Genomic DNA, 57,671 nt, shown 5'->3' with positions numbered 1-57,671 from the left:
TTGTTTGATTTGTTATTTTATGTTTTAACGTTTTAGATTTTATCGCGGACATCCAACAAATCCTCCTTCCTTTTCATATTTGAGCATGTTAAAATTTTAACCTATATTAATTTAGTTGTTGTTACAAAATATAGACATCCTTGTATCAATGAAAACATAAAAAATAGGCTCGAGGAAATTGCCCACAACCTATTTACAAAGTGGAATTGTACAATTATTGAAATGAACGGTGAAGAGGATCACATACATATCCTGTTTGATGCTCCGCCACAAATTCACTTGGCTAATGTTGTGAATAGTTTTAAAACAGTTACTTCCCGCTATATACGAAAAGAGTTCCCCGATGAATTGAAACCTTTTTACTGGAAACCGTATTTTTGGAGTAGAAGTTACATGTTACTCACAACGGGAGGCGCACCAATTGAAGTTTTACGTGCGTACATAGAGAATCAAGGAAAATAAATTACAGAAGGCTAACCTCCACTAAATCGAAGATTTTGAAGAGGAATGCGCCTTCTTATTTTTGGTTCAATTTCAAACGAGACATAAATAGGCTTCTTTGTCATGAATGGTCTGTATTGGGTAAGGGACGTGCTAGCTATTTCTTGACTATTCCATGCACAAAGTACAATCAATTCATCCGCGTGATATTTGCTCAATCGCTGGACAAAGTCTACTTGTTTGGCAATCTCTTGTAGTGCAGTTGGAGATACAAAGGTTTGTAGTTCTTGGGCGAAAAGATACAGTTCATCTGAAATAATAGACATAAAAAATGCCATCCTTTCTCGTAAACTTCTTACGATAAGCATAGCGTTTTTTCGTTTTAAGGGTATAATCTTAGCTTAGCTTGATAGCGATGTGGCGGTACCCCAATAAGATTATTCAATTATTTGGTGGTGCAATGATTGGTACGTTTGTAAAAGCCTTCTTCTTTTATTTACTAAATGCACAAAGTAATGCGAGTACCTCGTCTTTAGTGAGAACCGTTGGTTCTCAAAAAGATTTTATCAATCTTTTCATAAATACATATGCTGCTTGGGATGGGATTATAAGAGACTATTCAGTGTGAATTAAAAAAATTTATCTACCATTTTTATGTGTCGTTCTATTAAAAATTCCAAATTTGACCAATTTGATGCGATGAAATTTGGTCAAAGATAATGAAACTTTAAGAACAATAAGGTACACTAGTCAATGATTTTAGTTTAAAATAGATTGATATTGATATATGCGGAGGAAAGATGGATGGACAACAATACAATAAATGAATCAGTTGAAGAAGGTGATAAAAAACGAGTAAGATCAAGCAAACGTTTTACAAATTGGAAGCTTATCGCAGCGGGTGGCGGTATGATTGCACTTCTTATTGGGGGAATGAGTTATTATCAGGCAACCCACTTCAATTCAAATATTACGATTAACGACACAAAAGTCGGAGGTCTGAGCGCTGATCAGGCAATACAGAAATTAAAAACATCTGGACTAGAAAACAAAGTTTATGTCGGTCAACAAAAAATTTTAGATGAAGAAGATACGCAAATGGAACTTACGGAAAAAGATTTGCCTCAAGTTAAGAAACTATTAAAAAGCCAGTGGACATTTTTCCCTTCCTCAAAGGAAAAAAATTATTCACTGCTACCGGAAAAGGCGGATCAGTATCGTAGCGAAACGATGAAAAAAATTGTAGAAGAAAAGCTCGTCTCTATGAATAAAAAATTAAAAGCGCCTCAAGATGCGATGGCGAAGCTCGAACAAGGAAAAGTTATTATCCCGAAAAGCGTTGACGGAAAACAGTATGACGTTACTAGTCTACTGAAAGATTACGACAAGCAGAAGTATAAAAGCGAAATTCATCTGAAGCCTGCGTACATACAGCCTATTAAAGAAGACAATCCGATTGTCAAAAAAGAGGAGAAAGCACTACAGGATCTTCTTCAACAATCCGTTGATTATAAGGTACAGAATGAAGTTTATCCTTTAAAAGCGAAAGATTTAATTCAAAATGCCTCTATGTCAAAGGATATGAAAGTTACAATCGATGCGAGCGACATTAAGAAAAAGATTGCTGGAATTAATAATGCTAAATCAACATTAAATAAAGACTTTACATTTAAAACCCATTCCGGTTCGGTCATATCAGTAAAAGGACAAGGCTATGGTTGGGCACTAGATGTTGAAAAAGAAACAAAGCAAGTCCAACAAGCCTTTGAAAAAGGCGAAAAGTCGCTTACTGCTTCTAATATTCACGGAAATGGCTGGAGTAATGAAGGCATCGGTTATGAAACAACATCGAATAATGGCATCGGAGACACGTATGCGGAAGTCTCAATTGCAGAGCAACAAATTTGGATTTACAAAGATGGAAAATTAGCAGTCACAACAAATGTAGTAACTGGTAAACATAGCACGAGTGAAGATACATCACCAGGTGTGTGGTACGTCCTATATAAACGATCACCATACACACTCAAAGGCAGCGCAGTAGGTAAAGCTGATTATTCCGTTAAGGTAGATTACTGGGCTCCGTTCACAAATAGCGGCCAAGGATTCCACGATGCCGGCTGGCGAACAAACTGGGCAAATAATGCCTATTTAACTGGGGGATCAGGCGGATGTGTTAACCTTCCTCCTAGTATTGCAAAAACTGTGTATGATAATTTAAGCACTTATGAACCGGTTATCGTGTACTAGTAAATAGCAATCTCGCGTGCGGGGTGGAAAAACAGTTATATACGTTAATGTAAATACATAAAATCATAATCTCATGACTTGTAAAAAAAAGAGCATTACGTGGTGAGTTGTTAAAAAGAAAATAGCCTAATAGGGGTCACCATACATCGCTATCAAGCTAAGGTTTTGCACTATCCATAAAGCAAAAAAGACGTTATCCTTTCTGTAGAATTATAGGAAAGGATGGCGTTTTTTATGAATTTTTCGATTCTTGAAGAACTTCAACCGATTGCTGAAGAATTGCAACGATAAATGTCTCCTCATGTCCTAGAATACCTAGCTAAAGAAAAAGGATTCGTTCAGCAAAAGTGTAAATATCGAGCAAGGGAGTTAGTTGCTTTATGTGTATGGCTTAGCCAACAGGTTGCAAGTACATCACTCACACAATTATATAGCTATCTTGAAGTATCTACAGGTGTTCTTATCAGCCCTGAAGAACCACTTAGCTTCCGAAGGTGAGTAATTTTATACACAATTAAGTGAGCGTTTTTGTACATAGATTAGTTGACATTTATATAGGTTTCATCCATTTCCAAAGATAGTTGTGCTCTTTTGCTATTTTTTCTTCCAAATTTGATAGATAAGATTTCCATATTCACAATGTCAGTCCTTTATATGTTTGTAATAACGTATAAAAAAGTGTACTTTTTGACACACAGCATATAACTTTTTAATTAATTAAGCATATTCCCCTTTTTCGGGGGGATGGGCAAAAACACCTAATTTAAAAATTTTCACAATAGAACCAGATAACGTGATAAAGTGATAAAGTGTTAGTTACTGTGCGTGTAATTATAAAAAAGAGAGCCTTCCCAAATGATGTTTGTAATAGTTTAGCTTATATGATTTTAGGAAATTAATAGCATTTTATACCGCTATTATTTACCTAATTTCCAAGAAATAGAGGTGATTGTAGGTGACTAAACCTTTTAAAAAAAATAGTCGTTATATGGTTGGATTAGACAGTCTAAGGGGCCTAGCTATACTAGGTGTTATTTTGTATCATATTAATTTTAATTGGATGCCTGGAGGATTTTTAGGGGTTACTGTATTTTTTGTACTCTCAGGTTATTTAATTACAGATATTCTAGCGATGGAGTGGAAGAGAAATAAGAGAATTGATTTGAAGAAATTCTGGCTTAGTAGGGCAAGGAGATTGCTTCCAGCAATGTTTGTTATGCTCGTTATAACGTTGGCATGGATTACGATTTTTCATAGCTCTTTACTTGAAAAAATGCGTGGGGATTCATTAGCGGCGTTATTTTATGTTAGTAACTGGTGGTATATTTATCATAAATTATCTTATTTTGATAGCTTTGGTCAGCCTTCTCCGCTAAATCATTTTTGGTCGTTAGCTGTTGAGGAACAATTTTATGTGGTTTGGCCGTTCGTCATTAGTTTAGGATTTTATTACATAAAAAAACAATCACGCATGATCTTATTTATTTGTCTAGGAGCAATTGCATCTGCTTTAGCAATGGCAATTCTATATGAACCAGGCTCTGACCCAAGTAGAATTTATTACGGTACTGATACACGGGCTTTTTCTTTATTAATTGGAGCGGCACTTGCTTTAATTTGGCCAAGCAGTAGACTTGCGAATAAAATTATTCCGCAAGCACGTCTTATTCTTGATGTTATTGGGGGAGTTGCTCTTAGTATCATTCTCATTATGTTTTGGAAGACGAATCAATATGAGCCGTTTCTATACCGTGGGGGAATGGTCCTTTTATCAATTGCTACAGCCTTGTTAGTCGCTAACCTTGCGCATCCGGCTAGCAGAATCGCACTATTTTTGAGATTTAGACCACTGCGTTGGATGGGCGTGCGATCATATGGAATATATCTTTGGCATTATCCGATTATTACATTGACGACTCCGAAGGTAAATGCTGGAGAGTTTTCGATTACAAGAGCAATTCTTCAATTTCTTCTGATTATAATGATTGCGCAAATTTCATGGAAGTATATTGAAAAACCAATCCGACAAGGTGCGCTCCGAAATATTCAGTTTAAGAATTTAAGACTTCAAAATGTCGCTTTAGGTGTTAAGTTAGCTTTAATTTGTGCAGTATTCGTTTCGTCGATAGCCGTCTTTGGGTTATCAAAAGTTAGTAAGGCTAAGGAGAATCCTCAACTAGATAAGGTGGAAGCAGTACAAACACAACCGGCGAAACATCCAGTTGCAGTTTGGGAAAATCCAGCTCAAGAGACGCCTCAAACTCAAGAAGAATCAAAAGAAATAAATTCTGCGCAACCTAAAGATGCTCTCACCGTTACTGCAATAGGCGATTCCGTTATGATTGATATTGCTCCGTATTTAAAAAATACTTTTCCTGATATTAGGATTGATGCACAAATTGGTCGCCAGCTGTCAAAAGCGATTCCTGTAGTTGAACAGTTAAAGAATGAAGGGAATTTAGGAAACTATGTGATTATTGGATTAGGTACAAATGGAGCCTTTACTACTGAGCAACTTGTATCATTAATAAAATTAATTGGGAATGAACGTAAAATGATATTTATTAATACGAGGGTACCACGTCCGTGGGAATCAATCGTGAATGAGAGATTAAAAGTGACAACATCTGAATATCCGAATATAACTCTAGTCGATTGGTATGCAGCAAGTGCTGGAAAGAGAGACTACTTTGCACCTGATGGTGTGCATTTAACCAAAGTAGGTGCAGAAGCATACGCAGCACTTGTAGTCAAAGCGGTGAATCAATAATTAGATATGTTTTATTAACTTCTTTTGCAAAATTAACTGAAATGTAAAAGATATATGGTTGAGGAAAACAAAGTTTTTACAGTCATCAATAATTTCTGTAATTCATTATACATCGAAAAAGCGAAGTTTGGTTGAAGACTCTGTCTTTTTTATACAGGGCATGAATGGTTTCGATGCCTTTTACTATACGTGAGGCATGACGAATGTTTTGAAATCCTGCGGATTTGGAAAAGTGTCTGTCGCTTTACATGTCGATGGTCCTGTTCTGTGAGATTATTTATAGGAAGAAAGAATGTAACTTCCTAAATTTAAAAATAAGCCCAAAGAATTATTTAATTCTTTGGGCTTATTTTTGGTTCTGGTGCAAAAACTATAAGATTTATGTAAATAATCTCTGAAACTTGGACATACTAATACTAGTACTCTAAAAAAGGACGTGATCAGTATGGAAAAGCAAAACCTATTCAAGTGGAAACATTATCAGCCTGAACTAATCTTATTAACAGTAAGGTGGTACCTACGGTACAATTTGGGCTTCCGTAACCTGGTGGAAATGATGGAGGAAAGAGGATTATCAATTGCTCACACAACGATTATGCGCTGGGTTCATCAATATGGGCCTCAATTAGAAGAGAAAGTGCGATAATCAACAAATGACTCATGGAGAGTCGATGAAACCTATATTAAGGTAAAAGGACAATGGATGTATTTATATCGTGCCGTTGATTCAGAAGGTAATACCATTGATTTTTATCTAAGTAAATCAAGAGATAAACAAGCAGCCAAGCGCTTTTTCAAGAAAGCCTTGGCTTTTTCGTACATTTCTAAACCTCGTGTGATAACAGTAGATAAAAACCCTGCCTATCCTGTAGCGATTCAAGAGTTGAAAGAAGAGAAATATATGCCTGAAGGCATACAACTAAGGCAAGTTAGATATCTCAATAATATAGTGGAACAAGATCATCGTTTTATTAAGAAACGTGTGCACTCTATGTTAGGGTTCAAATCATTTAAAACTGGAATCTCTATATTGAGTGGTGTTGAAGCCATGCATATGATAATAAAGAGACAGATTGGTTTACAGAATCAGTCTGTTCAAAATCAAAAAGAGTTTATCCACCAAGTGTTTGGACTTATAGCATAAAATACGATTTCACTAGGAATCTACTATTATCCGCGTTCTTCTTCATATATTTGCACCAGAACCCAACGTAGAGTATATAGCCAACAGAAAGAGTTTGTAGAAGATCAATATGTAACGGAGAATCACGCTATAATGATGTACGAACCATTATTAGCTTGTAATTCAGAAAAATCCCAATCCAGGTTACTTTCAAGACGGAAGAATAAAGAAAGGTATGCAGTACATTCAGTTAGATATGGAGAAGTTGATGCATTCCATGCAGCCAGGACAAACCTATGATATAACAGATGCTTATGTAGGGATGAGTGACAAAGTACAGACTCATGTTATTGTTCATCGACTTACAGAAAAACAACAAAAAAACGTCTACAAGATCAAGCTGTTCGAGAGAAAAAGAAAGGAATGACGTATTCTCCTCGCTTTGTTTTGCAAAAGTTTAGCTTACTTTTAAAAACTTTGCAACAGAACCGAATTACTACTTACGCCAACATGATTTTATTGTTATATTTAAAATACGCGAATTTGTAAAATTATCAATAAGAACATTTATTAGTAATAGGAGGTTTTATTATCAAAGGAAAACATCGTAACATTACCCTCGCAATATTAGGACTATATTCCGTTCTTATTCTCTACTTTATGTTTCTTGGTTTCGATAGATTGGGATTAAAATATATTAACCATGAATATGAATTCCAGTTAATTCCGAGTAGTATTCCTTTGAGCTTGCCAAATATGGTAGATAGGGAAGATTTTAATCTATGGTTTTTTAATTTTGGAAATTTAACAGCATTCATACCTTTTGGGGTATTAATTCCTATGTTATATCGTTGTAGCTTTATTAGATTTATTACTTCATTCTGTATTTCTATTCTTATACTAGAAGTCCTACAAATGGTTACTTTTCTTGGTGGCTTTGACATTGATGATGTAATTGTTAATGCAATGGGTGCTACAATAGGATTTTGTGCATATAAAATAGGATTTCGCTCTAATAATACTTTGAAAAACTTTATTATTACAGGTGTAACAGCATTTATCTTGACATTAGGAGTACTTGTAGTTGTAGGCGAAATTAATAAATCATTAGAAAAAGAACAACAATCCCTAAAAAACGGAACCGATATAGCGCTAAATCAACTGACAGAAAGTACTGGATATGTACCGAAAGTTAACAATTCGACTAGCTTTGAAGTGGCTCATAAAAAAATTGAACCTAAATTAAATATGTATAGTAGTAAAGGGACAAATTCTCAGCAATTTAAATACTTGTTAAAAGGTAAGTATGCAAAACTTTCGGGATATCTCGGTATCCCTGATAGTGCTAGCAAACATTCCGGTAAGATAATTATTTCTATTGATGGAAAAGATGTACAAACCATTCGATTCTCTGAAGAAAGCAAATCTAAATCCACAAGTTCTTTTAAGATAGAGTTGGCTAAAGCAAATGAACTTAGTATTAAATTTATTGATACAGATGCATTGCTATGGGATGTCAAGCTTACAGAATGGGAAAAATAATGAATTGAATTCCACTAGTTTAGATACTAGCGGATTATTTTATATGTTCAAATATCTAATTGAACAATTCTTGCCCTGCCAAAAGTGTTTATGAAAGGATCTATGTTTAACATCTAACTCGGTTGAATCCTTTCTAGTTTTTTTATTTATCATTCTTTGAATGTATACTTTTATTGGTGGTTTTAGAGAGTATAGATAAAAATATTGACTATCGAAATATCCCCATCATTATCGTCATGACAAGTCTATGAGTACCAATTACAATTTTATGACCTTTAAAATTCGTTAAATAGTGTCTCAAAACTCATCTTTAAATCAAATTCTCTATTCAACTCGTGTTATGGAGTTTTGAGAATCCTTTAGCGTATAAAAACGTTAAAATGTGCGTCCTACCCCATGCCCATCAACCTAATATTTTGAAGTACCCCAAAACAAAAATTTTATCTCACCGCAATTATCTATAAGAATTCAGTTCATTTTTTTGTTTTAGGAAACAATCAATTTCCAATACATGTCTTAATGCGAAAATGTGATATTTCGTGACCTTACCCTCATATGCAATATTATATATAAAAATATGTTGATGTAAATGTAAACACTTATTATAATGAAAGCATAAATATTCAATACATCTTTATATAACAAAAAGGAGGAAATAATATGGAAATCGCAATGGCAGTTTTGAAATTTTTAGGTGGAGTAATTCCATTAGTTCAAGAATTTTTAAAAGCATTTATGTAAGTTTATTATTTAGCAATCATTTATAAATCATTATCATATCTTAATATAAAAAAGAATGGGATGATTTTTCTGAAAATTAAGAAAAATAACAAAGGAATAAAATTTCTAGCATGTTTATTAGTTAGTTTATGCACTATTAATTATTCATCTATTTCCTTCGCAGAAACAAAAACAGGTAATTCAGCTGATGCAACAAAAAATGCTAGTGGCATTGATACTGGTATAACAAATTTAAAGTATGATAGTAGAGATATTTTAGCAATAAATGGTGATAAAGTAGAGAGTTTTGTTCCGAAAGAAAGTATCAATTCAAATGGTAAATTTGTAGTAGTTGAACGTGAGAAAAAATCACTTACAACTTCACCGGTCGATATTTCGATTATTGATTCTGTGGCTAATCGTACTTATCCAGGGGCAGTACAACTTGCAAATAAAGCTTTTGCAGATAATCAACCTAGTTTATTAGTGGCTAAGAGAAAACCTTTGAATATTAGTATAGACTTACCTGGCATGAAAAAAGAAAATACAATAACTGTCCAAAATCCGACATATGGTAATGTGTCTGGAGCAGTAGACGATTTAGTATCTACTTGGAATGAAAAGTATGCAACAACACATACGTTACCTGCAAGGATGCAGTATACAGAATCTATGGTTTATAGTAAATCACAAATCGCAAGTGCTCTTAATGTTAACGCTAAATATCTTGATAACGGGCTAAACATTGACTTTAATGCGGTTGCAAATGGAGAGAAAAAAGTGATGATTGCGGCATATAAGCAGATATTTTATACCGTAAGCGCTGAACTACCTAACAATCCATCAGATCTTTTTGATAATAGTGTTACTTTTGATGAGTTAACTCGTAAAGGGGTAAGTAATACGGCTCCGCCTGTTATGGTGTCAAATGTAGCTTATGGCAGAACAATTTATGTGAAATTAGAAACAACATCTAAGAGCAAAGATGTACAAGCTGCCTTTAAAGCCTTACTTAAGAATAACAGCGTCGAAACGAGTGGACAGTACAAAGATATTTTTGAAGACAGTACCTTTACCGCTGTAGTATTAGGCGGAGATGCGAAAGAGCATAACAAGGTTGTTACAAAAGATTTTAATGAAATACGCAATATCATTAAAGATAATGCAGAATTAAGTCTTAAAAATCCAGCATACCCAATTTCATATACAAGCACTTTCTTAAAAGATAATGCAACTGCTGCTGTTCATAACAATACAGATTATATTGAGACTACAACTACAGAATATTCAAGTGCGAAAATGACGCTTGATCATTACGGTGCATATGTTGCTCAATTTGATGTATCTTGGGATGAATTCTCATATGATCAAAATGGGAAAGAAGTACTAACACATAAAACTTGGGAAGGAAGCGGCAGAGACAAAACTGCTCATTTCTCTACAGTCATACCACTTCCACCGAATTCAAAAAATGTAAAAGTCGTAGCGAGAGAATGTACAGGTCTTGCATGGGAATGGTGGAGAACAATCATTAATGAACAAAATGTTCCATTAACAAATGAAATAAAGGTTTCAATTGGAGGAACAACATTATACCCAACTGCTAATATTAGTCATTAGGTAGAAGTGAAGCGCCCTGTAAACAGGGCGCTTTTTCTAATATATCATACTCATCAAATTGGAGAGTCAATTTAAGTAGGGGGACCGTCACATAGCCATCTAGCTAAAATTTCATAGTACCAAAGAACAAAATTTTGTGCCAACTTATAACAAAAAGCTCATTTTTTCATTTTGGGGTAATTCTGAATTCTTAAGTTGATGGATATAGATTGTTAACTTAAAACATCATAATTTCAATTGTCTAAAGACAACGGTCTTTCATTAATATAATAAATGGAAGGTTGTTTGATTCCCTATATTTGGATATGTAAAATTGCATAAAAATATATGTTTAAATAAGACGCGCTTTTATATATAACTAGAGGTAGAGAAAGAAAATTATTGTTTAGGGTCTACTTAAAACTTTTAAGTTGATCGATGTGGCGGTATCCCTTTAAGAGAAAAATTAAGCAGTTAGCCTTTGCTAACCGCTCTTTTATTAGAGATATTTACCTGTTGATATTACGTTATTATGATGAATATTTGCATAAGAATCTTTATATTTAGAAAGGAATAAAAAAATGAAAAAATTCGCATCAACACTATGTATAGCTGGAGTGACTTTAACTATTTTAGGAGTATCTCCTCAAAGTAGCTATGCTCATCTCGATCAAATTGATTTAACTGAGAATGATCCTATTACTGCAGGATGGTCTGCAGAAGCTCCGTATCATTCTGATAAAAGTACACATTTATGGATTGCAAAACAGGCTATTGAAATTATGAAAACAGAATCTAATATTGAAGCAAATAAGCAGGCTGTGGACTTTTTAAATTATCCTCAATATAAAGATCTATTTTCTAAAGGATTATATGATGCAGATTATAATGCAGAGTTTAACGATGGTGGAACAGGAATAGGCGGCGTTTTTAAAGGCGGATGGAAATCTCATTTTTATGATCCTGATACTAAAGAAAATTATAGAGGAGAAACAAATCCAACGGCTCTTACACAAGGTAAGAAATACTTTTATGAATCTGGAGAACATTTACGAAATAAAGACTATGAAAAAGCTTTCTATTACTTAGGAGTAGCCACGCACTACTTTACAGATGCTACTCAACCTATGCATGCAGCAAATTTTACCGCAATTGATACGAGAGCTATAAAATATCATAGCTACTTTGAAAATTATGTTACAACCATTCAAAATCAATTTGCAGTCAATACTGGAGGGAATTATAACGATTCTCTATCCACACCTGAAGAATGGATTGATTATGCAGCCCGAGTAGCTAAACCTGAAATCCAAAATATTACTAATGATAATACATTTAAGTATTATAATAGTGGTAAGGCGCAATTGTGGCAAGAAATGGTTACCCCAGCTGTGCAGCGAAGCTTAGGAGAAGCTCAGCGCAATACAGCAGGTTTCTTAAATCTTTGGTTTAAAACTTTTACTGAAAATGTGAAAGCTCCAAGTATAGAGACTGCATTAATCTATGATATAGAAGGAAACGTCATAGAAGCAGGGAAAAACTATTATATCGTACCAAGTGAATCTCCTTATCAAGGTCTAACATTTGAATGGTATGTAGCAAACCGTTACGATTATGTCTCACTTGCAAATAAAGAAAACGATGCTTTATCTGGTACACCTATAGAATTTGAATTCTACAAAGAAAATGATGCAAAGCTACACCACGGGGAGAGTATATATCTTCGCATGAAGCACTCAAATTACGAACAATTTCAATATTTAAATTGGTCTAATTATTCTAGTTGGATTCACCTTGCTCAAAAATCTGATAGTTTAGCTGACTTTAAAATTAAAATTAACCTGAATAATCCTACAGAATATAATATTTTTACAGATGACTATCCATTAAATTATGAAAATATAAATGCAGAGAAAAATTGGATCGTACTAGGTGAAAAAAAACAAAAACCTAGCTCATGGAAGTTTATACCTGTTAGATAACCTAAAAAGAAAAACACTCGTCCTTAATCAGAACGAGTGTTTTTTATCCGTAAACGTCGAGTAACTCCACTTATTGGTAACAAACAAAAAAGCCCATCTCTTTTTTTATAAAAGATGAGCTTATTTATCTTTCTATTATTCTAAATAACCTGTTAAAAAGAATAAAATACAACCAAGTGTTAACCCCATGCCCATCAACTTAAGTGATTTTAATACAAAAAAACGTTATTCTTTCTAAACAGGCTAAAAAAAGTACTCCTAGATAAATCTAGGAGTACTTTTTTATGAAACATTCCTCTTTTTTTAATCAACAGTTGTATTTTAAAGCATCAATATTACTTCTCTACTAATACAATATCGTCAAAATAAGCATCACAGCTTTCACCGGAAGGAATATAAATGTAGACTTTTCCTGAAACCTGTGTATCTCCAGTAGTAAATTCAAAAGATTTTTGTTCATATTGTGAGGAAGTGAACTCCAGTGTTTTTCCACCTATTTCTGTCCCTACAATAACCTTTCGTCCCGAGGACACTATTTTTCCATTTGCTGATAATATATATGTAGTATTAGGCTTAAAAGTTGCATATCCTTCAAACCCACTATTTGATCCTGTTAAATGAATTCCTTTAGAATTATTTATGCCTACATGCTCTTCGATACTGGAATTTATATAACCCCATTGTTTAAGAGGATCTAAACTGGTATTTCGATCAAAATCAACGTTTAAAATATAAGATTTTTCCTTTAATTGTACATTATCAAACTTAGCTCTACCATCTCCTGTGAAAGCAAAATTCACTGCAAAGTTTGATACGCCTTCACTAGTTTCAAAATTAAATTCATGATGGGCTGGCTTGAAACCTGTATACTGATTTTTTATTAATGGAACTATTTTTTGATTTGAATCCAAATTGCCTACTGTTACTTCTGCTGGAGGTCCTATAATACCTGCTACATCAAATGATAATGTATATTTTGTGTTTGGCTTTATAGTAACAAGCTGATAAGCATTGTCTTCATGTATTAATTTCAAATAATGATTCCCCATTTCAGAAGTACCAATGTTCTCATTAGAAGAATTAGGATTAGACAACGCCCAATTATTTAGCCCATCTTCAAAATCTTCATTTGTAACTTGTTCAGATGCAGATAAACTATCCGCTGATACAATCCCTGAAAAACCTATACTAACACTTAATACGATTGCTGTAGAATATGCTCCTACGCTAAACTTTTTTATCATCTCCGTCATTCCCTTTTGGTACGTTTAAATTGTACTTGTTCATATTTCTATACAATGTTAGATAAACCTACCCAAAAATCCGCTTAAACATTATATAAATATTTAAGCGAAAATTCCGTCTAATCCTTTTGAAAAAATCTATAAATAGGTCTGTGATATAGGGATATCTGTAAAATTTTAAAATGGTACTTATGAAGGCGTATTTTTTTATAGCTATATGCTCATCTGTAAAAGTATTCCTTTGCAAACAAAATAGAACCCTTTGTTGAGTGACAATAAAATTGTTTAATTTTTCCTCTAAGGATACAATAACCACCTATCAAATTAACTGTTTACATATGCACCAATCAAATTATGCATATATTGGTTATATTATGTTAAAATGTTAATGAATATTTGAAAAATACTAATAGTTCAAACGACGGAAGGGACTTAAAGATGGGGAATAAAACAGCCAAATCAAAAAAACTAGTAGGATTTGTAGCAACAGCAACATTAGCTACATCTATGATTGCAGGGGCAAGTAACGCAAGTGCTCAAACGACAAGTACATTAAAAGCAAGTGAACCAGTACAGGAAAAAGCAAAAGACAAGAAAGAAGAACGTCCAGAAAGCTTATTTCCAAGCATAGATGTAAATTATGAAACCACAATATATGTAGGAGATCCATTTGATCCAATGGCGGAAGTGTCAGCTTATGATTCAAAAGATGGAGATATTACTGATAAAATAAACATAGCTGGTGAAGTAAATCCTTTTGAGCCAGGCACGTATAATTTAGATTACACGGTTGCTAATTCTAGAGGTTTTTCAGTAATTAAACAGGTATCTGTATTGGTTAAAAGGGGGGAGAAACCTACATTAAGATTGCCTTATAGAGTATCGATTAATGTAGGAGATAACTTTGACCCAATGGCAGGAGTATCGGCTATTGATGAAAAAGACGGTGACATTACTTCTAAAATAAAAGTTGATGGTAATGTAGATACTTCTAAACCTGGTACTTATGAGGTAACTTACACGGTTACTAATTCTAAGGGTCTTACAATAGTTAGGAAACAACCAGTTAAGGTTAAAGAGACGGAAGGAACAAAAAATGAAGCACCTGTATTAACTGTACCATTTACTACTACACTTCATGTTGGTGAAGAGTTTGATCCAATGGCCGGTGTGTCTGCAACTGATAAGGAAGATGGCAATTTAACTAATAAAGTTAAATATAAAGGTAATGTAGATACTTCTAAACCTGGTAAATACATTGTAGAATATTGGGTTGTTGATTCTAAAGGAGTTAATGCGACAGCTACACGATCCGTAATTGTGAAAGAAAATGAAGAAACTCCCGATATGGAACCGAAATTAACTGTACCTACTGGAGCAACGATTAATGTAGGAGATAACTTTGACCAAATGGCAGGAGTTAAAGCTATTGATAATGAAGATGGCGACATTACTTCTAAAGTAACAGTTGATGGTAACGTAGATACTTCTAAACCGGGTACTTATGAGTTAACTTACACAGTTTTAGACTCTAAAGGGCATAAAGTTACTGCTAAACAAACTGTAACTGTCAAACAAACAGTAGAGCCTAAAGATGAAGTCCCAGTTTTAACGGCACCTACTCAAGCCACTATCAATGTAGGGGATAAATTTAATCCGCTTTCTGGCGTTAAAGCTATTGATAAAGAAGATGGCGACATTACTGATAAAGTTATAGTTGATGGCAGCGTAGATGCTTCTAAACCTGGTACTTACGAGTTAACTTATACAGTTTCAGACTCTAAAGGGCATAAAGTTACTGCTAAACAAACTGTAACTGTCAAACAAACAGTAGAGCCTAAAGATGAAGTCCCAGTTTTAACGGCACCTACTCAAGCCACTATCAATGTAGGGGATAAATTTAATCCGCTTTCTGGCGTTAAAGCTATTGATAATGAAGACGGCGATATTACTGATAAAGTAATGGTTGATGGCAGCGTAGATGCTTCTAAACCTGGTACTTACGAGTTAACTTATAAAGTTACAGACTCCAAAGGACATACAGTTACTGCTAAACAAACTGTAACTGTGAAACAGAAAGTAGAAACAAAAAATGAAGCGCCTGTATTAACTGTGCCATTTACTACTACACTTCGTGTTGGTGAAGAGTTTGATCCAATGGCCGGTGTGTCTGCAACTGATAAGGAAGATGGCAACTTAACGAATAAAATTAAATACGAAGGTAATGTAGATATCTCTAAACCTGGTAAATATATTGTAGAATATTGGGTTGTCGATTCTAAAGGGGTTAATGCAACAGCTACACAAACCGTAATTGTAAAAGAAAATGAAGAAACTCCCGATATGGAACCAAAATTAACTGTACCTACTGGAGCAACGATTAATGTAGGAGATAAATTCAATCCACTTTCTGGCGTTAAAGCTATTGATAATGAAGACGGCGATATTACTAATAAAGTAATAGTTGATGGCAACGTAGATACTTCTAAACCTGGTACTTATGAATTAACTTATAAAGTTATAGATTCCAAAGGACATACAGTTACCGCTAAGCAAACTGTAACTGTTAAACAAACAGTAGAGCCTAAAGATGAAGTCCCAGTTTTAACGGTACCTACTGAAGTAACTATTAATGCGGGGGATAAATATAACCCACTTTCTGGCGTTAAAGCTATCGATAAGGAAGATGGCGATATTACTTCTAAAGTAATTCATATGGGCGAGGTTGATACATCTAAAGCGGGTAATTTCGAAGTGAAGTTTCTAGTTCGTGATTCAAGCGGAAATGAAGTAACGGCAACACAAAAAGTAATTGTGAAAGATATAGGCACAGAAAACGGTTCTGATAATAGTAATAACAACACTAATACTGGAAACGTCTCTGACAACAACAACAGCAACAATAACAATAACAATACTAATACTGGAAATGGTTCTGATATTAGCAATAACAACACTAGTAGTACTTTGGATAACAAAAAAGATACCATTAAAGAGCTTCCAAAAACAGGTGCAAGTTCAAATAACGGTACAGCAGTAGGCATATTAGCAATCCTTGCAGGTATGTTAATTACTTTTGGTCGCAAATTTAAAAGAGCACTAAAATAAAGATACTCAGTATAGCAAATAAAAGATGGTTTGAAATTCCAATTCACACCATCTTTTTAAATAACTATTTTATTTTTTAAAGGACTTTATTATTTTTTTAACAAATTTATTATTTGTATACACCCTTGTAAAAAGGATTCTTAAACAGAATACTATTTCTCACAAAATTCTTCGATTTGCTTCCAAATAACATTAATTTTTGTAGTTTCGAATCGTCTAAACAAAGTTGAAATACTAATTTGACTTTCCTCTTTTAATTCGTTGTAAGTTAATCTTCTATTGTATAGTCGAAATAGTTCCTCTTTACACATACTTAATTCAATAGGTTTCTTTCCACCTTTATAATCATGGCGAAATCCACACTCTTCTTTTAAATTTTTCATTGTAGAAAAATATTGACGATATATATCAAATGAAAATACAGTCCAATCGGTTAGCTCAGGAATAGTAGCAGCACGACCCAATTTTTTGCTAATCATTTTATATTCATCTTTAAGCAATTCCTTTGAAATTTCATCATACTTTTTTACTTCACTTAATTGATTACAGCACAATAAAATTTCTGGCCAACTTTGATTTAATCTTATTTTCAAAGTATCACCATAAGGAAAACGACTCTTATTTCTTTTACTGTTATAAATATTTTTCCTTGTCGAGCCTATACGCTTAAATTCTCGATTAAGTTCTTCATATATTATCTCTTTAGGGATGTACTTCAAATGATTATTAAGATCGTATAGCCCTGTATTTACAACAATTTGAGGAAAAGGCAAATTGAATTTTTTACGCAATGTTTCACTTGTATAATGCAGATCCCCTTTGTTGGCATCATATATTTCCGCAGTTTTAACATCTTTTTTTTCTAAAACTTCTCTTACTTGCCCTAATAAATCACTCTCACTATATATAATCTCTTGTCTTATTAGTCCTTTATCATTTTAGCCAAGAAGACTCCTTCCTCAAGGAACGTGAAGGGTCGCAGCCCAGTGAGTAGGTGGGAGATGAATTGGCTTCGGACAAGGGGTGGCATGAAGCCATCTTAATTGTTCGACATATGTAAAGTGTTACTGGGTAATTTGTCATTATCACTTCACTACCTATCGAATGTATGTTTGTTGTATAATAGACACATGTCGAACTGGAGGTGAAACGAATGATTATCAATAAAGCATATAAATTTCGTATATATCCAAATAAAGCACAAGCAACGCTAATCAATAAAACGATTGGTTGTTCTCGTTTTGTATTCAATCATTTCCTATCTCTATGGGATAACGCATACAAAGAAACAGGAAACGGTTTGACATATGGTACATGCTCTGCCAAACTTCCTGCCATGAAGAAAGAGTTTGTTTGGTTAAAAGAAGTAGATAGCATTGCTATTCAGTCGTCTGTTCGCAACCTTGCGGATGCTTATACACGTTTTTTCAAAAAACAAAACAGTGCTCCGCGTTTCAAATCTAAGAAGAACAATGTACAATCTTACACCACAAAACAAACAAATGAAAACATTGCCGTTGTAGGAAACAAAATTAAATTGCCGAAACTAGGTCTTGTTCGATTTGCCAAAAGTCGTGAAGTAAATGGACGTATTTTAAATGCTACGGTTAGACGGAACCCTTCTGGCAGATACTTTGCGTCATTGTTAGTAGAAACAGAAGTGCAAGAACTTCCGAAAACACATTCTTACATTGGAATTGATGTAGGACTAAAAGATTTTGCCATTTTGTCAGATGGAAAAACCTATAAAAACCCGAAGTTTTTTCGATCATTAGAAGAGAAGTTAGCCAAAGCACAGCGTGTTCTTTCTAGAAGAACGAAAGGATCTTCTCGCTGGAATAAACAACGAATAAAGGTTGCTAGAATTCATGAATACATGACAAACGCTAGAAAAGATTACTTGGACAAAATCTCAACTGAAATCATCAAAAACCACGATGTTATCGGTATAGAAGATTTGCAAGTATCGAATATGTTAAAGAATCATAAGTTAGCAAAAGCGATTAGTGAGGTATCATGGTCACAGTTTCGAACCATGTTGGAATATAAAGCAACATGGTACGGTAAACAAGTCATTGTCGTATCGAAAACATTTGCTTCAAGCCAATTATGTTCTTGTTGTGGATATCAAAACAAAGACGTTAAAAATCTAAACCTACGTAAATGGGATTGCCCTTCTTGTAGTACACATCATGATAGAGATATTAACGCAAGTATCAATCTAAAGAATGAAGCGATAAGGCTTCTAACCGCAAGGACTGCGGAGATAGCCTAATAAATTAGAGTTCGATAGAACTCTTTACTTAGGAATCCCCCACTTCTAAACGAAGTGAAAGTGGGGGTAGTTCAATTGTATGCTTCACATGTTACACCACCAATTTTAAGATAAGATTCATCGCATAACAAATAACTTATGATCTTATTATAATATAAATTAGAATTTTTAAAAAAGTACCAATATAATAGTTTTTGTTTTTCGACTCATAAGTTTGCCGTAAGAGGAAGCATAAATTGGCGTGGTGTATGGATGGTGCAAAAAATCTCTTAAACTTGGACATACTGATATTACTACTCTACAAAAGGTGTGTGATCAGTATGGAAAAGGAGAATGTGTTCAAATGGAAGCATTATCAGCCTGAACTAATCTTATTAACAGTAAGGTGGTACCTACGGTACAATTTGAGCTTTCGTAACCTGGTGGAAATGATGGAGGAAAGAGGATTATCAATTGCTCACACAACGATTATGCGCTGGGTTCATCAATATGGACCTCAATTAGAAGAGAAAGTACGACATCATCTTAAGTCAACAAATGACTCTTGGAGAGTCGATGAAACATATATCAAAGTAAAAGGGCAATGGATGTATTTATATCGTGCAGTCGATTCAGAAGGGTATACAATTGATTTTTATCTAAGTCAATCAAGAGATAAACAAGCAGCCAAGCGCTTTTTCAAGAAAGCCTTGGCTTTTTCGTACGTTTCTAAACCTCGCGTGATAACAGTAGATAAGAATCCTGCCTATCCTGTAGCGATTCAAGAGTTGAAAGAAGAGAAACATATGCCTGAAGGTATACAACTAAGGCAAGTTAGATATCTCAATAATATAGTGGAACAGGATCATCGTTTTATTAAGAAACGCGTGCGTTCTATGTTGGGATTCAAGTCATTTAAAACAGCAACCTCTATATTGAGTGGTGTTGAAGCCATGCATATGATGAAAAAAGGACAACTTCACTCACAGGTGAAGTCTGCCCAAAATGAAGTTAGGTTCATACATAAATTGTTTGGAATTGCATCATAATCCGCCATTGAACAGTCTATGTAGGTTTCTATGTCTCTATCAAATGATTTTTGCACCAGAACCCTGTAAAACACTAGAAAAAGGTAGCGAACTGGAAATTCTTTCTCTATAATAAAACATAGGGCTTATAGGGAGGGGAATATATCCAATCATCTGATTGTGTAGATTAAAAGTATAATAGAGGAAAAACAGGGGGCAGAGGAATGTCAAAAAAATTAATGTCTTTATTTTCTGTTGCGATGGTTACAGCTCTTATGATAACTGGTTGTGGTCAAAGTGATAAAGCAACTACCGAACAAAAAGAGAATGTGACAAAAGAAAATAAGGAAGAGAAAAAAGATTCACAAAAAGAAAATAAAGAAGAAAAAACGGATACATCAAAAGAAAATAAAGAAGAAAAAACGGATACATCAAAAGAAAAAGAATCTAAAGATACGAAAGCTAAATCAAACGATTATTCAAAGCTTATCTCATATATGGAAAAAGAAACACAAGGGAAAACGAAAGTCCTTTATGAAAACAAAGAACCTCAAGTACATAAGTTACAAGATGTTTCAGTATCACTTGACAACTACACATTAGTTGAATTAAATGATTTTCATACCGATTTTAATATCCCTTTTAACGACCAAACAAATGGTGGGGTTATTCTTGCACACTATACTGTAAAGAATGATTCAAATAAAGATGTTTATTATATGCCAAATTTAAATATAACATTTACAGGTGCTCAGAGAGATTACAGTAACTATAAGGATTTAATTCCAAAGGAAGAACAATTACCTACAAAGCTATCTCCAGGCAATAATTATTTAGTAAAAGCTGGTGAAAGCATTTCTGGTTATATTGCATATCCATTTGGTAAAGATGATTTAACAAAAATTTTAGAGCTATCAACAGTTTCAGTCAAAGTTCCTGAAGCACAAGCGAATAAAGGAAAATATGACACCCCAATTGGAAGTGCTGGAAATTTGGCATTAAGTTTAAATAAACAAGGTGATCAAAAAGTTACAACAGATAAAACTTTTTATCAAGATAAAGCAACAGCTGAAAACATGGGCGAGAAGTCAATGCTAAATGAGAAATCAAACATTAATAAAAGTGAACAATTAGGTGCTACAAAAGTTACATTAGATGGATATCAATTTACCAAATTCACACCAAATTCCGTTGAGGCCCCTCGATTTGAAAGTTTCAAAAATGGAATTGTTTTATTGACAGTTAAATTTAAACTCGATAACAAAGAGACCAAAGATATTTCGCCGTCTCCAATAAGTTCTAAATTAAGTGTTAATGATGGTGCACAATATACGCTTAACGAAGGTATGTTACTAAATTACAAATATAGTGATTCGATTAAAGCTGGAACATCTGGAGAGTTATTACAGGTTTTCATTTTAGATGGAGAGCAATATGAAAAGATTTGGAAAAACAAAAACTTTGAGATTGAATTAGGTCCTATGATGAATAAAGATGCAAAAGACATTTCAAAAGGACACAAAGTGAAATTTACATTACCAAAATAGAATAGATATTTTCCAACGGTTTCACACAAATTCACACAAAAAACTAAATATGTAGCTATAACCCTGAACCCTCTTCAAGCTGACGAAGAGGGTTCTTTACTTGTTGTTAGTTTAGAATAAAGTTTGATTAAAGCTTACTTATAATTCTTTAATCGAAAAGGAATAAAACAATGTAACGTATGACTTTATTTTATAGCCACAACAATAAGTCTTTTTTTTTTATATATTAGTAATGTCAAACATATTTCTTTCAATTTGATTCCAAATATCATTGATTTTTGTAGTTTCGAATCGTCTAAACAGGGTTGAAATACTAATTTGACTCTCTTCTTTTAATTCGTTGTAAGTTAATCTTCTATTGTATTTTTGGTATACCCGAACTAACTCTTTTTCACACGTACTTAATTCAATAGGCTTCTTTCCACCTTTATATTCATGGCGAAATCCGCACTCTTCCCTTAATTTTTTCATTGTAGAAAAGTATTGACGATATATATCAAATGAAAATGCAGTCTGATCAGTTAGCTCAGGAATAGTAGCAGCACGACCTAATTTTTTACTAATCATTTTATATTCATTTCTCAGTACTTCTTTTGAAATTTCATCATACTTTTTAACTTCAATTAGCTGGTTGCAACATAATAAAATTTCTGGCCAACTTTGATTTAATCTTATCTTTAAAGTATCGCTATAAGGGTATCGTTTTTTATTTCTTTTACTGTTATAAATGCCCTTTCTTGTAGAGCCTATGCGCTCAAACTCTTGATTTAGTTGTTCATATATTATTTCTTTAGAAATGTACTTTAAATGGTTATTTAAATCATATAGACCTGATTTAACAACAATTTGAGGAAAAGCTAAATTGAATTTTTTACGCAATGTCTCACTTGTATAATGCAGATCACCTTTCTTTGCATCATACACTTCCGCAGTTTTAACATCTTCTTTCTCCAAAACCTCTTTTACATGTTTTAACAATTCATTCTCGCAATATACAATGTCTTTTCGTATCATTATTGGTTCATTATTTGTATATTTCATCTCACACCACCGAACATTTGACAGTTTTCATTTCATAATAAATTATTAATAATTATATTATAATACAAATTAGATGAATTTTCGAAAAATATAACTATTGATTTGGAATAAAGTTTAATCAGAAATGTTTTACAACCTCTTATTTGATAAGTTACCATCTTTCGATATTTCGTATAAAGTGTCTAATAAAACACTGTTATTTTTGCTTCTGGTGCAAAAACGCTAGGAAAATTGCAAGTAATCTATAAATCTTGGACATACTGATACTACTAATCTAAAGAGGGTGTGTAATTGGTATGGAAAAGGAAAATATATTCAAATGGAAGCTGTAGCCTTGGAATAAAGGGCTCTGGTGCGAAAACTTCAAGATAATTGCAAGTAATCTATAAATCTTGGAGATACTGATACTATTACTCTAAAAGAGGTGCGTGATCAGTATGGAAAAGCGAAATTTATTCAAGTGGAAGCATTATCATCATGATATTATTTTGCAAACAGTAAGATGGTACCTACGGTACAACTTGAGCTTTCGTGATTTGGTGGAAATGGTGGAGGAACGGGGCTTATCCGTTGTTCATACAACGATTATGCGTTGGATTCATCAGTATGGTCCTGAATTAGACAAAAGAATCCGTCGTCATCTCAAGCAAACCAATGACTCTTGGAGAGTCGATGAAACATATATCAAAGTCAAAAGTCAATGGATGTACCTGTATTGTGCTGTCGATTCGAAAGGAAATACCATCGATTTTTACCTAAGCAAAGCAAGAAACCATAAGGCTGCAAAGCGATTCTTCAAGAAAGCTTTGCAGTCTTTTCATATTTCTGAGCCTCGTGTCGTGACAGTCGATAAGAATCCAGCTTATCCTATAGCGGTTGAAGAATTGAGAAAAGAAAAAAAGATGCCATTAGGCATCCAACTAAGGCAAGTGAAATATCTCAATAACATAGTGGAACAAGATCATCGGTTTATTAAAAAGCGAGTTCGTTCGATGTTAGGATTGAAATCCTTTCGCACAGCTACATCCATTATTTCTGGAATAGAAGCTATGCATATGGTAAAAAAAGGGCAACTTGTTTTACTGGACAAGTCTGTCCAAAATCAAGTGAAGTTCATCCAGCAACTATTTGGAATTGCTGCTTAAGACTAGATTCCACTAGGAAACTTTTCGCCTCTTTATATCTTTCCTAAGTATTTGCACCAGAACCAAAAATATTGTTGTTGAATTCATGAACATTAATTTATAATAGATTACGGAAAAATTTATACTGCAATGATATAGATTTTTCAAGTATACAAGGGCTGGGAGCAGCTCTTTTTTATTTTACTTGGGTTTTTTTTGTATGGCTTGATACAAAAGGTATAAATGATCTTGAATCATTCTACTTGTTTTATATTCGCTTAATTCCTGTTGTTTCTTTTTTAGAATCAATTGTCGCATTTTGAACATAGTAAAAGAACGAAAAAAAATGGAAATGGGTTCTCCATAAACATGACATTCTAATCGTTCTTGTTTAATATTTTGCCAATGATGGATTTGAAAAATTAATTTTCTAAGTTTTGTAAATTTATTGCATCAGAACCAAAATTAGTTTAGGATTAAATTATCCGTACGTAAGGATAGTAAAAAACAAGGAGATGATTTTATGGCAGGAGCTATTACAGTCACACCCGAACAACTAAAATCTCAGGCGAAAATTTATCAATCTGCTTCTTCACAAATTGAAGACGCTATTCGTAAGGTGAATTCTATGAATTCAGTGATTGCCCAAGAATGGCAGGGGGAAGCCTTTCGAGCTTACTTGGACCAATACAAACAGCTTGAAGGTAATGTGAAACAAATGGAAAATTTATTACAAAGTATTCATATGCAGTTGACCAAATATGCAGATACTGTCGCAGATCGTGATCGTCAGGATGCAAGTTCGTTTGGCTTAAGTTAATTTTTTTAAAAGGGGTCAGTGCAACTCATTGTGCTGACACCTTTTTTAATTTATCTGAAAGGAAGAAATGTATTTTGATAAAAAAATATAAGAGTTATTTTCCATTACTCGTCATTATACTTGGTGGATTATTTCTTATTTTGACATTCACTTATTTTGGTTTTAAAGATGATAATGTGTACCGGTCTACAAATCAAAAAGTATCCAAGGTTCAATATGTTTTAGTGAATGAAGATAAAGGGGCTGTTTTTGAGGGGAGGAAGTATGAACTAGGTGCAGACTTTGTTACTCTGATTAATCAAGATTCAAAAAATAGTTGGCAGACGGTCAGTAGGAATATTGCTAATGCAGGAATTGATAATGGTCAATTTGATGCAGAAATTATTATTCCTCAAGATTTCTCTGAACGTCTTTTGTCCCTTCAAAGTATAGCACCAGAACAGGCGACCATTAATTATCGTGTACGTAAAGGGCAAAATGAGATATCCAATCAAGCCGTTCAAACACAAGTAAATGATATTTTGAAAAATTTCAATCAACGAGTTGTACAGATGTATTTCTCAAGTATTGTAGGAAATTTATCAGAAGCCCAACTAAATGTTAATAAAATTGTTGGAGCAGAAACTGATGCTAAGAAATATCTGATGACAAATATTCAAGATCCATTTAAGGAGTTGTCGGGAGGATTTAATAATTTATCAAATGTTTCGAGTATTCTTGATGAAGATAATAAAGGTTTTCTCTCGGAACAACAAGCATTTGTATCATCCGTAAAAACTCTAATGGATGATAATAATAAGAGCTTAGAAGCAGGCAGTACCTCGACAAAAGAAGCCAAAAAATCAGTTACCGAAAATATCGATAAAACAAATGAAAAGTTAAAAGATTCCTTAAAGCAATTTGAGGATCAATTTAACCTACAAAAAAAGCAATTTGAGGATCAATTTAACCTACAGAAAACGCAATTAGAAAACCAACGGCAATCTGATTTATCGGGATATAAAGCAAAATATGATGGTTTGAACCAATCAATGTTTAAACAACTAGGAAACTTTTATACATCGGCAGCAGGTGAAGTGAATTCATCTGGGGTTTATACGGAATTCTTGCTAAATGCCAAGCTATTTCAAGAAACACAAACTGCTCGAATTGATGAACTAAATGATGAAATTAAGCAATTGCAATCGCAAGTTGAAACTCTTACTGATTTAAGAAAACAGATTGCACAAACTTATTATGGAAGTGCAGAAAAAAATCCGGATACAGCTTCTGAGGAGGATATTAAACAGGCGATTGTGAAACTAATGGCTGATTCAAAAGAAAATAAAGTTAATTTAGATAATCGTTATCGTCAAATGATAGAAGAAAGTCTACCACAAATTCCAGCAGACACTTTAGAAAATCTTTTACAAAAGTTAATTGCTGAGAATATTATAACTGATTCTCAATCTAAAAAATTCCAAGATGAGCTAACTATAGTTCGGCGTTATGCGAAAAATTTTGAAAAAGAAATAGGAAAGGAAGGAAACTTTTCCTATCTAGAAGGTAATTCTGAACATAACTCTATAATTCCTATAAATGGTAGGGAGGTCACTATATCTATTGATCCAACAAAAGATAATAGAATCTCTTTGAAGACAGACCATACAGAACAAGGAAGTTTAGGAATAAGAAATTTGACGGATCTTTTACCGGTGTTAAAAACAGAATTGGATCAAAAACTCAAATCATATGGGTACATTTCTGAGTGGAGTGAAGTTTCTAATCATGAATTCAGTATTTCATTGAAAAAGAACCCCACAGAACCAGAAAAACCAAAACCGCCGGTAGATCCGCCAACGGATCCAGAGAAACCAAAACCGCCGGTAGATCCGCCAACGGATCCAGAGAAACCAAAACCGCCGGTAGATCCGCCAACGGATCCAGAAAAACCAAAACCGCCGGTAGATCCGCCAACGGAACCAGAAAAGCCGAAACCGCCAACGGATCCAGAGCCGAAACCAGAAACAGAAAAGGATCTTCCGCCGTTACCTTCAAGTTTTAGCTTAACGTTTAAGGCGGATTTTGATTGGACCTTGGATGAAAAAATGAAGAAGAACTCTTTTGTCTCTGTTGATTATTCATGGATTGTTAATGAGCAAACTCAAGTGAATGCCAGCTATGCAGAATATATAGATGTAAATAAGAATTTAATATCTGACTTACCTGAGTTATTGAAACAATTTCAAATGCTTGATAGCACTGCACAGCAAATTGTTACCTTATTTGGAAATCCAGAAGATTCCATATCTATTGATAGCTATACAGATATGATTAACAAAACTGAAAATCAAGAGAAGACTCTCGAAGAGTTGGCAAACTCAAACTCTGTTTATCGAATGTATAACAATATCACAGGTGAACAAAAGATAGATGCTATTACAGAGAAAATTTATGAAGAATTTAAGAATAAAGGAAATCAACTCTATACAGATATTGAAGGCCAAATAAAAAATTTACAGGAAACAATTGGATCAACAACGGATAAAAATCATGATGGAACAAAAAATACATTATATGGAACTTTAAATCTAATGACTGAACCTCAGAAGTTTCTGAATGAAGCAGAAAAGTTAAATAATTGGTTTGTACAAGCCAATCAACAGATTAATGAAACGTATCAATCATGGAAAGAAAATGAAAAAATCCAAGAAGAATCTTTAAAAAGTGCAGAAAATCAACATCCTGCAGAAAATCAACATCCTGCAGAAAATCAACATCCTGCAGAGAACGATACAATACCAATTTCTTCAGAAACAGATAGCTTAGTAAAAGAAATGGAAGGTTTAGTTCAGAGTTCAAAGAGCTCGGCTGAAAGTATAGAAAAATCTGCAGCGAAAGCTCATGACATTTCTCCAAAAATTCAGGAGTTAAAAGAAAATACAGATAATGTTCAAAAAAATGCAGATACTGTTTTGAATAATTTAAATACTTCAGTCACTAAAATTCAAAAGAATACAAGTAAAAATGAAAAATACTCAGAAGAGTTTAGCAAAGTGCTTTCTAATACCAAACAAGGTGGAGCAGATAATTATAAAGTATTCAATTTTCTATCAGCCCCAATTGCTACAAAAGGAAGTTTTGAAGCTACTCGCCAAACGTCTATTATTCCTTACTATATGACGCTTGTTGGAGCTGTTCTTTCAGTCATTACCGGCATTTCCTTATGTCGTACTATTCAACGTAGAGAAATTACGAAAGATATGGTTTTTATTACACCTACAAGGGCATGGCTAAATGTTCCTAATGTTATGAAGGTAACAGGTGTCAGTCTAATTATCTCACTATTCTTTGCTGGAATAACTACTTTTAGTATTTTGAGAGTGTTTAATATCTCTTGGTTTAGTTACACGTTCCTAAATATTTTAGGTGGAACTTTATTAATAACAGGTTTTTCTCGTCAGTTTAAAAATATAACACTCTATGTTTGTGTTTCACTTTTAGGATTATATCTCATGTTAACACCATTATTAGGAATGCATACTCGTCCGGGTAGTATTGTCGATTTACTTTATCGTTTTTCACCGCTTCAAAACATAGAAAATGGTTATACAGCACTAAGCAATGGTATTCATGTTGGATGGGAAAGTTACTTGTTATTGGTAATTATTATTGTTGTAGGAATTGGTACGAATTTCATTGCTTTTCCAGGTGTGAAAAAGTCAGAGAAAGCTGAACAAGAGCAATAGCTTATGTTGTTAGGAGAAAGGATGTACGAATTTGGAAAAAATGATAAAACCAAAATTTCTCGTTTTTTCTCTTCTAATTTCTTTTTGTGTGACAAATCTTTTTACTAGTTTTAGCAGTCTAGCCTATGCTGAAGATGGAAAACTAACGATTCATAACAACGTGATTTATGAAAAAGAAAATCATAAAAATAATAATTCTGTTACAGGGATAGAAGATTTGTTTATAAAAGACAAAAACACAAAAAATAAGGAACTTGAGAAAGAAAATAGAAAGAGTACTTCAAGTATAAAAGAAAAAGTATTTCTTACCGATGAGAGTGTAGAAAAGAAACCACAGGATACAATTACCAAGCAGCTGTTTTCTAAAGACTACACAGCTTCTAATGAAAATGAAGCAACTGTGGAACATACCAATTATGAAATTCCTAGATGGACCTTCTGGATACTGTTAGGCATGGGTGTAACTGGAATATTATTTTTAGGTTGGTTATTAGGTAAAAGATTTTCAAACCTATTTATACGGAAAAAGGAGTAAACAATGGCAGAAAGAACAATGATTAATATCGAACTTCATGTTAATGAGCAAATACTTGATTTAACAATACCTAATCAGGTTTCTTCTAATAGATTGAAAGAACTATTGGTTGATTCATTATCTTTAGTAAATATAGAATTGCCCACTCATTTTTCATTGGAAGTAAAAAATAAGCCAATTCATTTAGATGAAAATGTTATATTGGCGAAATATCCATTGGCGGATGGTGATCAATTAGCAGTAAAAGAAATTATAGGGAGTTTGGAGGAACACTAGAGTATGGGGGAAATGAAAAATAGTTTGATAGTTATTAAAGAGGAAACTACATCTACTTTTATTAAAGTGCACTTAACAGCTAATCAATATTCTTTGTCAGGTGTAAAGCAATTCCAGTTATTTTTAAATAAAGCACCACACTTTTTGACTGGAAAGATAGAAGTGGCGAATGAAGAACAGGTCATTATCACTTATGAAAAAGATGAATTATCTTTTTCGCTTGAACAATATGTTAAAAAATTAGATGAATTTGATCGCCTTCTTTTAGCACAAAAAGTAAATTTCTTAAAAGAATATCTTAACCAACCAGTAACGCCATTTATCCATCCTAAAAATATCTTTATTTTTGGGGAAGAGTTGTTTATTGGTCATCGTGGCGTAATGAATACCGTTATTCCTTATCTTTCAACAGAAGAAGTATATCTAAAACAATACAAGGCATTACTTCTTTATATTTTAAATCCAAAACTGGATTTTGAGAATCTAATTGATGGGGCCGGTGCAGTCCGAGATCCTTTTTCCGAAAAAATTCAAGAATCTTCTTCGTTTGAAGAGATAGACAAGTTACTAATGGAAACAGTTGCGATTCAAAAGGAAAAAAGAAATGCTACAAGCATACTGGTGAAAAGTAGAAATTACACTGTTTTCAAGTGGGGAACAATTATTCTTGGTCTTGCAACATTAGGTCTTTCAATAGGGGTAGGGATATATTCATTAAATATTGTACCTCAGCAAAAACGAATCATAAGTGCAGAATCAAAGTTTATTTCAAATAATTATTCAGATGTTCTAGATTCTTTAAAGGAAGACAAACCAGAGAATCTTCCTAAAAGCGCACTATATGTGTTAGCAGTGAGCTCGATTCAACTAGATAGCTTGTCTAATGAGCAGAAAGAATCTGTATTAGGGACTATCTCCCAAAAATCAAATGATAACACATTACTTTATTGGATCTATATAGGAAAAGGAGACTTTGAAAAGGCCTTAAATATTGCTAAAAATATTGGAGATAATCAATATATTCTTCACGCCTATACAAAAGTTTATGATGTAACAAATGCAGATAACAAGATGAATGGTGCGAAGAAACAAGAATTACTTTCGAAATATAAGGAAGAGATGGAAAAGTACATGAAGTTATTGGAGGGTAAGACGGATGATCAGAAATCTAAACAATAGATTATCTAGTGAAGGTGTACCAATTGATGATCAAATTGTAAATAAAGCGTCTGTACTCTATGATATTTTTTCATTTGGTCATATATTTTCGCATCACGAACTAACAATGTCAAAGCCATCACTTAAGATTGGTAACCATGAAATTTCTTTTGATGGCACGCATTTGTTCTTGGATCAAGATCCATGGACAGGTGATATGAAGGACGGAATTCTCGCGTTACCTCATGAAAAATTAGAAGTTTTAACTACTATCAAGCCGAAAACAAATTTTGTGATTTCTTCTTCAAAGGACTCAGGAATCACCATTCCGACTAAGGCTTTTGCCCTGGTCACATTTAATGAAAAGAATGAAACTTACCAGTTAAATCTGTTTTCAAATGGGGTATTAGTTTACTTTAATGGAAAGAAAGTAGATCGATTAGAAAAAGTTTTGTCTGTAGGGGATCAACTTGTTATTGATGGTGTGCTTATTGAATTGAGAGAAAAACAATTTAAGTTGTGTAAGATAACCCAAGAATTTTCACTAAATTCTTGGGAGATTATTAACGAGATATTTATTCCAGAATACCCAAAAAATTTCCCTGAATTTAGACGTAGTCCAAGAATTCATTTACGAGAGCCTAAAGATGAGATAGCAATTCAACCTCCAAGAGCTGAGGAAACTGATGGGAGAAGTGATTTATTGCGTACGATTGTTCCGCCATTGGCAATGGTTGTTTTAAGTGGTGCAACGAGCGTATTAAGTAATGGAAACCCTATTATGATGTTAAGCATGGGGGGGGTAAGTTTACTCACGGCAGGGTTCTCTGTTTCAAGTTATATTACGAATAAGAAAGAAGTGAAACAAAAGAATCTTAAGCGAAGTGAGTACTATGAAAAGTATCTTATTCAAAAGGAAAAAGAATTGTCGTTGCTCTCTCAAAAGCAATTTGAAGCTTTAACGTATAACTTCCCTGATATGGATTCATTGTCTTTGATAACAAAAGAATACAGTCCACGAATTTATGAAAAAACTATGACAAATGCTGATTTTATAAGTATTCGTTTGGGTCATGGAGAGATTCAAAGTAGTTATAAAGTCAGTTATCATTCAAGAGAAGAAGATGATGCTTTAAGTATATTTGCAGAAGAAAAAATTGTTTGGCCACATCAAACGTTAAAAGATGCACCTATTGCCATCTCGACGTTAAATCAAACGTTAGGACTTGCAGGAACAAAAACAGTACTACGAATAGCTGTACAGACAATATTATTTCAGCTTTCCGTTTTACATTCTTATAGAGATGTAGAATTTGTAGCATTAGTTCCAGAAGAAGATTATCAAGATTGTTGGCATGCATGGCGTTGGTTGCCACATTTTCAAATACGGAGCTTAAATTTACGAGGAATTATTCATAATTCACAGACACGTGACATGGTTTTAAATTCGTTCTATCAGTTGTTAACAAAACGTCGGCAACAAGTCAAAGAGGCGGGCAATGAGAAAGTAACCTTTGCTCCGCATTATATGTTTACGATTTTAGACGAGAGCTGGCTCTCTGGGCATGGATTAAATGAATTCTTAGCTGAAGATATGAGTCAATACGGTGTTACGGTCATCTGGGGGAAAGACGCGTTAAACATGTTGCCAGAGACAGCAACCACAGTTATTGATTATCAAAGTAACGAATCCGCGGTATTAATTAACAATAATAATGAGTACGTGAATCAACTTTTTGTTCCCAACCATTTACCCAAAAGTTATCCAATTGAGCAAGCAATACAACGCATAGCTAATTTAGAACATGTAGAGGTAGAGAAAAATGCGATTCCAGAATCGATTGACTTTCTAGAATTATATGATGTGAAAAATGTTGGAGATTTACATATTGGTGCTCGTTGGGAAAAAGCAGACACTTCAAAGTCATTAGCTGTTCCTTTGGGTGTTCGAGGAAAAGATGACATTGTTTATTTGAATTTACACGAACGAGCACATGGCCCACATGGACTCGTGGCAGGTACAACTGGATCTGGTAAATCAGAAATTGTCCAAAGTTATATTTTATCTTTAGCAGTAAATTTTGCACCAGAAGACGTTGGCTTTTTACCGATTGATTTTAAGGGTGGAGGTATGGCGAATTTATTTAAGAATTTACCACATCTTTTAGGATCGATTACAAACTTAGACGGTGCAAGTTCTGCAAGAGCATTACAAAGTATTCGAGCAGAATTACAAAAGAGACAACGGAAATTTGGTGAATTTGGTGTTAATCATATTAATGGGTATACCAAGTTGTACAAACAGGGAAAAGAAATTGCTGATCCTGTAGAAAAGAAAAAATATCCATCAGAACCATTGCCGCACCTTTTCTTAATCAGTGATGAATTTGCAGAATTAAAAGCAAATGAACCAGACTTTATGGCTGAGTTAGTATCAACTGCACGTATTGGTCGTTCGTTAGGAGTTCATTTGATTTTAGCTACTCAAAAGCCAAGTGGAGTAGTGGACGACCAGATTTGGTCAAACTCACGATTCAAATTAGCATTAAAAGTAGCCGATCCAAGTGATTCAAATGAAATTATTAAAACACCTGATGCAGCAACGATTACTCAACCAGGACGAGCGTATTTACAGGTCGGAAACAATGAAATTTATGAACTGTTTCAATCTGCGTGGAGTGGAGCGTATTATAATCCAGATGCACAATATGAAGAAAAAGTAGATGAAAGAATTTGGCTAATTAATCAATTAGGCCAGCACGAATTGTTAACTACAGATTTATCTCAAGATGATGAAGTGTCCATGAAAAAGGAAGAAAAACAAACACAATTGGACGCGATTGTAGAAGCTATTGTGATTCATGCTGAAAAAACAAATGCAGTTCTTCCTGAAAAACCTTGGTTACCTCCATTACAAACAGAAATTGATAGTCCAAAGATTAATGTAGTAACTTCAGGGGATTCGAAAAGAAATCTTTCAGTTCCATTTGGTTTGATGGATATTCCATCAAGACAAGAACAAATTGACTTTTTACTTGATTTAGAAGAGTTGAGTCACCTTGCAATCTATGGATCTCCAGGCTTTGGGAAATCCACTTCATTACAAACTCTTGTAATGAATTTATCAAGAATTAACAATCCTGAACAGGTCCAGTTTAACCTATTTGATTTTGGTACGAATGGTTTACTTCCAATAAAAGATTTACCGCATGTGGTGGATATTGTTCGGTTAGAGGAAGAAGAAAAACTGATGAAGTTCCTCAAACGAATTCGCAAAGAAATTCAAAGCCGAAAAGACGCATTTACAGAGTATGGTGTCGCAAGTCTGTCTCAATATGAAGAGAAATCAGGAAAGCAGTTGCCAGGGATTGTTACCATTGTTGATGGTTTTGACTCAATTAAGGAGAGTCCTTTAGAGGAAGCTATAGAATCTGTGTTAAATCAGCTTTTACGAGAAGGAGCAAGTTTGGGACTCTATGTAGTTATGACGGTTCTTCGTACGAACAGCTTCAGAATGAGTATGGCGAGTAATATTCCATCACATATTGGGCTATTCCTTGTGGAAGAAGGTGCAATTCGAGATGTTGTAGGACGTGATGCTTTGATTTCGCAAGAAATTGTTGGACGAGCGCAAATCAAACTAGACGAGCCACATGAAGTTCAAATTTATTTACCAACTCATGGAAAAAATGATATTGATCGATTGAATAATTTAGAGCAAGAGATTGCACAGATGAATCAGCAATGGAAGGGCACACGTCCTACCAAGATTCCGATGTTATCTAAAACGATCTCTATGCATGATTTTTATACAAATCCACAGGTACAAGAGATGTTAGATAATCTACATCTACCACTTGCTCTAAGTAAAGAAACCACAAATGTCGTTGGTTTTGTACCAGAAAAACATGGTTATTTTGTGATTGGAGACGATACGCCACAGCAAACGGAATATATTGAGCGTATAATCGTTCAAAACTTCAAACATTTTGAAGGGAAAGCACAAAGAATTGTGTTTAATGGGAGCGAACGATTTGGCAGATTCAAAGAAAGCTTCGATGTGATTGTATCAGATATGGAGTACAGTACTTTTGTTAATGATCTAATGAGTGAAATTGAAGAAAGAGAGACACAAAGTGAAAATCAACCGATGTTTGTGTATATTCCAGATGCGCAAATATTTGGAGATAAAACATTTATTTCGGATGAAACATTCAATAAATATTTGAAGAATGGTTCTAAAGTAGGTGTTTATTTCATTTTCCACGGCAATCAAAAACAAATTGAGAACAGTTATGATGAATTTAATAAACGATTACGAGCAAATATTCCAGCTGGGATGATTGGAACGCGTTTAGCTGATCAAGGATTTATAAATGTGAAATCTAGTTATAGTGAACCTACAGTGGAATTAGATGAGTCTCATTTCTTTGTTGGACGAAATGCAGGACGAGTGAAATTAGTTAGTGAGTAGATCAATTTTATGAGCGATGATAAACGCAAGCAAAGGCTGCAGCAAAGCTATCAGAAGCAAGTGGGAAGAATAGGAATCGGACAAGAATTACATTTTAAAAATGTAGTAAGTCGTTACTACTAGACTAATTAAAAAGAGATTAGTAGTTGCTTTGAAGATGCGTTAGTGACAGTCCTTGCAGTTAATTATTTCTATACTGATAGTTTCTTTTATTTGATGAACTCTGATGTAAAACAAAAAGATAGTCTTGATGGGGAAACTAGATTTTGAGGAGGGAAAACATTATGGCTCAGGAGGAAGATAAAGCCAAAGAAGCTGCACGAAAAGCGGATATCCATGCACGTGTTGATCGATTTAAGGCAAGTTATGATAGTAAAATGGCTAGTCACAGGGCAAATGCCCAAAAGTTAGAGCGCTTAAAAGCCGCAAAGAGATCTTTACAGAGCGAACTTATTAATTTTGATTCTTATAAGAAAGAGTTTACCAATTTAGGCAGGAGTCTAACAACAAGTCAGTTCAAAGGAACACGTCGTGATAAATTCGATACAAAATTAGAAGAAATCACAACAGCGCTTGATGCAGATAAAGAGAAGCACAATGAAAAGCTAAACGCGATGAATAGTAAAATCATTCTATTAGAAATGGATCAGTCTATAATAGGTGACGCTATTGCGAGCATTTCAGCAAGTATTAGCGGTTTGCGTTCTATGTTATAGAAAAAGGAGAAAATACCAATGGGAAAAATAGGTATAGATAAAGGGAAATTTAACAGTGCAGTCGCAAGTGCAGAAAACGCAGTTAGTGTGATAGAGAAAGTTCCCTCACCGAACATTACCAAGAATAATCTATCTCGGTTAACGAGTTTTCAAAATTTAGTAGAGAAAGCCGGAACAACTTTAGAAGGATTTAAAGGAGTATCTTCTGCTGACACAGGCAAAATGAAAGACGTCGCGAACAAAATTGTCGATGAAGATGCCCAAATGGCGAATGTAATCCAACAAAACACAGTGAGGTTCAAATAATATGGTCGAATATAACAAACGAGAACTTTTAGAAGTTGTTTTACAAAATGACAAAACATTAGATTTAGAGATTACTGACGAACTATTACAAATGGGTAACTTGCTGGGGAATCAGCCTTCCCTTTTTCGTGAGGTTTACAAGGCGTTTCGAAATCAAGAAGATGTCTTTGAAAACAAACCAAAAATCGGTGCGAAATTCTCAGTGACGTTTGATTATCCGAATGAGACAATTCGTTTTGAACGATTAGAAACGCAATTAGACATTCCATTTTCTCAATTTTTACGTTTGATGGGTTTGATTGATGCGTGTTATAGCGAAATTTTGCCGCTAGGTACCGTTGTGGAATTGGACGTAGACATGATGCCAGAAGTAATTCAAAATATGTTCAAGAATAGTGAACTCGGAGAACTCGTGGTTTTAACAGGGCGCAAAGTACCGTTAAGAGAGGGATTTAACGATTATGTGGTAGATTATCTTGGTTACTTGTGGCCGTTTGGTGAAATGAGTAACACACCAGCGATTTATGTGTCCAATATGATGATTAAGCGAGTTGTTTCACCTGGGATGACGAATGAATGGGAAGAACAATTTGCTTTTACTTTCTTACGAAGTATGCAAGTAGCAAATGGCAAGCTATCCAGTGCCTTTTTACCACTAGATAAAGCGCTTGCCTTCTATGAAGCTGTTCATACTTCACCAGAAAGAGAGGCGGATTAAATGGGCTTTCAAGTAGATTTAAAGGAATTCCTTGAAGTACTGGCAAAACTCCAAAAAGACACCGGTAAAACCAATGAACAACTTGAAAAAGCCAAAAACGCATTGAATGGGATTATACAAGCTGATGCCATGCAGGGGGAAACAGGAAAAGCGATTGTCAACGACATCAATAATAACCAAAAGACAGTTGTGACTGGATTGGAACTCGCCAATAAATTCCTCATTATGGAAATGGCGCAAACCTTACAGGATTTTCAGTCAACAACGGGAGAAACTGATGAGAATGCGGTTATTCTGGAAGATGCATTGCTTCAAGCGCAAAACAAACTTTCCAATCTTCAACCCAAGAAACATGAACTTGATAGTCGCATCTCTAATATTTATAACAGCGTAAGTGATTTGATCTCACTGAGTATGCCGAACAGCCAGTTTGATGAAAAACTGGTTGCAGCCAGCAAAGAACTAGAGGATACGATTCAAAAAGTACAGCAATTTGAAAGCAAAAAAGAAAAAAGCAATGCGGAAGACATTCTCGATGCCCTAAACAAACAAGTTCAAATGGCAAAAGAAATGAGTAGTTTATCTTATACTAATCCGCAACTTCAAGCCTTCTTTGCACAAGATGCGTTGGCAAAAGGCATTCATGAAATGGATACACAAATCACGAAAGCGGAAAAAGAAGCGAAACTTCAAGCTGAAAGAGAAATGAAAAAAAAGCAAGAGGAATGGGCGGACAATCATCCAGTGGAGGCTTGGCTTCAAAACTTTTCTAATAGTGCTGGTGAGAAATGGGATGTATTGAGAAAAGGTACAAAATGGGTAGGGGAGAACATTCCTTTCCTGAAAGGACTTTCTGATGATCTCTTGGTGTTAGAAGGTTTTATAGGGGCGGCAGGATCCGCTATTAGTGGGATAGCGATAGGTGCAATGAAGGTAACTTACCTAGCCTTAGAGCTTGGTGAGTGGGGCTTTAATTCGATACGCGGCGTAGAAACAGAACAATGGAAACTGGACGATATTTACGGAGCAGGTAATACGATAAAAAATCTTGGACAAGCCATCATCAGCTGGCAAGATTATCCAAAGTATGGTAAGGCACTAGTTAACTCCGTAAAAGGTTATGTGGAAAAAGCATTGACTGACCCTTATGCTCTTGGTGGCGCGATATTTGATATTGGCAGTTGTTTTGTCGGCGTTGGTGAAGTAACCGCCGCAGTGAAAGGAACAGCTGCATTCGGAAAATTCGCAGAGGGTACAAAAGTCTTTCAAGTAGCCGCGAAAAAAGGTAAAATAGTTGGTAAGTTGGAAGAAGTAACGGCATTAATGAATAAGTTGCCGAGTAGTATGAAGAATGTCGTGGAGAAGATTAAAAATATTGAGATCCCGAATTTTGGCCCTAAAACTTCGTTTGCTGGCATTGGGAATGGAGGAGGCGGAGGATTAGACGCTCTGAAAGATGCTTATCAGTTTATGAAGGAGAATGGGGAGAAGGTTTTTGATAAGGATGCGGGTAAAGATAAGGTTGATTACGGTAAATTAAAAGAAAAGCTTAATAATAGATATAAGGATTTCGTAAATAAGAAGAACGAAAGAATTCCACAAACAAGTGATACATACCTTGAGAATGAATTGAATCATGGTAAATTTGGGGAGCTTCCAGAAGTAAAAGGTGACAACATTACAGGCCATCATATGCCATCTAATAAATATATGAATGATAAATATAGTATTGAGACAGATGAAAGTTATGCTATCAACTTAGAGCATCCACACCCGGGAAGGGGTGGAAGACATAGACGGACTTTTACTTATGGGTTGAGTTCAAGAACAAGACCAGAAGATTTTAAACTGTATATGTCTTTGAAACCACGAGATGCTTTAGCGTTTGATGTAAATGATTTACGAAGGATATTAAAAGAAGACGGCTTATACAATAAAGATTCGAGGGAAAGAATCAGAGAGTATATTGAATACTATCAAAACTATCGTAAGAATGATCAAGAGGATGGTTTGAAAATTTTTAAGAAACCTTAATTATGGAGGGAAATAATGTCTTTAGAGAATATGATATCAAATTTAAAAAAGATGCGTTTTTTGGCTCATGAAGATGATAGTATAGAAGTATTAGAAGAAATTTTAAATGAAATATCACAAACTGCTGATAATACAGTAATTGGTGATTTGTGTAGTGTTTTTCATGATGAAATAGATGAACCTTCCATTATTGGTGATTTAATTGAAACTATTTTTTATATTATTGAACGGAATGGAATTGAAGAGGGGTTATATGAATTAATTGAAGGAATGAGTTACATTTTACCACAAGCTAGATATTGTGCTAAAAGGCTTTATAGAAGTCTTTTAGCTACAGATGATTTAATTGTTCCATTTATTAATGTTTTGAGAAAGGTTACACCTTCTCAAAAAGCAGAAGTAATCAATATTTTGAAAGAAATAAGTGATAAACAACCAAAACAATATTTAGAAAAAGTCAATTTTATTTTTAAAGGAGTTATTTGATAAGCCATTTTGGATAATTAGAGAAGTAGGTGAATAAAAATATGGATTTACCAAAGATTATTTTAGGTATACCAGGGAATTGGATAAATAGAAATGATTTTAAAAATACGATGGCTAGAAATGGTGACGGATATATATATATGGGTAACCATGTTGGACGTTTAGATAATCCAGAAGAATTTTTCGAAGTAGATATAAGTGAACCGAATCCTTATATCGCTGAATTTATGGGAATAAACGGAAATGGATTGCTTGATATAGAAGATATAGAGAAGATAAAAACACATAAAAGCATAATCTACCTTATAAGTGAAGGTGGATCTCTTGAGAGGGTTCAATGCCTTATGAAGGCTGCAAGTGCTGTTCTTAGTGCTGGTGGTATTGCCGTGAATGTTGAATCTTCTGGAAGGGCATGTACCAAAGAAGCATGGATAGATGCGACAAACAGTAAGGATATAACAAAATTGTTTTCAGCATTTGTTCAAATGTCTCGAGAAGGGGATACTTTTTATACTACTGGTATGCAGAACTTCGGATTACGTGATATAAAAACTTCAATAGAAGGAATAAGTGGAAGAGAAGTTGCTACCTTATTTAGAGTGTTTTGTTTATATAATCTTGATGAAAATCCAATTATTAACGATGGAGAAACATTTAGTATAGATTCTAGTGGGCCTATATACTTATTGGAGCAAGAGAACTGTACAATGTTTGAAGAAGATGACCCATTTTATAATCCATATGGGGTATGGAATTTAGTTCGTCACCATCGGGCTAAAAGCTGAAGCTGTTTTTAATTAAAGGGCATGATGATGGGTTAATATTTCTCTCTTTCGGTTCCAAATCGTTTATAGTTTTTAATAACTTTAATAGTTTTATGATTAAAAACTCATGTTTGAATCAAAATGCCATGATGGTTATAACATTATGGAGTGTTGGTTTAATACTAAATAAGAAAGATGATTGAGGAATTGAGGAAGAAATTATAATACGGTGACGTAGGCACTAAACTAATGGGCTAGTATAGGCTCTGAGGACTGGTTAAGATACCTAAAGGATGTTAAACCGTTACTATAAAATGATAAAAATTACAAACTTTAAGAGGCGTTTATATTTAGAAAACATATAAACTCAAAGCACTTGTCTACTTATAGGTAACAAGTGCTTTTTTTGCATTATAGGATAGAAATGAGTAGGCACATTATAATTTTATAAGTGCACTAAGGGTACGCACCAAAAGATAGAGTATCTGATACAATTATACTTCACCATCATGAACAAAGAGTTGAGGGACCAATAATTGAGATGCCTAGTAGAGACCCTGATTTTGGAAACAAAAGACAGCGTCCATTTGGAAATAAAGGTGAGTTGGCAGTGGAGAAGCTAGGCGGGAATTCAAGAAATGGCGTAAAGAATATTGGAAAGCAAGATATACCAATAAGATGATTAAAAAGGGGGGATTGAATGAAAATAGAATTGTTAAATGCAATTGATGAAGAGCTTGAAATGTGCCCTGAAGCATTTGGAGGGACTGTTAATATTGAGGAAGTGACACAAGCTGAAGTTGAGCTAAAAGTGAAATTACCAGAGGACTTTAAAATGTTTCTTTTGAAGTATGGTTCGGGAGCAGTTGGTGAAGCGATTGTTTTAGGATTGAGAGAGGCAGAGTTTGTTGCTACACCATCATTTGTAAAGGAATCCCTACAGTTTAGACGTATTCTTCCTGAAGGGTATGAGAATTTTATTGTTATTGGAATAGACAGTGCAGGGAATCCAGTAGGTTTTAATTCCCCTAATACAGAAATCATAACATTTGACTTTGATTTTGGTGGAAAAGAAATTATAGCAAGCAGTTTTGAAGAATATTTAGAAAAAGCTCTTAAAGAAGAGATAAATATACATTTTTAATGAATTAGGTTACTATTTAAAAACATATGAATTTAAAGCACTTGATTGCCGACTAAAGGAAATCAAGTGCTTTTTTAATAGATAGGCATGCTATAAATTTTTAAAAATTATTTTTTATGAATTAAGGCTAACAGAAATTACTAGTATTATATAATTTAAAATACATTAGAAAAAGGTGTAGAAATATTACCAGACTGGGCAGAACGAACTTCAACGGAAAGCCATGATACATAGTTGGTAAGTTGTAAGAAGTAACGGCATTCATGAATAAGTTGCCGAATAGTATGAAGAATGTCGGGGAGAAGATTAAAAATATTCATATCCCGAATGTATTCCCTGAACCTTTGGCAGCTGGTGTTGGGAATGTAGGAGAAAGAAAAACACTTGGAGAGTTATTTTCTGTTGCTAAGAGTGAAACTAAGGGTACGGGTAATGGTAATAGGTTGAATTTAGAAGATATCACTAGTGGGATTTTGAAAACTAAACCAATGAATTCGCCTAAGCCCGATAAATGGTATAAGAAGGGTGGAAGTATCTCCATCGATGATAATGGCACTTGGACATATACTAACAAATCTGGAGTATCAGTAAATTATCCGAATGGTTACCCAGATTTTACACCTTATATGCATCCAAATATTAAGCCTGTACAAATAGAAGTCCATTCACCTAAAAATAATCCGAAAGATTTTGAAAATGCAAATATAGCAGCTAAACTTACAAAAGATACCGATCCACCAATAATAGATAATCAAAGGCCACCAGAAGGTTATACATGGCATCATCATGAAGATGGAAAAACTATGATGCTAGTGATGAAGATATCCACAGAGAGTTTAGACACATTGGTGGTCAATCAAAGGTTAATGGGAAAAATAAAAATAAGTAATGATATAGGAGTGAGAGTATGACAAAAATGCTTAGTGAAAATCCAAAAGTTTCTTTACAGGATATAAAACAATTTGAACAAAAGTGTGATGTTACACTACCTAAGCAATATGTTGATTTTTTATTAGAATACAATGGAGGATTTCCTCAAGAATCTAGCTTCAAAATCTCTGATGATGAAGGAGAAAGCTTAGTCAATAAGTTTTATGGAATTGGGGATATGAAAAGTAATCTAGGCAAAGTTTTTGAGGTTTTAGAAGGAGAAAAACCAGAAGATTTTATTTCAATTGCTAATGATCCAGCAGGAAATGAGATTTTATTAGGAATTAATGGAGATTTTCAGGGGAAAGTATATTTTTGGATTCATGATATAGAACCTGAAGACGAAATGGACAATATGTTTATCCTTGCAGATAGTTTTGTTGAGTTCTTTAATAACTTATATGAATCTGAATAATGGAGCTTGTGCCATTTGGTATTCATAATATCACTAAACATAATGGGGGAAGGACAAAAGGACATTGGGCAGACGCTCCACGACATTAAATAAATTAAAGGTTGAAATATTATGAAAATTAATAAAGAAAGTATAATTTATCCTATTCCAGATAAGGATTTAATTACACGCGTGGAAGAAAATTTTGAAATTAAGTTTCCCGTAGACTTTACAGATTTTATATTAAAAAATAATGGTGCTATTCCAATAAATAGGTTTTTTAAATATAAGTCTAATAGATATGTAGTTGATCGTTTTCTTTGTTTATTGGATAATCCAGGTGAAAATGACAGAGGTATGTACGATATAAAGGTTGTATTCAGTCAATTAGATGAAAGAATTATTTCGGATGAAGATTCTACAGGGGCTGAATTAGTACCCTTTGCAGCTCTGTTTGCAGGGAATTTCGTTTGTTTAGATTATAGCGAAAGTAAAACAAATCCAACAATTTGCATTTGGTATAACGAAGATTCAGGTGAGTTTGAACCAGTTACAGAAAAAATTGCAGATAATGTAAATGATTTTCTAAGTATGTTAGAGGAATAACATTCTCTGTAAAAAGATGGAGTGTTACGGGATTAAATTTGAATTACAATATAAAGAAAAAATCTACGATTTCTTTAAGGGGCAAATTAAAAGTTAGCATATAAACATAGAAATAAATAAAAGCACTTGATTGTCTATGATAGACAACAAGTGCTTTTTTAATTGATTGGTATGCTTTAACTTCATAAATAGTTGGTAAGTTGGAAGAAGTAACGGCATTCATGAATAAGTTGCCGAGTAGTATGAAGAATGTTGGGGAGAAGATTAAAAATATTGAGATCCCGAATTTATTCCCTGAACCTGCGCTAGCAGGTGGAGGGAATGTAGGAGAAAGAAAGACACTTGGAGAGTTATTTTCTGCTGGAACTGAGGGTACGGTAAATAGGACAGTAAATGGTACTGCTGGAGCAAGTGGCGTTAAAACAGTAGTTGGAGCAGGAGAACATTTTACAAACGGAAGAAAAAATAGGTTGAAACCGAATATTAGGTATAAAACAGGGGAGTACGACTATTTTTATGAAACAGATAACCTTGAAAGAATTGAAAAATTTGAAACAGATAAGCTACAATTAACTGAAAGAGAGAAGAGATTATCACATAGTAAAAATACACCCAGTAAAGTAAAAGGACAAGACTATGCAGGGTGTTTAGCAGGTCAGGTGATAGGTTTAGAGGCTCGCCTAAAATTGACAATTTAGTTTCGCAATTATCTGATGTTAATTTGGAGAAATATAAAAAAGTTGAAGAAAAATGGGCTGCAGCTTTGAAAGCAGAACCCCCTAAAGAAGTAACAGTTAATGTTGATATCATTTACTCTGGAAGCGATATGCGTCCTGACAAATTTAAAGTTCTGTATACCATTGATGGTAAAAGAAACTTTAGAGTTCTTGAAAATTAATTTAAGGAGTGAAAATTAGGATGAAAGAATTTGAAGATAGATTTAGTGAGTTACAGGGCGATATGATATCTATATGTATGGAATACGTTGAAGATAGGGCGGATAAAGTATATGTTTATGCTTCACGTGAAGAAGGAATTATTTCAGGCAGTTTCTTTTATTGTATTAATAATAAGTATGTAAAATGTCATAAAGTGAATGATGCATTGGAGGATGGAGACGAAAGATATGATGTGTCTCCAAAAAGAATGCTTATGGTATTGCGTATAATATGTGAAGACATCAAAAAAATTGAAGAATTATGTAAAGAATATGAAAGAGACATGCCAACAGAGATGAAGTTAATATATGATACTAAGAGTGGAAGGTTTAAAGCTGAATACAAGTATGATTTAGTATATACTCATGACGAGATTAAAACGGCCGATCATATTGCTGATGAGTGGTTTGAGGAAGTGAAAAATAATAACCTTTAAAAGGTTCACAGTAATAGTTATATCTAAGTTGAATTAATAACTTATGATGGTTGTACCATCATAGAGTACTATGTGCAATGATAGAATAGAAAACGAGGTACGAGATTAGGTGAGATGACGAATTACTAGGCGATGAATATTAATACATGGAATCTATATGAAACTAACCAACTCGTACAAGCTCGTAAGTTTTAACGTATTACTTGTTACGATTTATAAAAGGTGTCATACTGTTACTACAAAACTTACAAATTTATGCTACTTAAAACCAGTTGAATTTAAAGCACTTGATTGTCTATGATAGGCAACAAGTGCTTTTTTAATTGATTGGTATGCTTTAACTTCATAAATAGTTGGTAAGTTGGAAGAAGTAGCGGCATTCATGAATAAGTTGCCGGGTAGTATGAAGAATGCAGTGGAGAAGATTAAAAATATTGAGATCCCGAATTTATTCCCTGAGCCTTCGCTAGCAGGCATTGGAGGAGAAAGAAACGCACTTGGTGGAGAGTTATTTTCTGTTGCTAAGAGTGAAACCAAGGGTACGGGTAATAGATGATATTCCACCAGCCTTCAAGCAAGAGAGATTTGCTAGTACATATGATTCAAGATTCAAGCAAACACCCGCAGAAACGAATTCAAATTTCGTTTTCGAAGGGGCTAGAGGTGAATCTTTATGTACTCTAAAACCACCACCAGATCCTACGTTACAGAAAATCTTAAATGAAGCTGGTATTAATGGAATTGAGTATAAAAATGGAGTTCCTGATTTTTCACCTGTAGCAAAAGCACAATTTGAAATTGAATACATGTTAGGCGGGACTGGCAAGAACGGAACAAAAGCTAGAACTATTAATTTTAAACAAGCAGATCAAAAGTTGGCTGAACAACTTAACATTTCACCAGAGTTGGCAAGCAAGTTTGGAATGACTCCTGGGAAAATTAAAGCAGGAGACATTGCAGATCATCGAGAAGAATACAGGTTTACGTGGCATGAATTAAATGATGTGAAGACTATCCAACTTGTACCATCAGAAATAAATGGCAAATTTGGGCATCTTGGCGGCGTAGGAGAGATAAATGCAGGAGCGTTTAAGCCAGGAGAATTTGCCAATAAATAGAAAGGGGAAAATTCAAAATGAAAATAAATGATGCAGTTTTTGGTGAGCTTGAATATGATTATGTCTGGAGTAGAGATACTACCATTGAGTTTTGCGAAAAAGAAGCCGATATTGCTTTGATGATAGATGGTGAAGAAGATGGAGAATTTAGTGAAAAACAGTATGCTTCGTATAATTCTTTAATACAAAATTGGGGACATCTTCAACAAAGTATTTTGCAACCAATTCTAGATTATTACAAACAAAAACGACATGAGCTTGGGTATGATGTTTCATATAATGAAAATTATCCTTTAATTGAAACGATTGATCAGCTTCTTGAAAAGATCAGGCTAGTGGGGATTTATGTCCCATCTGCTAGACGCTTTGAAGGCAGATATATTGGACTAACATTTGACTGTACATGGGACATGGAAAATGGGGTAGGCATTCGTCTAATAAATGAAGAAATAGATAGGGTAGGATACCAAGATGTTGCAATTTAAGCATTACTATTTGTAAGGGATACACATAACAGAATATAAAAAATTGTTTTTTTGGAAATTGATAGCAAAGACAGCAGAGATAGATACTAGAAATCTCTGCTGTTTGTTTATGCAAATGGAAAAATTAATCTTGAAGGTTATTTCTATCGTACATACTATTGAGGTCTTTTACTAAAGATATTGAATTTGTAAATCCATCTGGTAAGGGTACGGGTAATAGTAGTAAGGTAGATGTCACTTATGGGACACAATTTCGTAAGACTGGTAACAAAAAAGAACTAAAACCAAATGTGAAGTACAAAACAAAAGAAGGATATACCTATGAAACCAACAACTTTGGTCGGATTGATAGTGTCGAAGCGGAAATACAACTCGGCAAAGGAAAGAGAAATCAATATACTCAAAGTAATGTAGGTGGAACAGACAGAATTAGAGGTAATTATCCAGGGAGAGATGATGGTGGTCATTTAATTGGTAGTCAATTTAAAGGATCTGGAGATATTGATAACTTAGTTCCAATGAATTCCTAAATAAATGAAGCTGGTGGGAAATGGCATCATCATCAAATACTAGGAAAAATACAATTAGTAATAAAAGAAGTTCATAGTGTGAATCATTTAGGTGGAAATAGATTATGGGGAGGCGGAATTAGATGAAGAATTTAGAATGGAAGTATGCGGATGATTTGGTTACGGAAGAATTTGTGGAAAAAATAGGTCAATCAATGGGAATCAAGTTTCCAAAAGATTATATCGAGTGTGCAAAGGTAAATCATGGGGCTAATGTAATACCATATTGTTTTGATGTTGAAGGAATAGAAAGAGTCTTTGGTTCATTACTTTCTTTTGATGAGGAGAGTAGTGATTATATTGTAAGAGATTATAATAACTATCGTGCTACCTTACCTAAAGATGTAGTTCCCTTTGGAATCGATCCAGCAGGAAATTTAATCTGTTTTGATTATAAAAATCATGAAGAGAATCCAATTGTTGTCTTTTGGGAACATGAAGATGCATGGGAAAAGGAAGCGCTGATGGAGAGCGAAGGGATTACGGCAGGAGAAGCAGAGAAAGTCGCAAGAGAAAATGTATTTTTTGTTGCTAATACTTTCACAGAGTTCTTAAGTAAATTACACGATTAATAGAGAGTTAAAATTAAAGGGCTATCTCATAAGTGGTGGGTTTCACTTGCTCATGAGGTAACCTTTTTATTTTATAATAGAAAGGTTATTTAACAGAGCGGTTCAACAAACTACTACCTATACTATTGCAAATTTTCATGTTTAAGTATGGAGAAATCCAGAATTTATAAGGGTATAAGCTTGGCGGAAAAATAGCCAAAAGCATAGATGATATGACAGCCAAATCGAAAAGCTTTGAAGTTGACGACTTTGGCCTAATAACATCTAAACAAGGCAGTACAGATTTCCATAGCTGGGTAAATAAGCATCATATAGCCAGTAATAAGATTATAGATGATGAGATAAAGGGTGTAGAGGCTTCTCTTGATAGTAAGGGTACTGGTGAAATCAATTATGTTCATTTTAATAAAACACATAAAGATTCCTTACCTAAGTCAAAAGGTGATGGTCCAAATGGTGGGAAATTACAATCTCATCATGGATTACAACAAGAATGGGCAAAAAATAATTTCAGTCAGTATGGTTATGATTCGAAACTTGCTCCAACAATAACTATCGAGACCGGAAAGGGATTACCACATACAATCATTACTAATGCTCAAACTGCGAGACGAAATGAACGGATGGCCTCAGGAGTAGGGAAATGGAGTACCACTTTACAGGAAGAATTACAATTCATGGTGGGTGATTTAACCAAAGCGGGTTTTTCACGTGATACTACTAGACAAGTTCTTGAACACCAATATAAGATGCTAGATAAATTAGGAGTTAAATATGAAAGGATTGATTATTAATGAATAGATTAGATAATATTAGTAGTGTGTATAAAATTGATGCTAAAAAATCTCCTTCGAAAGAAGAAGAAATTAAAGCGCTTCAGGATTTTTCAACAATAGATGTACCTACAGAATATATAGAAATAATTCAGCTAGCTTCAGATGTTGAAATTAATGTTAACGACCAAATTTATATTCGAATTTGGGGTGCTTTGGGGTGCATTGAAATGAATGAAACTTATGAAGTGCAGAAATATCTTCCTAATTCACTCGCAATTGGTGATGATGAAGGAGGTGGTGCATTAATCTATTTACAGGGTAAAGATGGTTTTGGAATATATTATAACAGGTTTGCAGATTTGGATATTGAGGAAGCAGTGAAAATTGCACCATCGCTAACCGAATTATTAGTAAATAATGTAGGTGTGAATACTTTATTAGACATTTAAAAAAACAACATATACATAAAAATTTATGTAATCAATTATCAGAAATAATGAATGAAAATCTTTAAAAGAAAAAAGTCAGTTTAGATACTGGCTTTTTTTGTGTAGAGAAACAGAGCGATTATGCCGCGAAAGTTTCTTGATGATGGGTGTTTTTGCCCATCCCCCGAAAAAGGATAATAAGACAGAAACTACCAAACGCTGAGAAAAATGCAGGGGCTTGGGGAAATGATCAAAAATATGCTGAATTATTAGAAAAAATATAGAAAAGTAAGGGTGATTATTTTGGTAATGAAGGATGCTATGAGCAAATATTTTAATTTAAGAAAAGAATATTTCGATAAAGGATTAGATTTTTTATTTAAAACGCCATATAATGAACAAGTTAATTCATTTATATATCAGGGTGAAATGGATGATGAAGAAGAAATTTCATGGAAACCTATTGAAAAAAATAATAAAAATGTTTTAACAACAATCGAGGAAAAGTTTGGAATTAAACTACACACTTCGATTGATGATTATTTTAATTCTTATTGGTTTGCTGATTTAGATGGATTTATTGATAATCATTATATTAGGTTAGAACCTGTATTACCAAATGTTGAATTGGATTCTTTCGAAAGTAATTTAGAAGGATATAAAAATAATCATATTAAGGTTGATAAGACTCCTATAGGTGTAGAGGGGAACGGTTTAATAGTTGTTTTAGATAATGTGAGTGGTAAGGTTGAATTGGAGGATTTTGAACGAGGTTCGTTTAAAGAGATTTCGGATAGTCTAGATAAGTTGATTTTTAGTTTAAGGTTACAAAAATAATATACTAAGAATATTTATATGAAAAAATATATGGTTTTTGAAAGTACATAATCTATGATGGTTGTACCATCATGAAGTACAATTTGTAATACTAAAATAGTAAAAGAAGTACGAGCTTATGCGATGTGACATTTTACTGTGTGACGGGTATAAAGACATTAATCAAATTTTAAAGTAAAATGATTTTATCTTTTTAAGTGAAAGGGCAATTCCGAAAGGGATATGCCCTTTTTGTATTATTTAGCTGTCTAAAGGAAGAGAAAGTATTAAAAGAGACAGGGTTGCTTGACAAAGTCGAAAATGTTGGGAAAGCAAGTGGATCTAAGGGTACGGGTAAGAATAATATAAGTAATGAAGCATTAATTAAACTTGATTTTGGTAAGTATCTTAAAGGACTAATAGGTGACCCACCTGCTGATATGATAAATCCACATGCACATCATATTTTATTTAAAAAAGGTTTAGGTGAGGCTCAACAAAAACTTGTTCAAGAAGGTCAAGAATTATTAAGAAAGCATGGGATAGAACCGATAATTGGTGACGAAAATCTTGTTTGGGCTCCGAATAGGGTTAAAGGTCAGCATGGTATTGAAGCACTTAGAAATGTTGTTGATAGACTTAGAAAAATTAGGGATAATGGTGGAGATAGGGATGATATAGTGAAGGAACTTAGAAAACTCGGCGATATTGCAAAAAGGAGAATATAATAGAATATGGATAAAATACAAATTTCAAAAGAGATTCGTTCGGCTATAAAAAGTGATAATCTTGAAAAAGTCGTTGAATTAATTGACTCTAATGTTGAAGTTTTAAATATGATAACCCCCTTTGGAACGTGGCTTCATGTCGCAGCTTCAAGAGGGAAATTAGATATAGTAAAAAAATTGATAGAACTTGGTATAGACATAAATGCATTAGGTGGAACATATGAAGGCGGAGCATTAAATGAGGCCGCTTCCGAAGGACATATTAATGTAGTAAAGTATTTATTGGCTTGTGGGGCCGATCTGGATATAAGTGATCCAATAAGAAACCCGTTGTTTGGGGCAATTAGTAATGGATATCCTGATATTGCAAAACTTTTAATCGAAAGCGGTATAGATATTAATGTTAAATATAGTGGTGAATCCGTGAAAGATATGGATGCATTAACCTTTGCAAGGGAACAGGGTCAAGTGGAAATTGTTAAGTTAATAGAAGGCCAAAAAGAATTGACTGCTACTGTAACCGAAGTAAATGGTAAAAATCAAGATTATCATGATGAAATCTTAGAGCATGTAACTAAATACTTTGGGACTATCCAAAATACTATAAGTGAGATTGTTCCTGGGAGTAGAGTTTCAGTCAATATTCATATAATTCCTCCGTCAATGAATAATGATTTTGTAACTCTAGTAACTACAGGTATGAGTGATGCACCTATGGATTATTCAAATGAAGAAAGTGAGTTTAAATATGCAGAATTATTATTGAAATTACCTTCAAGTTGGATAGTTGGGAAAGATGATATGGTGGATCAAAACTATTATTGGCCCCTTGAATGGTTAAGAAAAGTGGCCCATATTCCACATATTTATGATGGATGGCTTGATGAAGGAGTGATTCTTCCGAATGGAGAACCTCCACAGCCATTTGCATCGAATACAAAGTTATCATGTATAATGGTATGTCGTCCAAAAGAATCTGGACTAGATAAAGTTCAAGTTGAACAGAGAGATATAAACATTTATACACTCGTTCCTATTTATGAAGAAGAAAGAAATCTGGCGTTAGAAAAGGGTTATGAGTACCTACTTAAAAAAATGAATGAGAAAGGTATCTCCGATGTTTTAGATATAAACAGGGTAAATGTTGGTTTATAGTAAGATTTGTAGATACTATTTAACGCAATAATGCTACGTTGGACAGGTCGATTATAGTCAGATACCACTATGATTGGCCTGTTTTTTTGTTCATTTAACTTAGCGCTTGATTGTCAATTATGACAACGAGTGCTTTTTTGTATTTTAGCGTAGAAATAAGTCGGTACACGTATAATTTTATAAGTATACTAAGGGTACGGGTGAAGTTAATAGGCTTATTCCTGGTACTCCCGGAAAGGTGACAGGAGGAAGTTCTACAAAACTGGGGAAAAATATGTTTGAAGAAATGGGTTTGCCTAAAAATACAAAACGAACTCCTTATCAAGCACAACATATTATTCCTAAGAAATTAGAAGTCATCCTGTATTACAAAAAATAGGTATGGACATGGACGAGGCTTCAAATGGATTTTTTCTTCGAGTTCCAGATGCTGATGTTAGTGTAACTTCTAGACATAAAGGATATCACGCAGTTTATAGTAATTTTGTGAGAAAAAAATTGGATGAGATAGATATTAGACAAGATATATCTATAATAGAAAAACAAGTTTTTGAATTGCAACAAAAGTTAAGACTACTTCAAGAAAAGGGATTACCATTATACATGAAGGATAATTACCTTGAAAATGAACTTAAAAGGATTAAAGAAATTGGATTGGAACAATACAAAATAGAAAGAATGGACAAAGAAGTTGCGACTCCTGTATGGAAAAGAGGAGGAGGGGCAACAGTTGACCTTTGGGAAAGGTGGTATAATAAGTAATGAACTATGGTGTATTTAATAATTTAGTTGAAGAGGTAATTCAGTTCTCGAAAAATTTCCAGAGCGAACTTACTAATAATATTTCCAATGAGATTGTTATTATTAATGATATAAACAAAGCAGAGCATTTAGCTTATGATGAGATTTTTGGCGAGGATGAGTATAGTTGGAAGGATATCAGAGAATTGGAAATGAGTGAAGTTTGGGGTATTTATTACGCAATGTCAGAAAATGAAAAGCCTAAAGGATTGGAAGAATTATTAGAAATTATTGCTGATAATGTGAGAAAAAGCTCATTTAAATATAGTATATTTTATAACGATGTTGTAGCTGACCTTACTAATTGTGCCATCAATAGAGCGATAAACGGAAAGAGTAGTTCCTTTTTTTGAAGAATTGTTTGAGATATATAAACTCGGTGCTTTTCCTTGCGGTTGGAATGGTGATTATCCAGAAGGAAAAATTGTTGCGTTTAAATTGGATTAATGAAATTTGTCAAGACATATAGGGTACTATACTGTAATTATCAAATGATTGTACGTATAAGCCTAAAGTGACTAACGACTTATAAACTTAGAAAACACTTGAACTTAAAGCACTTGATTGTCTACGATAGGCAACAAGTGCTTTTTATTTTAAGATTACAACAAAGGGTACGGGTAATATAAAGAAGGTTTTCCTCTATTCAACTCTAAGGAAGAAATGCTTTTAGATAAATCGTTTTATTTAGAACCAGATAAAGTACGATTTCGAGAGTTATCGTTAAGGCTATACGAAAAGATACAAAGAAATCAAGATTTGGCATTGAAATTTACTCCAAGTGAAATAGAGTATTTAAAAAGAGGGAAAGTACCCAAAACATTGACTTGGCATCACCATCAAGATCCAGGAAGAGTGCAAATTGTTGATTTCTTTGAACTTGATGCAGCACCACATACAGGTGGGAGAGCAATCTGGGGTGGTGGCGTTCCAGGAAGGAAAGGTCATTTAGTAAAACAGATTTTGGAGGGAATTATGACATGGAAAAAGTAAATTGGCTATTTATAGAAGCATTAATTGATGAAAAAATAATATCTAAGGTAGAGAAATCTTTTGGAGTAATCTTTCCACAAGATTATAAGGAATGTGTAATGAAGTATAATGGTGGATGTCCGGAACCAGATAACTTTAATTTTGAAAATGGAGGAGAAGGTGTAATAAATAATCTATTAAGTTTCACAAGTCAAGATATGAATATAGAGATGTTTTACGATCCAATACAGCCTGAGATAGAGGGGATTGTTCCTTTTGCAAGAGATCCTTTTGGAAATCTAATATGTTTTGACTATCGTGCGGATAAACTATCACCGACAATTGTATTTTGGGATCATGAGGAACAAGGAGAAGCAGCTATAGAGATAATTTGTAATACATTTTCAGAGCTATTAGATGGATTATATGATGAGTGAAAACCTATTTATAAAAAGTGAAGGAGAAATAAATATGAACTTTGAATATACGTTTCCTCCAACAGACCAGAGAGAAATTGAAAACTTAGAGGAGAAATATAATATTAAGTTGCCAGATGAGTATAGACAATTTTTATTATTGAATAATGGGGGGAAAGCGGAGAAAAGAAGATTTGTTACAAATGATGACGGGAAAGAAGGTACTGTCGAGTCTTCTATTGTACTGTTTTTTCCTTTAACTACTGAAACGAATCTTAATTTAGAAGAAATGTTTAACAAATATAACTTAGGGGAAGTAGTTCCTTCTCATTTTTTCCCAATTGGTTATAGCCTAGGTGAAAGTTTAGTTTGTTTATTGCTCGAAGGAGAGGAGAAAGGTAATCTTTACTATTGCGATATGGATTATTTTGAACAAGATAATGAATTATTAGATGAAGATATAAAATTTATTGCAAAAGATTTTACAACATTTATAAAAGAACTTAAAGCACCACCGAAAAGTTAATGTGTTATATGATGGGAATTTTGTATTAAAAAAGGATGAAAAAATATTGTGAAAATGAGCGGGAAATGTATAATTATATATTGAAAATATATCTATAAAAAATAATATAAAAGAGTACATCAACAAATAAAACTGTTGATGTACTCTTTTTATGGATTTGAGAACCAAATCGATAGCTTATAAGACAATATATTTCCAATGATTAAGAAAAAGCATATTTGAATTTATAGCTCATCTTAGTAAGTAGACACATGATATTGAATACTTTACTTATATTCATTTACCAGAATGACAAAGCTCATGATGCTAAAGTTAAAGATGCACAGACATCTAAAACAAGTGAACGAAACAGAAAGGATTTTTGACGGGGGAGTAAGAGCACTTATTTGGTGTCCTATTATTATTCTATTAATACAAAAAATGTCTTTAACTATTAAAAAAAGACATCCATAATTTTTCTACGTGATTGAAATGTATTATAAAATTCAAGTGAGGGCAATTAAATGGAGTGGTGATTGTAATCATGAATGAGAATAGTAATGATAGAATAAGAGTCATGGAAATATTAAATAGATCCCAATACAATGATGAGATTATAGATCTGTTAGATATGAGTGATTTAGACCTTACTTTTTCAGATTTGTCAGAGGTAATGGGAGATCGTATTATGGCAAAACGAGTCATGTTAAGGGCTTCTTCATTAATGAGAGCAGCGTTTCGTGATTGTGATTTTGAGCTGGCTGACCTTAGAAGTTGTAATTTAGGGGAAATCAACATTGCAGATTGTAGGTTTGGCGAAGCGGATTTCTCTAAAGCAAATATGAAATATGCAAAAATAAATATAAGTTATTGCTACGAAACATGTTTTGACGAAAATGTGAAGGAATTAGTGTTGAAAATGGTATAGAAGTTTATTTTGAATCGTATGTAAACTTGGCAAATAAGTTTTAATGTATTATTTGTCACAACATGTACAGGGTGTCACGCTGTCACTATAAAACTTGCAAACTTAAAGCACTTGATTGTCAACTAAAGACAACAAGTGCTTTTTATTTTGCGTGCCCAGCTAAGCTGGGCACTGCTTGCTGGTGAAAGTCCAGCCTAGGTAAGAGCCAAGTCGCCTAGTAGCTGACAGGCAGCTGGTGGAGAAATCCTAAGGTTGAAGCCCTGTGACAAAGTAACTTCTACTAGAAGTGCGAGCGAATCAACAGACCGTAACATAAAGTGAACCTTGCCGCCTCGTTAAAAGCAACCTAGAAATAGGACAAAGGGAAGTCGAGCCTGGTGAATATGGGCGAAGACCATGGAAGATGTGAAGAACTTGGAAATACGACATCGAAGAATCCCTCGGGGTACGGAGGGCGGTATGTTGAGAAAGTAGTGTCTGGAACTGGGGAGACCCTCCTTTGCCCTTTCTTTCAGAAAGGAGAGAGGAAACCTATAAGCATATGCGAAATGGTGGACTGTAAAGAGGGAGTCGGAGGAGGTCATAGTACTGAATATCATAACGACAACACAACGTTATGTAGGGAAGGACCTCTACTTTGTTCATAAGTTGGAAGGAGGTAAGAGTGAGTGAATGCTGGAAAACTAGCTAACTACACCGATGTAAAAGCTCAAGAACTTTGGAAGACTTTATATCTTTGTGCCAAAGAAAGTTCAAGTCGTAGGTTTCACGCGTTGTATGACAAAATATATCGTCCTGACATATTGGCTGAAGCATGGAGAAGGGTAAAACGGAATCAAGGGAGCGGTGGAATTGATGGACAGACGATTGAAGAAATCGTGTATCAATATGGAGAACGAAACTTTCTCAATGAATTATATATAGAATTGAAAAGTAAATCTTACCATCCACAAGCTGTAAGAAGAATGTATATTCCAAAAGGTGATGGAAAACAAAGACCGCTTGGAATTCCCACGATCAAGGATAGGGTTGTACAAATGGCAACGAAATTGGTGATAGAACCTATCTTCGAAGCCGATTTTCAAGACTGTTCGTATGGATTTCGCCCGAAACGAAACGCACATCAAGCGATATCGAAGATACGGAAAGCGAGTAAAACATCTCATTGGATTGTAGATGTAGACATACAAGGATACTTTGACAATATTAATCATGACAAATTAATGAGGCTTGTAGAAAGAAGAATCAGTGATCGAAGAGTGTTAAAACTCATTAGAAAATGGTTGGAAGCGGGAATCATGGAACATGCGCAATTTCATGAAACGACAGTAGGTACACCACAAGGTGGCGTGATATCTCCATTACTTTCTAATATATATTTAAACTATATGGATACCATTTGGGAAAAGAAGTGTAAACATTTGGGGGAACTAATTCGATATGCGGATGACTTTGTCATCGTATGTCAAACAAAACAACAAGCATTAGAGAGTATTCGGATACTACAATCCATTATGAATAAGTTAGAACTTACAATCCATACAGAAAAGTCGAAGCTAGTGAATACGTGGGATGGAAACGAGGGATTTGATTTTCTAGGATTTCACCACCGAAAATACCCTAAACATGTGAAAGGCGGGAAGAAAGTGCATGTGATGGCACATATTCCGAGCCAGAAAGCCATGAAGAAAATGCGGGAACGCATTAAAAGATACACAGAGCCGAGGAACAAACTGTATTTACAATTGGAAGAAATGGTGAAAGGTTTAAATAGAATTCTGCAAGGATTCAAGAATTATTATAGCTTATCTTCAATTGGACAGAAGTGGCTCTGTAAAATAGACTGGTACGTCCTAGAACGACTTAACCTTTTTTTGGAATAAGAAAAGAAATATTCGAAAGAAACATGGTCGTATCAAGGACTTGATGAAGAAAACAACATATACACTCGTGAAAGTAGGAGGATAGAACAAAACTGAACGCCAAAGAAGGAAGAACATCGGAAAGCCGTATGAGGGAAAACCTCACGTACGGTTTGATGAGGGGAAGCTGAAACAGAAAAGGGATGGCAAAGCCATCCCTAAAGAAAATTTAATCTGTTTCAGTTTTCTACTCTACGAGATTATAACATAGGGTACGAGTAAAAGTAGTGCTGAAGTAAGTGAAGTTAAAACATTAGTGGACAAAGGTAAACAGTTTACAAACAGTAGAAAAAAAGGTTGAAACCGAATATTAGGTATAAAATAGGAGAGTTTGACTATTTTTATGAAACCGATAGTCTTGGAAGAATTGAAAAATTTGAAACAGATAAGCTACAATTAACTGAAAGAGAGAAGGGATTATCACATAGTAAAAATACCCCCGGTAAAGTAAAAAGACAAGACCATGCAGGGCATTTAGCGGGTGATAGATTTGGAGGCTCGCCTAAAATTGACAATTTAGTTTCGCAATTATCTGATGTTAATTTGAAGCAATATAAGAAGATTGAAGAAGAATGGGCTGCAGCTTTGAAAGCAGCCCCCCCTAAAGAAGTAAATGTTGATGTTGAAATAGTTTATTCTGGAAATGATATGCGCCCAAAGGAATTTATAGTTAATTATTCTATTGATGGTAAATGGGCATTTGAAGTTATTGAGAATTAATCTAAGGAGTGAAAAAGTAATATGAAAGAATTTGAAGATAAGTTTAGTGAATTGCAATCAGATATGATAGCTATTTGTATGGAATTTGTTGAAGATAGAGCCGATAAAGTGTATGTTTATGCTTCACGTGAGGCAGGAATTATTTCGGGAGGTTTCTTTTATTGCATTAACAATAAGTATGTAAAACGTCATAAAGTAAATGATGCATTGGAAGATGGAGACGAAAGATACGATGTGTCCACAAAACGACAGTCTATGGTATTGCGTATCATATGTGAAGATATTGAAAAAATTGAAGAATTATGCAAAGAATATGAACGAGACATGCCAACGGAGATGAAATTAATATATGATGTTAAGGGTGGTAATTTCAAAGCTGGATACAAGTATGATTTAGTATATACGAATGATGATATTAAAACAGCAGATCATATTGCTGATGAGTGGTTTGAGAAAGTGAAAAATAATAACCTTTAAAAGGTTTACAGTAATAGTTATATCTAAGTTGAATGAATAACTTATGA

At 34.0% G+C, this 57,671-nt stretch carries 48 protein-coding genes and 14 pseudogenes (1 of these 62 running past the window's edge); 55 read left to right on the top strand and 7 right to left on the bottom strand.

The genetic code is table 11. From position 1 onward, the window contains the following. On the bottom strand, window positions 1-52 hold the start of the coding sequence (locus MHI07_RS26320; RefSeq protein WP_252198891.1) for a transposase. It extends 989 nt beyond the left edge of the window; the window shows 52 of its 1,041 coding nt (coding positions 1-52); the start codon lies at window positions 50-52; its stop codon lies beyond the left edge, outside the window. A gap of 23 nt (window positions 53-75) precedes the next feature. On the opposite strand from MHI07_RS26320, the gene tnpA reads away from it, so the two are divergent. Next, window positions 76-462 carry an IS200/IS605 family transposase gene (gene tnpA / locus MHI07_RS26315; RefSeq protein WP_215583032.1) on the top strand — a complete coding sequence of 129 codons (387 nt, stop codon included), beginning with the start codon at window positions 76-78 and terminating at the stop codon, window positions 460-462. A gap of 116 nt (window positions 463-578) precedes the next feature. On the opposite strand, the pseudogene MHI07_RS26310 reads toward tnpA, so the two are convergent. Then, window positions 579-767, bottom strand: a pseudogene (locus MHI07_RS26310) (IS4 family transposase); the annotation flags it as partial. An 89-nt stretch (window positions 768-856) separates the two neighbouring features. On the opposite strand from MHI07_RS26310, the gene MHI07_RS26305 reads away from it, so the two are divergent. The 4 genes and pseudogenes from MHI07_RS26305 (at window position 857) to MHI07_RS26290 (ending at window position 5,461) form a co-directional block, all read left to right on the top strand. Further along, complete coding sequence (locus MHI07_RS26305) at window positions 857-1,069, top strand: hypothetical protein (RefSeq protein ID WP_340826970.1); 213 nt, start codon at window positions 857-859, stop codon at window positions 1,067-1,069. A gap of 176 nt (window positions 1,070-1,245) precedes the next feature. Continuing rightward, window positions 1,246-2,691: a L,D-transpeptidase family protein gene (locus MHI07_RS26300; RefSeq protein ID WP_340826969.1), complete on the top strand. Its 1,446-nt coding sequence runs from the start codon at window positions 1,246-1,248 to the stop codon at window positions 2,689-2,691. Between the two features lie 291 nt (window positions 2,692-2,982). Then, window positions 2,983-3,165, top strand: a pseudogene (locus MHI07_RS26295) (IS4 family transposase); the annotation flags it as partial. A gap of 481 nt (window positions 3,166-3,646) precedes the next feature. After that, window positions 3,647-5,461, top strand: coding sequence for an acyltransferase family protein (locus MHI07_RS26290; protein ID WP_215582927.1), 1,815 nt, complete (start codon window positions 3,647-3,649; stop codon window positions 5,459-5,461). Between the two features lie 32 nt (window positions 5,462-5,493). Here MHI07_RS26290 and MHI07_RS26285 read toward each other — a convergent pair. Then, a pseudogene (locus MHI07_RS26285) lies at window positions 5,494-5,742 on the bottom strand (hypothetical protein); the annotation flags it as partial. Between the two features lie 164 nt (window positions 5,743-5,906). On the opposite strand from MHI07_RS26285, the pseudogene MHI07_RS26280 reads away from it, so the two are divergent. From MHI07_RS26280 to MHI07_RS26255, 6 genes and pseudogenes are all read left to right on the top strand, one after another. Further along, window positions 5,907-6,605: pseudogene (locus MHI07_RS26280) on the top strand (IS6 family transposase). Window positions 6,606-6,668: 63 nt separating this feature from the next. After that, window positions 6,669-6,782, top strand: a pseudogene (locus MHI07_RS29435) (VanW family protein); the annotation flags it as partial. Next, window positions 6,763-7,025 (top strand): annotated as a pseudogene (locus MHI07_RS26275) (IS4 family transposase); the annotation flags it as partial. The pseudogenes MHI07_RS29435 and MHI07_RS26275, both read left to right, overlap by 20 nt. A 183-nt stretch (window positions 7,026-7,208) precedes the next feature. Then, window positions 7,209-8,126: a VanZ family protein gene (locus tag MHI07_RS26270; protein WP_340827136.1), complete on the top strand. Its 918-nt coding sequence runs from the start codon at window positions 7,209-7,211 to the stop codon at window positions 8,124-8,126. A gap of 801 nt (window positions 8,127-8,927) precedes the next feature. After that, window positions 8,928-10,466, top strand: coding sequence for a thiol-activated cytolysin family protein (locus MHI07_RS26260; RefSeq protein ID WP_340826967.1), 1,539 nt, complete (start codon window positions 8,928-8,930; stop codon window positions 10,464-10,466). Between the two features lie 560 nt (window positions 10,467-11,026). After that, a complete protein-coding gene (locus MHI07_RS26255) occupies window positions 11,027-12,427 on the top strand; it encodes a zinc dependent phospholipase C family protein (RefSeq protein ID WP_340826965.1) in 1,401 nt (466 codons plus the stop codon). A 335-nt stretch (window positions 12,428-12,762) separates the two neighbouring features. Here MHI07_RS26255 and MHI07_RS26250 read toward each other — a convergent pair whose 3' ends face one another. Beyond that, window positions 12,763-13,671, bottom strand: a complete 909-nt coding sequence (locus tag MHI07_RS26250) for a choline-binding protein A (RefSeq protein ID WP_445661764.1) — start codon at window positions 13,669-13,671, stop codon at window positions 12,763-12,765. Between the two features lie 438 nt (window positions 13,672-14,109). On the opposite strand from MHI07_RS26250, the gene MHI07_RS26245 reads away from it, so the two are divergent. After that, entirely contained in the window at window positions 14,110-16,779 is a 2,670-nt protein-coding gene (locus MHI07_RS26245; protein WP_340826963.1) for an immunoglobulin-like domain-containing protein, read from the top strand. A 152-nt stretch (window positions 16,780-16,931) separates the two neighbouring features. Here the strand turns inward: MHI07_RS26245 and MHI07_RS26240 are convergent, their stop codons facing one another. Next, a complete protein-coding gene (locus MHI07_RS26240) occupies window positions 16,932-17,570 on the bottom strand; it encodes a hypothetical protein (protein WP_252198887.1) in 639 nt (212 codons plus the stop codon). A gap of 362 nt (window positions 17,571-17,932) precedes the next feature. Here MHI07_RS26240 and tnpB point away from each other — a divergent pair, with 362 nt between their 5' ends. The 3 genes from tnpB (at window position 17,933) to MHI07_RS26225 (ending at window position 21,608) form a co-directional block, all read left to right on the top strand. Then, complete coding sequence (tnpB, locus tag MHI07_RS26235) at window positions 17,933-19,054, top strand: IS200/IS605 family element RNA-guided endonuclease TnpB (RefSeq protein ID WP_215582300.1); 1,122 nt, start codon at window positions 17,933-17,935, stop codon at window positions 19,052-19,054. A gap of 320 nt (window positions 19,055-19,374) precedes the next feature. After that, a complete protein-coding gene (locus MHI07_RS26230; RefSeq protein ID WP_340826960.1) occupies window positions 19,375-20,082 on the top strand; it encodes an IS6 family transposase in 708 nt (235 codons plus the stop codon). A gap of 203 nt (window positions 20,083-20,285) precedes the next feature. Further along, window positions 20,286-21,608 carry a DUF5068 domain-containing protein gene (locus MHI07_RS26225; RefSeq protein ID WP_340826959.1) on the top strand — a complete coding sequence of 441 codons (1,323 nt, stop codon included), beginning with the start codon at window positions 20,286-20,288 and terminating at the stop codon, window positions 21,606-21,608. Between the two features lie 219 nt (window positions 21,609-21,827). On the opposite strand, the gene MHI07_RS26220 is transcribed toward MHI07_RS26225, so the two are convergent. Further along, the gene (locus tag MHI07_RS26220; RefSeq protein WP_340826958.1) at window positions 21,828-22,649 is read right to left on the bottom strand and encodes a hypothetical protein; all 822 of its coding nucleotides are present in this window, start codon (window positions 22,647-22,649) and stop codon (window positions 21,828-21,830) included. Between the two features lie 437 nt (window positions 22,650-23,086). On the opposite strand from MHI07_RS26220, the gene MHI07_RS26215 reads away from it, so the two are divergent. Then, window positions 23,087-23,794 carry an IS6 family transposase gene (locus MHI07_RS26215; RefSeq protein WP_070146120.1) on the top strand — a complete coding sequence of 236 codons (708 nt, stop codon included), beginning with the start codon at window positions 23,087-23,089 and terminating at the stop codon, window positions 23,792-23,794. Window positions 23,795-23,986: 192 nt separating this feature from the next. Here the strand turns inward: MHI07_RS26215 and MHI07_RS26210 are convergent. After that, window positions 23,987-24,211 (bottom strand): annotated as a pseudogene (locus MHI07_RS26210) (IS4 family transposase); the annotation flags it as partial. An 85-nt stretch (window positions 24,212-24,296) separates the two neighbouring features. Here MHI07_RS26210 and MHI07_RS26205 point away from each other — a divergent pair. From MHI07_RS26205 to MHI07_RS26015, 39 genes and pseudogenes are all read left to right on the top strand, one after another. After that, entirely contained in the window at window positions 24,297-24,593 is a 297-nt protein-coding gene (locus tag MHI07_RS26205) for a WXG100 family type VII secretion target (protein WP_215582915.1), read from the top strand. Between the two features lie 74 nt (window positions 24,594-24,667). After that, a complete protein-coding gene (gene esaA, locus MHI07_RS26200; RefSeq protein ID WP_340826955.1) occupies window positions 24,668-28,321 on the top strand; it encodes a type VII secretion protein EsaA in 3,654 nt (1,217 codons plus the stop codon). A gap of 40 nt (window positions 28,322-28,361) precedes the next feature. Further along, complete coding sequence (gene essA / locus MHI07_RS26195; protein ID WP_223260405.1) at window positions 28,362-28,856, top strand: type VII secretion protein EssA; 495 nt, start codon at window positions 28,362-28,364, stop codon at window positions 28,854-28,856. A 3-nt stretch (window positions 28,857-28,859) separates the two neighbouring features. Then, entirely contained in the window at window positions 28,860-29,132 is a 273-nt protein-coding gene (locus MHI07_RS26190; RefSeq protein ID WP_016128393.1) for an EsaB/YukD family protein, read from the top strand. 3 nt (window positions 29,133-29,135) lie between these two features. After that, on the top strand, window positions 29,136-30,311 hold the full coding sequence (gene essB / locus MHI07_RS26185; protein ID WP_070140261.1) for a type VII secretion protein EssB: 1,176 nt from the start codon (window positions 29,136-29,138) through the stop codon (window positions 30,309-30,311). Next, window positions 30,289-34,764, top strand: a complete 4,476-nt coding sequence (gene essC, locus MHI07_RS26180; RefSeq protein WP_340826954.1) for a type VII secretion protein EssC — start codon at window positions 30,289-30,291, stop codon at window positions 34,762-34,764. Before essB ends, essC begins: the two co-directional genes overlap by 23 nt. A 284-nt stretch (window positions 34,765-35,048) precedes the next feature. After that, window positions 35,049-35,480 (top strand): DUF5082 family protein, encoded by a 432-nt coding sequence (locus tag MHI07_RS26175; protein WP_340826953.1) that lies wholly within the window; start codon window positions 35,049-35,051, stop codon window positions 35,478-35,480. Between the two features lie 18 nt (window positions 35,481-35,498). Further along, window positions 35,499-35,786, top strand: a complete 288-nt coding sequence (locus MHI07_RS26170; protein WP_340826952.1) for a TIGR04197 family type VII secretion effector — start codon at window positions 35,499-35,501, stop codon at window positions 35,784-35,786. 1 nt (window position 35,787) lies between these two features. After that, window positions 35,788-36,504 carry a DUF4176 domain-containing protein gene (locus MHI07_RS26165; protein WP_088004774.1) on the top strand — a complete coding sequence of 239 codons (717 nt, stop codon included), beginning with the start codon at window positions 35,788-35,790 and terminating at the stop codon, window positions 36,502-36,504. After that, a complete protein-coding gene (locus MHI07_RS26160) occupies window positions 36,505-38,538 on the top strand; it encodes a T7SS effector LXG polymorphic toxin (RefSeq protein ID WP_340826949.1) in 2,034 nt (677 codons plus the stop codon). A 15-nt stretch (window positions 38,539-38,553) separates the two neighbouring features. Further along, window positions 38,554-39,024, top strand: a complete 471-nt coding sequence (locus MHI07_RS26155; protein WP_044441006.1) for a hypothetical protein — start codon at window positions 38,554-38,556, stop codon at window positions 39,022-39,024. 41 nt (window positions 39,025-39,065) lie between these two features. Then, window positions 39,066-39,809, top strand: coding sequence for a DUF4261 domain-containing protein (locus MHI07_RS26150; RefSeq protein ID WP_340826948.1), 744 nt, complete (start codon window positions 39,066-39,068; stop codon window positions 39,807-39,809). Between the two features lie 520 nt (window positions 39,810-40,329). Next, on the top strand, window positions 40,330-40,470 hold the full coding sequence (locus tag MHI07_RS26145; RefSeq protein ID WP_158081098.1) for a hypothetical protein: 141 nt from the start codon (window positions 40,330-40,332) through the stop codon (window positions 40,468-40,470). Between the two features lie 18 nt (window positions 40,471-40,488). Beyond that, entirely contained in the window at window positions 40,489-40,932 is a 444-nt protein-coding gene (locus tag MHI07_RS26140; RefSeq protein WP_340826947.1) for an SMI1/KNR4 family protein, read from the top strand. 263 nt (window positions 40,933-41,195) lie between these two features. Continuing rightward, entirely contained in the window at window positions 41,196-41,843 is a 648-nt protein-coding gene (locus tag MHI07_RS26135; RefSeq protein ID WP_340826946.1) for an HNH endonuclease, read from the top strand. Continuing rightward, complete coding sequence (locus tag MHI07_RS26130) at window positions 41,840-42,277, top strand: SMI1/KNR4 family protein (RefSeq protein ID WP_340826945.1); 438 nt, start codon at window positions 41,840-41,842, stop codon at window positions 42,275-42,277. Before MHI07_RS26135 ends, MHI07_RS26130 begins: the two co-directional genes overlap by 4 nt. Continuing rightward, entirely contained in the window at window positions 42,277-42,366 is a 90-nt protein-coding gene (locus MHI07_RS26125) for an HNH endonuclease (protein WP_229170366.1), read from the top strand. Before MHI07_RS26130 ends, MHI07_RS26125 begins: the two co-directional genes overlap by 1 nt. A gap of 22 nt (window positions 42,367-42,388) precedes the next feature. Next, window positions 42,389-42,862, top strand: coding sequence for an SMI1/KNR4 family protein (locus MHI07_RS26120; RefSeq protein WP_078214552.1), 474 nt, complete (start codon window positions 42,389-42,391; stop codon window positions 42,860-42,862). A gap of 221 nt (window positions 42,863-43,083) precedes the next feature. After that, window positions 43,084-43,760, top strand: a pseudogene (locus MHI07_RS26115) (DNA/RNA non-specific endonuclease). 20 nt (window positions 43,761-43,780) lie between these two features. Then, window positions 43,781-44,236, top strand: a complete 456-nt coding sequence (locus MHI07_RS26110; RefSeq protein WP_340826944.1) for an immunity protein YezG family protein — start codon at window positions 43,781-43,783, stop codon at window positions 44,234-44,236. A gap of 382 nt (window positions 44,237-44,618) precedes the next feature. Then, window positions 44,619-45,354, top strand: a pseudogene (locus tag MHI07_RS26105) (HNH endonuclease). 17 nt (window positions 45,355-45,371) lie between these two features. Next, window positions 45,372-45,839, top strand: coding sequence for a DUF2004 domain-containing protein (locus MHI07_RS26100; protein WP_340826943.1), 468 nt, complete (start codon window positions 45,372-45,374; stop codon window positions 45,837-45,839). A gap of 158 nt (window positions 45,840-45,997) precedes the next feature. Then, the gene (locus MHI07_RS26095; protein ID WP_445661761.1) at window positions 45,998-46,369 is read left to right on the top strand and encodes a DNA/RNA non-specific endonuclease; all 372 of its coding nucleotides are present in this window, start codon (window positions 45,998-46,000) and stop codon (window positions 46,367-46,369) included. Next, entirely contained in the window at window positions 46,370-46,495 is a 126-nt protein-coding gene (locus MHI07_RS26090; RefSeq protein ID WP_340827135.1) for an HNH endonuclease, read from the top strand. Continuing rightward, entirely contained in the window at window positions 46,492-46,980 is a 489-nt protein-coding gene (locus MHI07_RS26085) for an SMI1/KNR4 family protein (protein ID WP_340826942.1), read from the top strand. Before MHI07_RS26090 ends, MHI07_RS26085 begins: the two co-directional genes overlap by 4 nt. Window positions 46,981-47,109: 129 nt before the next feature. Then, window positions 47,110-47,774, top strand: a pseudogene (locus MHI07_RS26080) (hypothetical protein); the annotation flags it as partial. Beyond that, entirely contained in the window at window positions 47,774-48,205 is a 432-nt protein-coding gene (locus MHI07_RS26075) for an SMI1/KNR4 family protein (protein ID WP_340826941.1), read from the top strand. The pseudogene MHI07_RS26080 and the gene MHI07_RS26075, both read left to right, overlap by 1 nt. Window positions 48,206-48,505: 300 nt before the next feature. Continuing rightward, the gene (locus MHI07_RS26070) at window positions 48,506-49,021 is read left to right on the top strand and encodes a SecY-interacting protein Syd (RefSeq protein ID WP_340827134.1); all 516 of its coding nucleotides are present in this window, start codon (window positions 48,506-48,508) and stop codon (window positions 49,019-49,021) included. Between the two features lie 197 nt (window positions 49,022-49,218). Beyond that, window positions 49,219-49,728 (top strand): AHH domain-containing protein, encoded by a 510-nt coding sequence (locus MHI07_RS26065; protein WP_340826940.1) that lies wholly within the window; start codon window positions 49,219-49,221, stop codon window positions 49,726-49,728. Between the two features lie 6 nt (window positions 49,729-49,734). Continuing rightward, window positions 49,735-50,883, top strand: coding sequence for a suppressor of fused domain protein (locus tag MHI07_RS26060; protein ID WP_340826939.1), 1,149 nt, complete (start codon window positions 49,735-49,737; stop codon window positions 50,881-50,883). Between the two features lie 217 nt (window positions 50,884-51,100). Then, window positions 51,101-51,645: pseudogene (locus MHI07_RS26055) on the top strand (AHH domain-containing protein). Further along, window positions 51,645-52,131 (top strand): annotated as a pseudogene (locus MHI07_RS26050) (hypothetical protein). The pseudogenes MHI07_RS26055 and MHI07_RS26050 overlap by 1 nt, the downstream one beginning before the upstream one ends. A 189-nt stretch (window positions 52,132-52,320) precedes the next feature. Then, a pseudogene (locus MHI07_RS26045) lies at window positions 52,321-52,677 on the top strand (HNH endonuclease); the annotation flags it as partial. After that, complete coding sequence (locus tag MHI07_RS26040) at window positions 52,665-53,093, top strand: SMI1/KNR4 family protein (RefSeq protein WP_340826938.1); 429 nt, start codon at window positions 52,665-52,667, stop codon at window positions 53,091-53,093. The pseudogene MHI07_RS26045 and the gene MHI07_RS26040, both read left to right, overlap by 13 nt. 34 nt (window positions 53,094-53,127) lie before the next feature. Continuing rightward, window positions 53,128-53,598, top strand: a complete 471-nt coding sequence (locus MHI07_RS26035) for an SMI1/KNR4 family protein (RefSeq protein ID WP_340826937.1) — start codon at window positions 53,128-53,130, stop codon at window positions 53,596-53,598. A gap of 523 nt (window positions 53,599-54,121) precedes the next feature. Beyond that, window positions 54,122-54,472: pseudogene (locus MHI07_RS26030) on the top strand (pentapeptide repeat-containing protein); the annotation flags it as partial. Window positions 54,473-55,173: 701 nt separating this feature from the next. Further along, entirely contained in the window at window positions 55,174-56,388 is a 1,215-nt protein-coding gene (ltrA, locus tag MHI07_RS26025) for a group II intron reverse transcriptase/maturase (RefSeq protein WP_340826936.1), read from the top strand. A gap of 336 nt (window positions 56,389-56,724) precedes the next feature. Beyond that, entirely contained in the window at window positions 56,725-57,147 is a 423-nt protein-coding gene (locus MHI07_RS26020) for a DNA/RNA non-specific endonuclease (protein WP_340826935.1), read from the top strand. 21 nt (window positions 57,148-57,168) lie between these two features. Next, window positions 57,169-57,624 carry an immunity protein YezG family protein gene (locus MHI07_RS26015; RefSeq protein WP_340826934.1) on the top strand — a complete coding sequence of 152 codons (456 nt, stop codon included), beginning with the start codon at window positions 57,169-57,171 and terminating at the stop codon, window positions 57,622-57,624. The last annotated feature ends 47 nt before the right edge of the window (window positions 57,625-57,671 follow it).

This window comes from Bacillus sp. FSL H8-0545, from assembly GCF_038006105.1.
Classification (GTDB): Bacteria; Bacillota; Bacilli; order Bacillales; family Bacillaceae_G; genus Bacillus_A; species Bacillus_A cereus_U.
The sequence above is the reverse complement of the archived record's forward strand: the minus strand, read 5'-3'. Positions and strand labels throughout refer to the sequence as shown.

What these genes read in the sequence shown, in the direction of transcription:
- MHI07_RS26190 (WP_016128393.1), top strand. Translation starts at nt 28,860, where the DNA reads ATGGCAGAAAGAACAATGATTAATATCGAACTTCATGTTAATGAGCAA.
- MHI07_RS26015 (WP_340826934.1), top strand. Translation starts at nt 57,169, where the DNA reads ATGAAAGAATTTGAAGATAAGTTTAGTGAATTGCAATCAGATATGATA.
- MHI07_RS26260 (WP_340826967.1), top strand. Translation starts at nt 8,928, where the DNA reads ATGATTTTTCTGAAAATTAAGAAAAATAACAAAGGAATAAAATTTCTA.
- MHI07_RS26060 (WP_340826939.1), top strand. Translation starts at nt 49,735, where the DNA reads ATGGATAAAATACAAATTTCAAAAGAGATTCGTTCGGCTATAAAAAGT.
- MHI07_RS26215 (WP_070146120.1), top strand. Translation starts at nt 23,087, where the DNA reads ATGGAAAAGCGAAATTTATTCAAGTGGAAGCATTATCATCATGATATT.
- MHI07_RS26245 (WP_340826963.1), top strand. Translation starts at nt 14,110, where the DNA reads ATGGGGAATAAAACAGCCAAATCAAAAAAACTAGTAGGATTTGTAGCA.
- MHI07_RS26165 (WP_088004774.1), top strand. Translation starts at nt 35,788, where the DNA reads ATGGTCGAATATAACAAACGAGAACTTTTAGAAGTTGTTTTACAAAAT.
- MHI07_RS26110 (WP_340826944.1), top strand. Translation starts at nt 43,781, where the DNA reads ATGAAAGAATTTGAAGATAGATTTAGTGAGTTACAGGGCGATATGATA.
- MHI07_RS26120 (WP_078214552.1), top strand. Translation starts at nt 42,389, where the DNA reads ATGAAAATTAATAAAGAAAGTATAATTTATCCTATTCCAGATAAGGAT.
- MHI07_RS26145 (WP_158081098.1), top strand. Translation starts at nt 40,330, where the DNA reads ATGCCTAGTAGAGACCCTGATTTTGGAAACAAAAGACAGCGTCCATTT.
- essA (WP_223260405.1), top strand. Translation starts at nt 28,362, where the DNA reads ATGATAAAACCAAAATTTCTCGTTTTTTCTCTTCTAATTTCTTTTTGT.
- MHI07_RS26175 (WP_340826953.1), top strand. Translation starts at nt 35,049, where the DNA reads ATGGCTCAGGAGGAAGATAAAGCCAAAGAAGCTGCACGAAAAGCGGAT.
- tnpB (WP_215582300.1), top strand. Translation starts at nt 17,933, where the DNA reads ATGATTATCAATAAAGCATATAAATTTCGTATATATCCAAATAAAGCA.
- MHI07_RS26160 (WP_340826949.1), top strand. Translation starts at nt 36,505, where the DNA reads ATGGGCTTTCAAGTAGATTTAAAGGAATTCCTTGAAGTACTGGCAAAA.
- essC (WP_340826954.1), top strand. Translation starts at nt 30,289, where the DNA reads ATGATCAGAAATCTAAACAATAGATTATCTAGTGAAGGTGTACCAATT.
- essB (WP_070140261.1), top strand. Translation starts at nt 29,136, where the DNA reads ATGGGGGAAATGAAAAATAGTTTGATAGTTATTAAAGAGGAAACTACA.
- MHI07_RS26040 (WP_340826938.1), top strand. Translation starts at nt 52,665, where the DNA reads ATGGAAAAAGTAAATTGGCTATTTATAGAAGCATTAATTGATGAAAAA.
- MHI07_RS26305 (WP_340826970.1), top strand. Translation starts at nt 857, where the DNA reads ATGTGGCGGTACCCCAATAAGATTATTCAATTATTTGGTGGTGCAATG.
- MHI07_RS26075 (WP_340826941.1), top strand. Translation starts at nt 47,774, where the DNA reads ATGAATAGATTAGATAATATTAGTAGTGTGTATAAAATTGATGCTAAA.
- MHI07_RS26125 (WP_229170366.1), top strand. Translation starts at nt 42,277, where the DNA reads ATGGAGCTTGTGCCATTTGGTATTCATAATATCACTAAACATAATGGG.
- MHI07_RS26220 (WP_340826958.1), bottom strand. Translation starts at nt 22,649, where the DNA reads ATGAAATATACAAATAATGAACCAATAATGATACGAAAAGACATTGTA.
- MHI07_RS26300 (WP_340826969.1), top strand. Translation starts at nt 1,246, where the DNA reads ATGGACAACAATACAATAAATGAATCAGTTGAAGAAGGTGATAAAAAA.
- MHI07_RS26035 (WP_340826937.1), top strand. Translation starts at nt 53,128, where the DNA reads ATGAACTTTGAATATACGTTTCCTCCAACAGACCAGAGAGAAATTGAA.
- MHI07_RS26135 (WP_340826946.1), top strand. Translation starts at nt 41,196, where the DNA reads ATGAATAAGTTGCCGAATAGTATGAAGAATGTCGGGGAGAAGATTAAA.
- MHI07_RS26155 (WP_044441006.1), top strand. Translation starts at nt 38,554, where the DNA reads ATGTCTTTAGAGAATATGATATCAAATTTAAAAAAGATGCGTTTTTTG.
- MHI07_RS26150 (WP_340826948.1), top strand. Translation starts at nt 39,066, where the DNA reads ATGGATTTACCAAAGATTATTTTAGGTATACCAGGGAATTGGATAAAT.
- MHI07_RS26255 (WP_340826965.1), top strand. Translation starts at nt 11,027, where the DNA reads ATGAAAAAATTCGCATCAACACTATGTATAGCTGGAGTGACTTTAACT.
- MHI07_RS26170 (WP_340826952.1), top strand. Translation starts at nt 35,499, where the DNA reads ATGGGAAAAATAGGTATAGATAAAGGGAAATTTAACAGTGCAGTCGCA.
- MHI07_RS26225 (WP_340826959.1), top strand. Translation starts at nt 20,286, where the DNA reads ATGTCAAAAAAATTAATGTCTTTATTTTCTGTTGCGATGGTTACAGCT.
- MHI07_RS26130 (WP_340826945.1), top strand. Translation starts at nt 41,840, where the DNA reads ATGACAAAAATGCTTAGTGAAAATCCAAAAGTTTCTTTACAGGATATA.
- MHI07_RS26205 (WP_215582915.1), top strand. Translation starts at nt 24,297, where the DNA reads ATGGCAGGAGCTATTACAGTCACACCCGAACAACTAAAATCTCAGGCG.
- MHI07_RS26085 (WP_340826942.1), top strand. Translation starts at nt 46,492, where the DNA reads ATGAAGAATTTAGAATGGAAGTATGCGGATGATTTGGTTACGGAAGAA.
- MHI07_RS26140 (WP_340826947.1), top strand. Translation starts at nt 40,489, where the DNA reads ATGAAAATAGAATTGTTAAATGCAATTGATGAAGAGCTTGAAATGTGC.
- MHI07_RS26100 (WP_340826943.1), top strand. Translation starts at nt 45,372, where the DNA reads ATGAAAATAAATGATGCAGTTTTTGGTGAGCTTGAATATGATTATGTC.
- MHI07_RS26070 (WP_340827134.1), top strand. Translation starts at nt 48,506, where the DNA reads ATGAGCAAATATTTTAATTTAAGAAAAGAATATTTCGATAAAGGATTA.
- MHI07_RS26230 (WP_340826960.1), top strand. Translation starts at nt 19,375, where the DNA reads ATGGAAAAGGAGAATGTGTTCAAATGGAAGCATTATCAGCCTGAACTA.
- MHI07_RS26250 (WP_445661764.1), bottom strand. Translation starts at nt 13,671, where the DNA reads ATGATAAAAAAGTTTAGCGTAGGAGCATATTCTACAGCAATCGTATTA.